Below are 55,585 nucleotides of genomic sequence, written 5' to 3' on the forward strand. Positions count from 1 at the left end.
CACCCGGGACCGCTGGTCCCGTGAGCACCACGAACAACGAGCAAGGGGAGAGCACGTGACACCCATCCGGGTGCTGGTGGTGGACGACTCCGTCGTCATCCGCCGGCTCGTGACGGACGCGCTGTCGCGCGCCGGCGGCATCGACGTCGTGGGCGTGGCCGCCAACGGCAGGATCGCCCTGCGCAAGGCCGAGCAGCTCGCGCCGGACGCGATCACCATGGACATCGAGATGCCGGAGATGGACGGCATCGAGGCGGTGCGCGAGCTGCGCCGCGCCGGTCACCGCATGCCCGTGGTGATGTTCTCGACCCTCACCGAGCGCGGCGCGGCGGCCACCCTCGACGCGCTGGCCGCCGGCGCCACCGACTACGTGGCCAAGCCGGCCAACGTCGGCAGCGTCTCGGAGTCGCTCGCCCGGGTCGCCGGGGAGCTGGTGCCGCGCCTGCGGGCGCTGGTGCCGCACCCGGCCGGCGCGCCCGCCGGCGCGCGCCCGGCACCGGCCGGGGCGTCGGCCTCGTCGCCAGAAGCGTCGTCGGCCGAGTCGTCGGTCGGGCGGCCGGAGCGCGTGGCCGGGCTGCGGGTGCAGAGCCCGACGACGGCTGCGCCCCGGCCCGCGCCCGCGCCGCACCCCGTGCGCGCCGTCGTGCTCGGGTCCTCGACCGGCGGGCCGGAGGCGCTGTCGCGCATGCTCGGCGCGCTCACCGCGCCGCCGCCCGTGCCCGTGCTGGTGGTGCAGCACATGCCGCCGGTGTTCACCCGGCAGCTCGCCGCCCGCCTCGACCGCACCGGCCCGGCCCGGGTCGTGGAGGCCGCCGGCGGCCAGGAGCTGCGCCCCGGCACGGTGTACGTCGCGCCCGGCGACCACCACCTGGTGGTGCGGCGCGACGGCACCCGGATGGTCACGGCCCTCGACGACGGGCCGCCGGTGAACTACTGCCGCCCGTCCGTGGACGTGCTGTTCGCCTCGGCCGTCGAGGCCTACGGCGGGCACCTGCTCGGCGTCGTCCTCACGGGCATGGGCGCCGACGGGCGCACCGGCGCCCGCCGCCTCGTGGAGGCCGGCGGCACCGTCGTCGTGCAGGACGAGCCGACGTCGGTGGTGTGGGGCATGCCCGGCGCCGTGGCGCAGGCGGGCCTCGCCCACCGCATCCTGCCGCTGCCCGAGGTGGCGCCTGCGGTCGAGCAGGTGCTCGCGGCGGCGGCGAAGGCCGCGGGAGCGGTGCCGGCCGGGACGCCCGGGGCGGTACCGGCCATGGCCGAGGGGAGGCGCGCATGAGCCTCGCTCCCGACACCTTCGCGTTCGTGGCGGACCTCGTGCGCCGGCGCAGCGCCATCCGGCTCGAGGCCGGCAAGGAGTACCTCGTCGAGAGCCGCCTGCTGCCGCTGGCGCGCGAGCGCGGCTGCGCCGGCGTCGACGCGTTCGTGCGCGAGGTGCGCACGGCGGGCCGCGAGGCGGACCTGGTGCGCGTCGTCGAGGCCCTGGCGACCCACGAGACGTCCTGGTTCCGCGACCAGACCCCGTTCGAGGCCCTGCGCACCCAGGTGCTGCCCGACGTTCTGCGCCGGCGCGGCCCCGCCGCGCGGGTGCGCGTGTGGTCGGCCGCCTGCTCCAGCGGGCAGGAGCCGTACTCGGTGGCCATGGTCGCGGCCGAGACGCTGCCGCCGGGCGCGTCGATCGAGATCCTGGCGACCGACCTGTCGGCGCGGATCCTCGATCAGGCCGGCTCGGGCACGTACTCCCAGCTCGAGGTCAACCGCGGCCTGCCCGCGCCGATGATCGTGCGGCACATGGTGCGCGCGGGCGCGCAGTGGCAGGTGGCGCCGGCCCTGCGCCGCGTCGTGACGTTCCGGCAGCACAACCTGCTCGAGCCGGCGCCGCCCGGGCCGTTCGACCTCGTGCTGCTGCGCAACGTGCTCATCTACTTCGACCTGCCCACCAAGCAGGCCATCCTGCGCCGGGTGCGGCAGGTCATGGCCCCCGGCGGCGTGCTGGTGCTCGGCGCCGCCGAGACCACCATCGGCGTCGACGACGCCTGGCAGCGCGTGCCCGCCGGCCGCGGCTCGGTCTACACGCTCGCGGCGCCGGCGGCGCCCGCGCCCGCGGTCGCGCCGGCGCCCGTCGGCGCGTCGTCCTCGCCGGTCTCGCGGTTCGCCCGGCTCGCCGTCCCGTCCACCCCCGCGCGCCTGGCCGGCGCGCCCGTCCCGTCCCGAGGAGCCCCGCTGTGAGAGCCCTGGTCATCGACGACTCGAGGACGATGCGCCGCATCGTCTCGAGCACCTTGCGCCCGCTCGGGTTCGAGCCGTACGAGGCCGAGCACGGCCGCGCCGCGCTCGACCTCCTCGAGGGCGGCCTGCAGGCCGACCTGGCGTGCGTCGACTGGAACATGCCCGTGATGGACGGCCTGACGTTCGTCTCGACGGTGCGCGAGCGCCCCGAGTGGCGCTCCATGACGCTGATGATGGTCACCACCGAGTCGGAGCAGTCGCAGATCGTGCGGGCCCTGGCCGCGGGGGCGCACGAGTACCTCATCAAGCCGTTCACGCCCGACGCGGTGCGCGACAAGCTGGCCCTGCTCGGCCTGCTGCCCCTGGACGGTGCCGCGTGAGCGCCCCCGCGGTGATCGGCGCCGACCAGGTGATGGCCGTGGCCCACGACGTGTTCGTGGCGATGGTCGACGGCGAGGAGACCACCCTGGCGCCGTGGGACGGGGACGTCCCCGCGCCCGCCGAGCCGCTCGCCGCGTGGGTCGACGTGCACGGGCCGTGGTCCGGCCGCGCCGTGCTCGTCACCGAGCAGGAGACCGCCCGCGACCTGGCCCGGGCGATGCTCCGCCTCGACCCGGGCACCCCCGTCGACCACGAGGACCTCGTCGACGCGTTCGGCGAGATCGCCAACGTGGTCGGCGGCAACCTCAAGTCCCTGCTGCCCGACGGCGGCACGCTCGGCCTGCCGCAGGTGGCCGGCGCCCCGCCCGCCGGGTCCGCCGACGCGCCGTCGGAGGCCGAGCTGCGCCTGTCGTGGCGCGGACGGCCGCTGGTCGTCGTCGTGCACGCCCGGCCCGGCGCCGGGCCGCAGGACCCCACCGCCACCCCCCACCCCGAAGGGAGCACCCCGCGATGATCCGCGCACTGGTCGCCGACGACAGCCGCGTGATGCGGCAGATCGTGATCCGCACGCTGCGGCAGGCCGGCTACGACTGGGAGGTCCGCGAGGCCGCCGACGGCGCCGAGGCGCTCGAGGCGGTCCGCCAGGACGAGCCCGACGTCGTGCTGTCCGACTGGAACATGCCGAACCTCACCGGCATCGAGCTGCTGCAGCGCCTGCGGCAGGAGGGCTTCGGCACGCCGTTCGGCTTCATCACCTCCGAGGGGTCGGCCGAGATGCGCGAGGCCGCCGAGGCCGCCGGCGCGCTGTTCCTCATCGCCAAGCCGTTCACGCCCGAGGCGTTCCGCGCCGCGATCGAGCCGGTGCTGGCATGAGCGACGCGACGCCGCTGCCGAACGCCAAGGAGGTCCGTGACCTCGTCGAGGGGCTGCTGGGCCGGGACGTCGAGGTGCAGACCGGCGGCGCGATGGTCGACCCCGCCGGCGCGCTCGTGGGCACCTACGTGGACCGCACGCGGGCGCTGCAGGCCGTGGTGCTGCTCGACCTGCCGCTGGCCGCGCACGTCGGCGCCGCCATCGGCCTGGTGCCGGCCCACGCGTCGGCCGAGGCCGCCGCGGACGGCGTGCTGCCGCCCACGCTGGCGGAGAACGCCGCCGAGGTGCTCAACGTCATCGCCTCGCTGTTCAACGCCGACGGCGCCCCGCACCTGAAGCTCGACACCGTGCACGCCCCGGGCGCGCCGCTGCCCGCGGACGTCGCCTCGTGGGCCCTGGCCTACGTGCGGCGCACCGACCTCGACGTCGAGGTGTCCGGCTACGGTCGCGGGAGCTTCTCGCTGCTGGTGCTCTGACGGCCCGCCGGGGCTCCGACGACGCCGGCACGGCCGCGCCCCTCGAGGTGCGGCCGTGCCGGCGCCGCGCGCCGGGCGGGCCTCAGAGGCGCTCGACGACGTAGTCCACGCACGCCGTCAGCGCGCGCACGTCGTCGGGGGCGACCGCGGGGAACATGCCCACGCGCAGCTGGTTGCGCCCGAGCTTGCGGTACGGGAAGACGTCGAGCACGCCGTGCTCGCGCAGCACCGCGGTGACCGCCGCGGCGTCGATCGCCTCGTCGAGGTCGATCGTGCCCACCACGGTGGAGCGGTACGCCGGGTCGGCGACGAACGGCGTCGCCCAGTCGCGCGCCTCGGCCCAGCCGTACAGCGCGGCCGCGGACTCGGCGCTGCGGGCGGCGGACCACGCCAGGCCGCCCTGGGCCAGCAGCCACTCCACCTGGTCGGCGAGCATGACGAGCGTGGCCACGGCCGGGGTGTTGAGCGTCTGGTCGGCGCGCGAGCTCGTCAGCGCCGTCGTGAACGACAGGAACTCCGGCACCCACCGGCCCTCGGCGGCGGCGCCGGCCTCGACGCCGGCCGCGCGCTCGACCGCCGCCGGCGACGCGATCGCCAGCCACAGCCCGCCGTCGGCCGCGAACACCTTCTGCGGCGCGAAGTAGTAGACGTCGGTCTCGGCCAGGTCGACCGGCAGGGCGCCCGCGCCGGAGGTGGCGTCGACAAGCGTGAGCGCGCCGCGCTCGCGCGAGCCGGCGGGGCGGCGCACCGGGACCATCGCGCCGGTGGACGTCTCGTTGTGCGGGGTCGCGTGCACGTCCACGTCGTCGGCCGGCTCGAGCAGGGCCACCGACCCGGGCTCGGCGGTGAGCACCTGCGGGTCGGCGAGGAACGGCGCGCGGCGGGTCGCCGCGGCGAACTTCGCGCCGAACTCGCCGAACGACGCGTGCTGCGCACGGCGGCGCACCAGGCTCGCGGTCGCGACGTCCCAGAACGCCGTCGAGCCGCCGTTGCCGAGCACCACCTCGTAGCCGTCGGGCAGGGCGAACAGCTCCGCCAGGCCCGTGCGCACGCGGCGGACCAGGTCCTTGACCGGCGGCTGGCGGTGCGAGGTGCCCAGCACCGACGCGCCGGCCGCGGCGAGGGCCGACACCTGCTCGGGGCGTACCTTCGACGGGCCGGAGCCGAACCGGCCGTCGGCGGGCAGCAGGGCGTCGGGGATGGTCAGCGTCATGGTTTTCGGGCTCCCGGATCCAGGCTGGACGTGCGAATAGACTAGGGCCGCCGGAGAGCGCGCCCGCCCGGCGCCCGCCTCCCGGACCGCTGCGATCGGAAGGAGAGGTCGTGACCGACCTGATCGACACCACCGAGATGTACCTCAAGACGATCTACGAGCTCGTCGAGGAGGGCATCACCCCGCTGCGCGCGCGGATCGCCGAGCGGCTGGGGCACTCGGGCCCGACGGTGTCGCAGACGGTGGCGCGCATGGAGCGCGACGGCCTCGTCGTCGTGACCGGCGACCGCCACCTCGAGCTGACGGACCTCGGCCACGACAAGGCGCGCCGCGTGATGCGCAAGCACCGCCTGGCCGAGCGCCTGCTCACCGACGTCATCAAGCTCGACTGGGAGCAGGTGCACACCGAGGCGTGCCGCTGGGAGCACGTGATGAGCGACCTCGTGGAGAAGCGCCTCGTCACCCTGCTCGACCACCCGCACTCCGACCCCTACGGCAACCCGATCCCGGGCCTGTCCGAGCTGGGGGAGGACTACGAGGAGGTCCGCTACCTCGAGGGCGTGCAGTCCCTGCCGACGCTGTTCCGGGCCGCCGCGCTGCGCGGCGACGCCGGCAAGCCCGCCCAGGTGGTCCTCCAGCGCATCGCCGAGCCGCTGCAGACCGACGTCGAGCTGCTGGCGCGCCTCGCCGACGCCGGCCTGGTGCCCGGCGCGCTGGTCGACGCGAGCCACGTCACGGGCACGTACACGGTGTCCGTCGACGGCGCCGAGACCGTCCTCGACCTGCCCGAGGACCTCGCCCGGCACCTCTTCGTCGCCGCCCGCTGAGCCCGTGACCGGCCGGTTCGCGCCGGACCGGGCCCGGCGCGGGGGGCGGCCGTCGTGACCGGAGCGTGACATCGACCCGTCCGGTCCGGTACCGTCCTCCTCGCACCCGGGTGGTCCCGGGGGCGCTTGGCCGGACGCCGAACCCTGTCACCGGTCGAGCTCGACGGAAATCCGTAGGCAGGGGCGGGGGACCCAATGACGGGCACCGGAGACGGTGTCCTTGGGGTGAAGCCCGACGGGACGCGCGAGCGGCCCCGACGGCCGGGTGCTTTCTCCCACCCGAACCCGACAGCTCACCTCGTAGGCGACCACGGAGAGGTACACACGTGAGCGCACGCACGAACAGCGCCCGGCACCGCGCCGCGCGTCGTCCCGTGACCCCCCTCACCGAGCTCGCGCAGACCGTCGGCAACGGCGCCGGTCGCCGGGCTGCCGTGGTCGCCACGGCGGGTGGTCTGCTGGTCTCCACCTTCGGCGGCGCCACCGCCGCCCAGGCGGCGCCGGCCCACAGCGACGCGAAGCTCAGCACCGTCGACCTCAGCGCGCTGACCGAGCAGGCCCGCGAGGCCCTGTCCGCCGCGCCGGTCGTCACCGTCGCCAAGGACGCGCAGGTCTCCGTCGAGACCGTGACCACCGAGGGCGCCCTCGCCGTCGAGGTCACGCCCGCCCCGGAGCCGGAGCCGGAGCCGGAGCCCGTCGTCCGCGCGGCGTCGGCCCCCTCCCGCACCGCCGAGCGCACCTCGACGTCGGAGCGCACGGAGTCGACGAGCTCCTCCTCGTCCTCGGCCTCGACCGAGTCCTCCTCGTCCGCCGAGGCGAGCGTCCCGGCGTCGGCCAGCGGCTCGTCGATCATCTCGATCGCCTCCCGCTACGTGGGCGTCCCGTACGTCTGGGGCGGCTCGACCCCGGCCGGCTTCGACTGCTCCGGCTTCGTCCAGTACGTCTTCGCGCAGGCCGGCATCAACCTGCCCCGCAGCTCGACCGGGCAGCGCGACTCCGGCACCGTGATCTCGCGCTCGCAGGCGCAGGCGGGCGACCTCATCTGGTCGCCGGGCCACATCTCGATCTACGCCGGTGACGGCATGCAGATCGACGCCCCGCGCCCGGGCAAGACCATCCAGTTCCGCTCGATCTGGCAGTCGAACCCCACCTTCGTCCGCGTGGGCTGACCCGCCCCGCGTGACGCGTCCCACAGGCCGTCCGGCGGCCTGACGACGCGTCGAGAGCACCCCACGAGGCCCCGTCACCGCAGGTGACGGGGCCTCGTGCATGCGTCGTGACCCAAACGTGACTTTCGAACGTTGGTCCAGTACCGTTTCAACTACCTGGCGGGACCTCTCCTGCCAGGGCCCCGGTCGGACGCCGAGCCCTGTCACCGACCGAGGACCACGGACAGACCGCATGACAGGGGCGGGGGACCCACTTTCGGGCACCGGCGACGGTGTCCTCGGGGTGAAGCCCAACGGGACGCGCGAGCGGCCCTGACGGCCGGGTGCTTTCTCCCATCCGAACCCGACAGCTCACCTCGTAGGCGACCGGAGAGGGAACCCGTGAGCGCACGTACCACGAGCGCGCGGCACCGTGCCGCGCGTCGCCCCCTGACGCCGCTGTCCGACCTCGCTCAGAGCGTCGCCTCGACCGGCGTCGGCCGCCGGGCCGCTGTCGCGGCCACCGCCGGCGGCATCCTTGTCTCGACGTTCGGGGTGGCCAGCACGGCCCAGGCCGCTCCCGTCCAGAACGAGGCGACCAAGATCGGCTCGGTCGACCTCAACACGCTGTCCGACCAGGCGCGCGAGGATCTCGCCGCGGCGCCCGTCGTGACCGTCGCCTCCGACGCCCAGGTCTCCGTCGAGGCCGTGACCGCCGACGGCGTCGCCTCGGTCGGTGTCACGCCCGCCCCGGCGCCGAAGCCCAAGGTCGTCGAGAAGAAGGTCGAGACGGCCGCGGCCACCTCGACCGAGCGCGCCGCTGCCACCTCGCGCAGCGCCGAGCGCACCACGGCCAAGGCCGTGTCGACCGAGTCGGCCTCCACCAAGGCCGCCTCCACCAAGTCCGCCTCGACCTCGGCCGCCGTGGACATCGCGATGCGCTACATCGGCGTCAAGTACGTCGTCGGCGGCTCGTCGCCCAGCGGCTTCGACTGCTCCGGCCTGGTGGCGTACGTGTACGCCCAGCTCGGCATCGACCTGCCGCACCAGTCGCGCGCGATCCTCGACTCGCCGCGCACCACGCGCATCTCGGCCTCCGAGGCGCGCCCGGGCGACCTGCTGTGGTCGCCGGGTCACATCTCCATCTACGCCGGCAACGGCAAGCAGGTCGAGGCCTCCCGCCCGCAGGGCTGGAAGGTCGACCTCAACCCCATCTGGCAGTCGAACCCGGTGTACCTCCGGGTCTCCTGACCTGAGCTGACGACGCCCCGGCGAGCCCCCTGCGCGCCGGGGCGTCGTCGTACCCGCGGCCGGGTCCGCGCCTCCTGACGCGCGCCCGCGGACCCGTCCCCGGCTCCCACTCCGGCTCCCTCTCCGGCTCCCTCTCCGGCCTCGCCGCCCTCTCGGCGTGCGACTTTTGCGCCTTCCTGGTGTCCTTTGCCTCCGGCATCGCTAGGCTTGAACACGCGAAGACCGCCGGGGCGACGGAGCCCCGGAGCACGGAACGGAGGCGCGAGATGACCCGACCGCAGATCGTCCTGGTGGGTGTGGACGGTTCCGCACCCAGCCTGCACGCCCTCGACTGGGCCACGGCCTATGCGAGCCGGGTCGGCTGGTCCCTCCACATGGTGTGCAGCTACTCGCTGCCGTCGTTCACCGCGGCCTCGCTCGACGGCGGCTACGCCGCCCTCGACGACACCGCGATCCAGGAGGGCGCCAAGGCCGTGCTGGCCGAGGCGCAGGCCCGGGTGGCCGGCAGCGGCGTGCCCGTGACGGCGTCGGTGGCCACGGGGGACGCGGCGGGCGTACTGGTCGAGCTGAGCCAGGACCACGGTCTGGTGGTCGTCGGCACGCGCGGCAAGGGCGGGTTCACCGAGCGCCTGCTCGGCACCGTGTCCTCGGCCCTGCCGGCGCACGCGGCGTGCCCCACCGTCGTCGTGCCGTACCGCCCCCGGGCCGCCGGGGCCGACGACGAGGCGCGCCGCGACGGCGACGCCGTGCGGCCGGTGCGGCGGATCGTCGTCGGCGTGGACGGCTCGAGGTCGGCCGAGCTGGCGCTCAAGCACGCCGTCCAGCAGGCGAAGGTGTGGGACGCCGAGCTCGTCGCCGTGGCCGGCGTCCCCGTCGGCGCGGGCGCCGGCGTCCTGGCGTGGCTGCCGTCGCAGATCGACCACGAGCAGGTGCTGGCCGACGTCAAGGCGGGCCTCGACGTCATCGTCGACCGCTACGAGTCCGCCGAGAGCGGGCTGAAGATCCGGCGCGTGGTGCTCGACGGCACCGGCGCCGAGCTGCTCACCGAGTTCTCCCAGGCGGCCGACCTCATCGTGGTCGGCTCCCGCGGGCGCGGCGGGTTCCGCGGGCTGCTGCTGGGGTCCACCAGCCAGGCGGTGCTGCACCACTCCAAGTGCCCGGTGCTCGTGGTGACCAAGCGGTGCGACGAGGCCGACGGCGGCGCCGCGGCGGCGCCGTCGACGTCGGAGGCCCAGCCCGCCTGACCCACCCCTCACCGTTGTGGGTACAGAACACGCCGTGGATCTCGCGAGATCCACGGCGTGTCCTGTACCCACAACGGCTTACTCCGCGGCGGCCTCCGCGGCCGCGAGGAGGACGCACGTCGCGACCCCGTCCATCGCGACCCGCACCTCGTCCAGCGGCGGCATCGACGGCGCGAGCCGGATGTTCCGGTCGTCCGGGTCCTTGCCGTAGGGGAACGTGGCGCCGGCCGGCGTCAGCGCGATGCCCGCGCCCTTGGCCAGCTCCACCACGCGCGAGGCCGTGCCGGGCACGACGTCGAGCGAGACGAAGTACCCGCCGCGCGGCTCCGTCCACGAGGCCACGCCCTGGTCGCCGAGCCGCTCGGCGAGGATCTCGGAGACCGCGCGGAACTTCGGCGCGAGGATCTCGCGGTGGCGGCGCATGTGCTCGCGCACGCCCTCGGCGGAGCCGAAGAACAGCGCGTGCCGCAGCTGGTTGACCTTGTCCGGCCCGATCGACTGGTACTTGAGGTGGTCGGTGTACCAGGCCACGTTGGCGGGGGAGGAGGCGAAGAACGCCACGCCCGCGCCCGCGAACGACACCTTGGACGTCGAGGCGAACATCAGCACGCGGTCGGGGTTGCCGGCCTCGGCGGCCAGGTCGATGGCGTTCGCCGTCTTCACCTCGTCCTCGGTGAGGTGGTGGATGGCGTAGGCGTTGTCCCAGAAGATGCGGAAGTCGGGCGCCGCCGCCGGCATCGACACCAGCCGGCGCGCCACCGCCTCGGCGACGACGGCGCCGTCCGGGTTGGCGTAGGTGGGCACCGCCCACAGGCCCTTGATCGTCGGGTCGGCGGCCACCAGGGCGGCCACGGCCTCGGCGTCGGGGCCGTCCGGCGTCATCGGCACGGTCACCATCTCGATGCCGAACGCCTCGCACAGCGCGAAGTGCCGGTCGTAGCCCGGCACCGGGCAGACGAACTTCACCGGCCCGCGCGACCACGGCTCCGTGCCGCCGGGCACGCCCCAGAGCATCGCGTAGGCGATCGCGTCGTGCATGAGCGTCAGAGAGGCGTTGCCGAGCGCGAGCAGCTGGTCCACCGGCACGTCGAGGAGCTCGGCGAACATCCGGCGCAGCTGGGGCAGCCCGAGCAGACCGCCGTAGTTGCGCACGTCGGTGCCGTCGGCGTCGGTGTGCACGCCCTCGCCGGGCAGCGCCAGCAGCGGCTCGGCCAGGTCGAGCTGCTCGGCCGACGGCTTGCCGCGCGTGAGGTCGAGCCTCAGCCCGCGGGACCGCAGCTCCTCGTAGCGGGCGCGCAGCTCCGGCAGCGCCGCGGCGAGCGCGGGCGACGCGACGGGGGTGGACCCGGTGGACGGGACAGGGGCGGCGGCAGAGGTGCTCACGCCCCCCAAGGCTACGCGCTCCGCACCGTCGCACCCGGCGTGTCTCGCCGCGCGGCGGGCAGCCGCGGCTCGCCGCGCAGCTCGAGCGTGCAGCACTTGGCGCCGCCGCCGCCGCGCAGGAGCTCCGAGGTGTCGACGCCGACCGGCTCGTAGCCGCGCTCGCGCAGCGCCGCGGCGTACCGCGTGGCGGCGGGGTTGAGCACGACGTGCCGGCCGTCGGAGACCGCGTTGAGCCCGAGCACCTCGGCGTCCTCGTCGGTGGCGATCAGCGCATCGGGGAACAGGTGCTCCAGCACCTCGCGCGACTCGTCCGAGAACGCCGACGGCAGGTAGGCGACGTCGCAGTCCTCGTCCGGCGTGCCGCCGTCGTTGCCGCGCAGCACCGTCAGGGCGGTGTCCAGGTGGTAGAACCGCGGGTCCACCAGCTCGAGGCTGACCACCTCGCGGCCGAGCAGCCGCGCCGCCTCGCGGTGGGCGGCGACGTCGGTGCGCGGGCCGTGGCCGGCCAGCACGCGCGAGCCGCAGGTGAGCAGGTCGCCCTCGCCCTCGTTGACGTGCCGGGCCTTGGCGGTGACGTAGCCGCGGTCGCTGAACCAGCGCAGGTACGCCGGCCCCTCGGCGGCCCGCTCCGGGTAGCGGAACCACGCCTCGTAGACGACGCCGTCGACCACGGTGGCGCCGTTGGCGGCGTAGACCATGTCCGGCAGCCCCGGCTCGGGCTCGATCTCCTCGACGTGGTGGCCGAGATCGCGCAGGGTGTCGCGCAGCCGCTCCCACTGCGCCGTCGCCCGGGCGGGGTCGACCGGGACCGACGGGTCCATCCAGGGGTTGATCTCGTAGCTGACCGTGAAGTACGTCGGCGGGCACATGAGGTAGTGGCGGCGCTGGGCCGAGTGCGACGACGCTGGCGTGAAGGCTGTCACGGACCCAGCGTGGCCCGCCGACGGCGTCCTTGCTCGTCGGCGGGCGGCGCGGCGCGGGCGAAACCCGGCGAGCCCGTGCGGCGTCGGGCCTGGTCGTCGGGCCTGGTCGTCGGGCCTGGTCGTCGGGTCGGCGCGGGCGGCGCGGGCGGCGCGACCGGTCGCGGGACCGTCAGTCGCGGCCGGCGCGGCGCCCGAGCCGCCGCACGAGGCCGCCCGGCAGCCGCTCGGCGAGGCCGTCGCCCGCGTCGTCGGCCGGTACCTCGACGACCCGGGGGAAGTGGTCCGGCGGCGGACCGAACGCCCGGCGCGACTGCGCGACGACGCCGTGGCCCAGCGCCCGCCCGCCGGCGACGCCCACGACGGCGCCCACGCCGAACGGCACCAGCCGCCCGAGCGCGAGCGACCCCTGCTTGGCCAGCTGCTTGCGCAGGAACCGGTGCGCCAGGGCGTTATTCACCTTGCGGACGCTGCCCTGCGGCATCGAGGTGAGCAGCACCTTGCCCCACGCCGTGGTCGACCCGCCGATGGCGTTCTGCACGTCCTTGGCGCCCTTGTCGCCGAGCACCGTGGCCAGCAGCAGCGCACGCCGGCGCGGGACGTCGTCGACGTCGATGCCGTGCACGTCCGCCACGGCCAGGGCGAACGCGGCCGACGACGCGAAGAAGGTGGCGATGTCCGCCGTCGTCAGCGCCACGCCGGTGCTCGTGCCGACGGCGGGCACCGCCGCGGCGAGGCCCACCGCGCCGCCGGCGGTGGCCACCACGGCGAGGTACTCCTTCTCGAGGATCCGCACGATCTGCGCCGGCGTGGCGTACGGGTTGCGCTCGCGCAGCCGGTCGACGTGCCGGTGGATCGTGGCCGACGGGATGGTCACGGCCCGGTCGACCAGCGACTCGACCACCGTGGACGGCTGGTACTCGGTCCAGTGCTCGAGGTCGTCGCCACCGGGCGTCCCGTTCGTGCCCGCGGCTGCGCTTGCGCGCTCGCCCGTGGCCCTGCCCTGGTCCGCGCCGCGGTCGTCGCGCCGGATCAGCCCGCGGACGTCGCGCGCCCTCATGCCCGGCCCTCCGTCGTCGTGCCCGCGCCGGCCGGCGACCCGTCACCGTCGCCGTCGTCGCCGTCGTCCGTGCACTCGTCCAGCGCCTCGATCGGCGGCACGAACGTGGCCGGCGGCACCAGCGCGCCGGCCTTGAGCGTGTTGGCGACCGTGCAGGCGCGGTCGATGGACCGCTGGGCCAGCAGCAGCGTCTTGTCGCGGACCGCGTCGTCGAGCGACGTCAGGTCGATCTCGAAGACCTCGTGCAGCGAGGGGTAGCGGTCCTCGGTGGGGTCCTTGGGACCCTCGACCGTGATCTTGACCTTGTAGTCGTCGCCCAGCACGCGGGCGAACTTGGTGTCCGAGCTCATGCCCGCGCACGCCGCCAGCGCGATCTTCAGCAGCTCGCCGGGCGTGAAGACGGCGCCGGCGGTGACCGGGCCGATGTCCACGCGGGCGCCGCGGCCCGAGTAGCCGGTGTACGTGCGCGTGCCGTTGCGCTCCACCCACAGCGGGTCGTGGGTCGACGGGCTCACGGGAGCCGGGGCGTCCGTGCTCGCGGCGGGCGCGCCGGTCTGGGTCTGCTCGCTCATGGCCTCGATCCTGCCACCGCGCGGCGCGGCACGAATCCCGAGCCGGGCGCACGGGCACCGGCGGGCGCTGCCGTCGGCGCGGGAGGCCTCAGCCCACCTCGAGCCGTCCGTCGACCAGCCGCACGGTGCTGACGGGACCCTCCGCGCTGGCCAGCAGCTCCTCGAGGTGCACCGACAGCAGGGCGAACGCCTGCCACTCGCGGGGACGCCGGGGCCACAGCGCGTCCAGGTCGTCCCCGTCGAGCCCCGCGACGTACGCCGCGAGGCTCTTCTCGGAGAGCTGCCACCGCAGGGGCGAGGTGACGAGACCGTGGAACGCGTCGATCCGGACGGTGCCGCCGGAGACGATCTCCAGCGTGACGCCGTCGCTGCCGGTGAGCTGGTCGACCAGGCGGGCACGGGGGGTGCTGCTGTCGGCGGGGCGTGCCACGCGTGGAGGGTAGCGCCGAGCGTCGTACCTTCCCGGCTTCCGGCGCCCGGAAGCCGGGAAAGTCCGACGCTCGGCGTCCAGTCGGGCAGAACGGCGTCGACCGCGACGGCGTGCTGGTCGAGGGCTTCGCGGCCCAGACGCAGCAGGCGGTGCGCAACCTGCTCGCCGTCCTGGCCGCGGCCGGCGCGGGGCCCGAGCACGTCGTCAAGCTCACCGTCTACCTCGCCGCGGGCTCCGACCCCGCCGAGGGGTACGCCGCGACCCGCGCCGTCTGGGGCGACCACCGCACGGCCGTCACCGTGGTGGCCGTGACCCCGGCGCGCCCCGGCGTGCTCGTGGAGATCGACGCGGTCGCCGCGCTGCCGCAGGGCTGACACGACGCGCGGAGCACGTCCCGGTCGCCCGGGTCACCGCCTCGGGCGGTGCATCCGCTCGGATACAGTTCGCCCCATGGGGGCGGTCGTGGGGGAGCCGCGCCGGGAGGAGACGACCGACCGGCGCTCGGCGGTGTTCCTCCAGCACCTGCCGTTCGTGGCCACCGCGGCCCTCGCCACCGTCGGGCTCACCGTCTACGAGCACGAGATGGTCGTCGACGGCGCCTACCTCGCCGGCGTCGTCGTCCTGGTCCTCGGCGTGGCCCTCACGCTGCTCGTGCCGTGGCAGCGCCTCGGCCCGCGGGCCGAGCTCACCGTGCCGCTGGTGGACCTGCTCGCCGTCGCCCTGTTCGTGGGCAGCGAGACGGCGCCCGTCTCCCTGCTGGCGATCTTCCCGGTGCTGTGGCTCGCGCAGCGGCACGGGACGCTGGGCGTCGGGCTCGCGATCGCGGGGGCGTTCCTGGTGACCTGGCTGCCGACCGCGATCGCCGGCTCGGCCGTCTCGCGCGACCAGATCGCCCGCGTCGCCCTCGTGCCCGTGGTGCTGACGGCGGTGGCCCTGTCGGTGGGCGCGATCCAGCGCCGCTCCGACGCCCGCAACCTGCTGATGCGCCGGCAGGGCACCGTGCTGCGCCGGGCGGCCGCGGAGCTCGGGTCGGAGCGCCGGCTCCTCGAGGCGGTCCTCGGCACCGCGGGCGCCGGCATCCTGGTCATCGACGCCGAGGGGCGGCTGGTGCTCGTCAACCGGCTCATCACGGAGGTCACGCACGGGGTGCTGCGGCCCGGGCTGCGGATCGACGACCTGCCCCCGGACCGCTCGGTCGCACCGGAAGGGGTGCCGCTCGAGGACGGACCTCTCCACCGCGCCATCCGCGGCGAGCAGTTCGACAGCGAGGTCGGCTGGTTCGCCCTTCCGGTCGGGCGCATGGCGCTGCGGGCGTCGGTCGTCCAGCTCGACGACGCCGACCCGACCACGGGCGGCCGCCTCGCCGTCGTGACGTTCGAGAACCTCACCGAGCAGCTCACCGCGCTGGAGCTCAAGGAGGACTTCGTCGTCGCCGCGTCGCACGAGCTGCGCACCCCGCTGACGTCGATCGTCGGCCACCTGGAGCTGGCGGTCGACGCGCCGGACCTGCCTCCGGCCGTCGCCAGGCACCTCGACGTCGCCACGCGCAACGCCGACCGCCTGCTGACGCTCGTGGGCGACCTGCTGACGGCCGCGGCGGCCCGTGGGGGCGACCTGGCCCTCGTGCGCGCCGACCTGGACCTCGCCGCCGTGGTGGACGAGGCGGTCGCCGCGATCTGCCCGGTGGCCCAGGCGGCCGGGCTGCGCGTGGTGTGGACGCCGCCGTCGGGCGGTGCGCCGGTGCACGGCGACGCGGCGGCGCTGCGCCAGGTGGCCGACAACGTCCTGGCGAACGCCGTGAAGTACTCCGACGCGGGCGGCGTCGTGGAGGTGTCGCTGCACGCGGGCTCCGGGCGCCCGGGCGACCGGGAGGTGGTGCTGCGCGTGCGCGACGAGGGCGTCGGCATCGCCCCGGAGGACGTGCACCAGGTCTTCACCCGCTTCTACCGCGCCCGGGCTGTGCGCCACGGGTCGCGGCACGGCACCGGGCTGGGCCTGCACATCTGCCGCCAGATCGTCGAGGCGCACGGCGGCACCATCGACCTCGAGAGCGAGCCGGGCCGCGGCACCACGGTGCGCGTCCGGCTCCCCATGGCCGACGCCGGGTCCACCGGCGCGCAGACGGCGGGGGTGGGGTCATGACGGGCCTGGACGAGACGACGCTGCTCGTGGTGTCGCCGACCGTGCAGCTCGTGGTCGGGGCGCTGTACGTGCTCAACGTCTGGCGCCGCGGGCGCCCCGACGTCGTCGACCGCTGCTGGACGCTGCCGTTCCTCGCGGCGATCGTCACGACGTTCGCCTACCTGGCGAGCGCCGCGTCGACGGCGCTGTGGTGGGCCGTGGCGCTCGGCAACGCCTCGTTCGTGCTCGGGCTCGGCGCGATCTGGTCCGGGGCGCGCGCCCGCGAGGGCCGCAGGACGCTCCTGTGGGTGGTGGCGGCCAGCGCCGGCGTGGCCGCGCTGGCGGTGCTCGTCGAGGGGCCCGACGAGGGGGAGTGGGCCGGCGGCCTGGTCTACCTCCTCGGCATCAGCGTCTGGGGGATCATGGCCGCGGTCGAGCTGCTCGGCCGGTCCCACGCCGCGCGCCGGGCCCCGGAGGCGGTCGCGTTGGGGCTGACGTGCGCCGCGGCGGGCACCTACTACGCCGTCCGCGCGGTCGCGTTCGCCGCGGGCGGGGCCGAGTCCGAGTTCTGGCTGCGGTGGCTGCCCACGTCGACCACGACGCTCATCAACCTCATGCTCATCCTCGTCGGCGCGTTCACGATGATGGCGCTGCGCACCCGCGAGAACGCGGAGGTGGCCGCGGTGCGCTACGACCCGGTGCTGGGCACGCGGACGCTGCCGCACCTGGTGCAGGCCGTGGCCGCGCGCGAGGGCGCCGGCCGCGTGCACGTGCTGGCGCTGCGGCTGCTCGACGCCGGAGCGCTGCGCGACGCGTTCGGCCGCGACGGCCGCGAGCAGGCGCGCCGCCACCTGGCCGACGTCGTGCTGGACCTGCTGCCGACGGGCGGCGCGGCGGGCAGCGACCCGTCCCGCGGCGACGAGCTGGTCGTCGTGCTGCCGGGCGACGCCGACGGCTGGCTGCGCGGGCTGCGGCGGGCGCTGCTCGACCGGCCGCTGCACCTGGACGGCGACACGGTGGGGCTCGACGTCGGGTGCGCGGCGGCGTCGGGCAGCGCCCGGGAGGTCGTCGCGCTCGTGCGGACGGCCCGTGCGCGGTTGACCGGAGAGGGTCGCGCGGACGGCGTCCCGGGGGACGTCACGGCCGACGTCACGGCCGACGTCACGGCGGCCGAGCCGGACGCGAGGACCGCCTGACCCGCGGCGGGACGCGCCGGGGCGGCGGGACGGGCTCCTCGGGCTACTCGGTCCCGGTACCGGTCCCGCGGGCGCCGCGGGGCTTCGCCAGCAGCGCCTCGATCCGGGCGCGCAGCTCGCGCGGGCGGAACGGCTTCGTCAGGTAGTCGTCGGCGCCGGCGTCCATCCCCGTCAGCGCGTCGATCTCGTCCGCGCGGGCGGTGAGCATCACGACGTAGGTGTCGGAGACCGCGCGGATGCGGCGGCACACCTCGAACCCGTCGATGTCGGGCAGGCTCACGTCCAGGGTGGTGATCAGCGGTTCGGACCGCCGCACCGCCTCGACGCCGTCGTGCCCCGTGGCCGCCGTCTGCGTGGTGAAGCCGGCCTGGGTGAGCACGGTGTCGAGCAGGTCGCGGATGTCCGGGTCGTCCTCGACGATGACCGCGGTGCGCGCCCGAGCATCGGTCGGAGCGCCTGAGGGCGTCTGTCCAGCGGTCACGCTGGCACCCTAGCGGGGTGCGTTCCCGGGCGCACCGTCCCGGCGCCGACGAGGTCCGCGAGGGCTCTCGCCAGGTCGGCGCGTGGTGCGGGGTCGCGGCGCCGCTGCCACTATCGGCACCATGAGAGCTGGGGGCGACGACGGACGGCCGGGTGCGGGCGGTGCAGCCCCGGTCGGCGCGGCGGGCGCGAGCGGGACCGGCGCGGGCGGCGCGCAGCCGGTGGGTGGGGCGGCCGGCGGCCGCGACTGGCGCGCCGTCGGGCGCAAGGCGGTGCTGTGGTTCCTGGTCGCCGCCATCGTGCTGGTCGTGTTCTGGCTGCTGGCGCGCTACCTGCCGGGCTGGTGGGCCGGCACCGTCGGCGACCTGGTGCACGGCGAGTTCTCGCTGGGCGCCTGGTGGGGCCTGTTCTTCGGCACGGTCTTCACGTTCCTGCCGGTGATCGTCATCGGCCAGACCATCCGGCGGTGGGACGGCTGGGAGCCGCCCGTGCTGCTCACGGGCTTCGGGCTGCTGCTGGCGGCGCCCAACTGGCTGACGCTGTGGGTGGCGGTGGGCCCCCACCCGTCCGCGCGGGCCGCCAAGGTCGTCCTCGACGCCGAGGCGCCCGGGTTCGGCGGCGGCACCGCCTGGGGAGCACTGCTCGGCGCGCTGCTGGGCGTCGCGCTCCTGCTGCTGTGGCGCGGCTGGCGCCGCCGGGGCAAGGAGCTGCGCGCGATGCGCCACGAGCGGGAGGCCGCGCCGGGCGACACGCCCTGACCCCGGGCGCGCGCTGCGCCGTCGGGCCGCACCGCCCGTCGCCCACGGACGCCGTCGGGCGCCGGCCCGCGGCGTCCGCCGCACCGTCAGGCCCCGCGCCTACACTGGCGGCCATGAGCGACGCGCTGCGCGAGGCCCCGGCCGCGGTCCCTGCCACCCTCGCGACGGACGGCTCGCCCGCCGTCGCCACCCCGTACGAGGACCTGCTGCGCGACGTGCTCGAGAACGGCACGCACAAGTCCGACCGCACGGGCACCGGCACCACCAGCGTGTTCGGCCGGCAGATCCGCTACGACCTGTCGCAGGGCTTCCCGCTGATCACCACCAAGCGCGTGCACCTGAAGTCGGTGGTGTACGAGCTGCTGTGGTTCCTGCGCGGCGACTCCAACGTGCGCTGGCTGCAGGAGCACGGTGTGTCGATCTGGGACGAGTGGGCCTCGCCAGAGGGCGAGCTCGGCCCGGTCTACGGCGTGCAGTGGCGCTCGTGGCCGACGCCGGACGGCCGGCACGTCGACCAGATCCAGCAGGTGATCGAGCAGATCCGCACCAACCCGGACTCGCGCCGCCTCATCGTCAGCGCGTGGAACGTGGCCGAGATCTCCAACATGGCGCTGCCGCCGTGCCACCTGCTGTTCCAGTTCTACGTGGCCGACGGCAGGCTGAGCTGCCAGCTCTACCAGCGCTCGGCGGACATGTTCCTCGGGGTGCCGTTCAACATCGCCTCGTACGCGCTGCTGACCCACATGGTGGCGCAGCAGACCGGCCTCGAGGTCGGCGAGTTCGTCTGGACCGGCGGCGACTGCCACGTCTACGACAACCACCTCGAGCAGGTGCGCGAACAGCTCTCCCGCGAGGCATACCCGTACCCGCGCCTGGAGCTCGCCCCGCGCGACTCGATCCTCGACTACGCCTACGAGGACGTGCAGGTGGTCGGCTACCAGCACCACCCCGCCATCAAGGCGCCGGTCGCGGTCTGACGCGCGTGATCGGACTGATCTGGGCCCAGGCGCACGACCCCGCCGGGCGCGCCGTCATCGGCGCGGGCGGCGCCATCCCGTGGCGCGTGCCCGAGGACTTCGCGCACTTCAAGCGGACGACGTCAGGGCACCCCGTGGTGATGGGGCGCCTCACGTGGGAGTCGCTGCCGGCGAAGAACCGGCCGCTGCCCGGGCGCACCAACGTGGTGGTGACGCGCGGCTCGCGGCCCGTCGTCGAGCCGGTCCGGCCGACGGCGCCGGAGGACCCCGCCGCGACGGTGCGGACCCTCGCGCCCGCGACGCCGCGGCTCGTCGTCGTCACCTCGCTGGAGGAGGCGCTCGCGGCCGCGGAGGACGCCCCGGGCGGCGAGGAGGTCTGGGTGATCGGCGGCGGGCAGGTCTACGCGCAGGCGCTGCCGCGCGCCGACCGCTGCGTCGTCACCGAGGTGGACGTCGAGGTCGAGGGCGACGCGTTCGCCCCGCCGCTCGACCCGGGCCAGTGGGAGCTCGTCGACGACGGTGCCTGGGAGACGTCGTCGACCGGGCTGCGCTACCGGTTCCGCGCCTACGCCCGGCGCTGACCGCGCCGAGATAGAGACCCCCAGCGCCGAGATAGAGAGGGCGTCCGCCGAGGTAGAGAGTCGGCTCTCTATCTCGGCGGGCGCCCTCTCTATCTCGCGAGGATGCCGCTCTATCTCGGCGTCTGTGGGGGGAGCGGACTCCGTCAGACGAGGTCGCGCACCGCCGCGTACTGCTTGCGGATCACCGGCTGCGGGTCCGCCACCAGCGTCGTGGCGACCGACGTCGACCACTCCGGCGCCTCCACCGGCTCGCCGGCGCGCGCCGAGGCGAGCACCCACGCGGCCTGGCGCGCGGCGCCGTCGGCCACGTACTCGCCGGGCTCGGGCACGGCGATGGAGACGCCGAACACCTGCGGCGCGATGCGCTGCACGGCCGGCGACTGCGCGGCGCCGCCGATGAGCATGACCCGCTCGATCGGCACGTCGAGCGCCCGCAGCGCGTCGAGCCCGTCGGCCAGGCCGCACAGCATGCCCTCGACGTAGGCGCGGGCGAGGTGCTCGCGCGTCGAGGTCTTCAGCCGGATGCCGTGCAGCGTGCCGGTGGCGTCCGGGCGGTTCGGGGTGCGCTCGCCCTCGAGGTAGGGCACCAGCACGAGGCCGTCGGCCCCGGGCGGGGCGGCGAGCGCGAGGCGGGCCAGCTCGTCGAACTCGACGTCGAGCACCGTGCGGGCGGCGTCCAGCACGCGGGCGGCGTTGAGCGTCACCGCGAGCATGAGCGAGTTGCCGGTGGCGTCGGCGAAGCCGTTGATGGCGCCGGAGCCGTCGGCGGTGCGGGTCGGCGCCACGGCCGAGACGACGCCGGAGGTGCCGATGGAGATGGCGATGTCGCCCGGGCGCATGCCCAGGCCCAGCGACGCGCCGGCGTTGTCACCGGCGCCCGGCCCGATGAGCGCCCCGCCCTCGACGTCGGCGCCCGCGACGGAGGCGTGCGCGACGCCGCCCGCCTCGGTCGGCGTGAGCACGCGCGGCAGCACGACGTCGTCGCGGCCCAGGGCCAGGCGCAGCAGGTCGCGGCGGTAGGCGCCGGCGCCCTCGGCCACGGCGCCGTCCGCCTCCGACGCGGACGCGTCGGCGTCGTAGTAGCCGGTGCCGGAGGCGTCGGAGCGGTCGGTGAACAGCTTGTCGAGCTGCGGGCCGAGCGGCGCGCTGGCGTCGTCGGCGGGGCCGTAGCCGGCGATGCGCCAGCTCAGCCAGTCGTGGGGGAGCGCGACGGCGGCGATGCGCGCGGCGTTCTCCGGCTCGTGGTCGCGCACCCAGCGCAGCTTGGTGACGGTCAGGGAGGCCACGAGCACGGACCCGACGGCGTCGGCCCAGCGCTGGGCGCCGGCCTCGCGGTCGCCGTCGCCGAGCTCGCGGATCAGGTCCTCGGCCGAGCCGGCCGAGCGGGTGTCGTTCCACAGCAGCGCCGGGCGGATCACGTTGCCGTCCGCGTCGAGCGCCACGAGGCCGTGCTGCTGGCCGCCGACGGCGATCGCGGCGACGTCGTCCAGGCCGCCCGCGGCCTCGGCCGCCTGCGTGAACGCATCCCACCAGTGCCGGGGGTCGACCTCGGTGCCGTCGGGGTGCTTCGCGGAGCCGCTGCGGACCAGCCGCCCGGTGTCGGCGTCGCGGACGACGATCTTGCAGGACTGCGTGGAGGAGTCCACGCCGGCGACGAGGGGCATCGTTGCTTCCTTCGGAAGGGACGGGTCGGGGCCCGGAGGACTGGAGGAACGGGGGTGGACGCCGTCGTGGGCGGGGCCCCGGCGGCGCGCTGCGCGCGCGCCACCGGGACCCCGCCCACCGGCGGGGTGCTGCTCGGCTCAGCCGATGAGGTGCTTGAGCGCGAGCTGGTGCAGGCGCACCAGGCCGTAGTCGCGCTCGGCGGCGGCGTCGACGTCGAAGTCGGCGTCCACCGAGGAGTCGGCGAGGAAGGCGTCGAACGACTCGCCCTCGGCCAGCGTCGCCTCGTTGAGCTCGAAGATGCCGGCGTGCTCGAACGCGGCCTGGACCTCCGGGTCCTCGCGGTAGGCCTTGGCCTTGGCCGCGAGCAGGTCGTAGGTCTCCATGTTGGCCTTGGCCGACTCCCACACGCCGTCGAGGTACTCGGTGCGCGACGGCTTGTAGTCGAAGTGGCGCGGGCCCTCGTAGCGCGGGCCGCCGTTGGGGGCGCCGTTCTCGAGCAGGTCGACCGTGAAGAACGCGTTGAGCAGGTCGCCGTGGCCGAACACCAGGTCCTGGTCGTACTTCGGGCCGTGCTGGCCGTTGAGGTCGATGTGGAAGAGCTTGCCGCAGTACAGCGCCAGCGCGATGCCGTGCGTGTAGTTGAGGCCGGCCATCTGCTCGTGGCCCGTCTCCGGGTTGAGGCCCACGATGTCGCCGTTGTCGAGCGTGTTGATCAGCGCGATGGCGTGACCGATCGTCGGCAGGAAGATGTCGCCGCGGGGCTCGTTCGGCTTGGGCTCCAGGCCGATCTTGAGGTCGTAGCCCTTCTCCTTGATGTAGGCGGCCACGGTGTCGATGCCCTCGGCGTAGCGCGCGTGCGCCGCGATGAGGTCCTTCGAGTTGTCGTACTCGGTGCCCTCGCGGCCACCCCACATGACGAACGTGGAGGCGCCCATCTCGGCGGCGTTGTCGACGCTGCGCAGCACCTTCTTCAGGCCGAAGCGGCGGACCTGGCGGTTGTTCGAGGTGAACGCGCCGTCCTTGAAGACCGGGTGGCTGAAGGTGTTGGTGGTGACCATCTCGCAGACGAGACCGGTCTCCTCGGCCGCCTTCTTCACCGCGTCGATGCCGCGCTGACGCTCGGTCTCGTCGGCGCCGAACGGGAAGATGTCGTTGTCGTGGTAGGTGAAGCCCCACGCGCCCAGCTCGGCGAGCTTGCGGATGGACTCGGCCGGGTCGAGCTCCGGACGGGTCGCGGTGCCGAACGGGTCGTTGGCGGGCCAGCCCACGGTCCACAGGCCGAACGAGTACTTGATGTCGCTCACGGTGGTCTCCTCGTCGAGCCACGCCCGCGTCGGCGCGGCGATTTGTTGGATGGCTGAACTATTACCCGGCGCTCGGCTACAGTCAAGCCATGACCGCCGAGCCGACGACGACCGCCCGCGGGGCCGCCGCGCGCCAGCACACGCTGCGCGAGCGCAACCTCCGGCTCGTCGTCCGCGCGGTGTTCGACGCGCCCGAGCCACTCTCCCGCGCCGACGTGGCCGCCGCGACCGGGCTGGCGCGGGCCACGGTGTCGACCCTGGTCGACCGGCTCGTGGCCGGGGGGCTCGTGGCCGAGCTGCCGCCGGTCGCCGCCCAGCGCGCCGGCCGCCCCGCGGTGCCGCTGCGGCCCGCCGCGCGCACCGTTGTCGGGCTCGGGCTCGAGGTGAACGTCGACTACCTCGGCGTCACCGTCCTCGACCTCGCGGGGCAGGTGGTCGACGAGCGCGTCGAGCCGGGCTCGTTCCACGACAGCGACCCCGACGTCGTGCTGCCGCGCCTCGGCGAGCTCGCGCGGAAGGTGGTCGACGACGCCGAGGCCGCCGGAATGCGCGTGGCCGGGGCGCGGCTGGCGCTGCCGGGCCTGGTCGACGCCCGCACCGGGCTGCTGCAGGTGGCGCCCAACCTCGGCTGGTCGTCGATGGACCCCGTGCCGGCGCTCGGGCTGCGCACCCGCGACGGCGAGCCGCTGCCGGTCGAGGTCGCCAACGAGGCCAAGCTCGCCGCCGCGGCCGAGCTCGCCGGGGACGTGCCGCCGTCGTTCCTCTACGTCTCGGCCGACGTCGGCATCGGCGCCGGCATCGTCGTCGACCGCCGGCTGTTCCTGGGGGAGCGCGGCTGGAACGGTGAGATCGGGCACGTGGTGGTCGACCCGGCCGGGCCGCGCTGCTCCTGCGGCAACCACGGCTGCCTGGAGCAGTACGCCGGCAAGGAGGTGCTGCTGCGCGAGTCCGGGTTGGCGGTCGACGCGCCGGTGGAGGCGCTCGTTGCTGCGCTGCGCGCCGGGGATGGTGCCGCGCTGGCCGCCGTGGGCCGCGGCGGGCGGGCGCTGGGGCAGGCGCTCGCGGCGTTCGTGAACCTCGTCGACGTGGAGACCGTGGTGCTCGGCGGCGCCTACACCGCGCTGTACGAGTGGCTCGGCGGCGTCGTCGCCGCCACGGTGCAGACGACGGCGCTGGCCGCGCCGTTCTCGCCGGTGGCGGTGCGCCCGGCGGCGGCCGGCCCGCACGCGGCCACCGTGGGCGGGGCGCGCGAGGTGCTGCGGGAGGTGCTGGCGAACCCCGCCGCGTGGGTGTGACGGGGCGCTGGCCCGAGTTCTGTTCAGGGTGTCCGGCCGACGGCACGTGGGCTCGGCAGTCCGTCGCGGGCTCGGCACCTCGTGCTGCCGACCTGACGACAAGCTGGCGAATCGACGCCGCCACGGTGGCTGGCGACTGCCGGGGTGAGCCGCCCGCTCACCTGCCCGCACGTCGGCGCGCTAGGCTGTGGGCGGTCCGTCGCCGGGTGCAGCCCGACGGCGGAGCGGGTCGCCCGCTCGCGAGCGGCCCGAGCGCCTGTAGCTCAGTGGATAGAGCACCGCTCTCCTAAAGCGGGTGTCGAAGGTTCGAATCCTTTCAGGCGCACCTCGATCGCTGTGTCGCCAAGCGTCCGGGTCACCGCGCCGCCGCCTCGTACGTGTGCCCCGCCGCTCGCAGCCGCTCGACCAGCACGTCCCCGATGCCGGTGGCCGGCGTCAGCGAGCCCGCCGAGTCCGGCAGCCGGTCCTCGTCGAAGGCCAGCGCCAGCGCCGACTCCCCGAGCATCACGGCGGTCGCCGCGTACCCCGGGTCGCCGGGTCCGGCGGCCACGGCCTCGTAGCGCTCCCCGGTAGCAGTAAGCGCCCGCAGCTCCATCCGGAACCACCCGGTGCGGCGCGTCTCCTCGTCGGGGCCCGTGCCGGCGTCGGGCAGGACCCGATCGAGCAGCGCACGGGCGGGCGGCACGGCGAACGCCGCCGCAGCGAGGCCCATCCCGGCGCTCACACCGAAGGCCCCGAGCGCCCCGCCGGCGCCACGCCCCGTCCCCGCGACCTCCCCGTACCGCAGCCCTCGCCCGTAGGCCCAGCCCTGCAGGGCGTTGGACCGCCGCACGACGCGGGTGTTGATCGACGCCATCGGGAAGGGCGCCGTCCAACGTCCGTCGACCAGTCGGTCGGGCGCGGGGTGGTCGGCCGGCTGGGGCGTCCCCGGCTCGGCGCCCCGGTCCGGGCTGAGGGCGAACGGGTCGGCGAGCAACTTCCGCACGGAGGCGTCGCTCGCGGCGAGCTCGGCGATGCCGCGCAGCGACGCGACGGTCCCGCCGCTCACGCCGCCGCGGGCCCGCGCCACCGTCAGCACGCGCCCGAGCGGGCCGGCGCCGTCGGCCTCGACGCGGCGGTGCAGGGTCAGCACCGCGAGGTCGGACGGGACCGAGTCGTACCCGCAGCAGTGCACCAGCCGCGCCCCGGACGCCCGCGCGACGTCGTCGTACCGGTCGATCGCCTGGCGGAGGAACGGCGCCTCGCCGGTGAGGTCCGCGTAGTGCGTCCCCGCCCGCGCGCACGCCTCGACCACCGGCAGGCCGTGGCGCAGGTACGGGCCCACGGTGCTGACGACGACGCGGGTCGCGCCCGCCATCGCCGCCAGCGACGCCGCGTCGGACGCGTCCGCCACCAGCACCGGCCAGTCCCGGCCGCGACCCGGCAGCTCGTCGCGAGCCCGTTCGACCTTCTCCCGCGACCGCCCCGCGAGGGCGATGCGAGCGCTCTCGGGCGCGTGCTCGGCCAGCTGGGCGGCGACGAGCCGCCCGACGAAGCCGCTGGCGCCGAAGACGACGATGTCGTGGTCGCGGGAGTCAGGCGTCATGCGGGGATGGTTGCCAGGCGGCGAGCGCGTCGCAACCCGCTAGGCCCGCGGCCGGACCGCCACGAGAGCGACGTCGTCGAACGGGTGCTCCGGCAGCATCCGCGCGACGACCTCGTCGCACAGCCGGTCCAGGCTCAGGCTCGCCAGCCCGCTCAGCGTCTCCCGCAGCTGCTCCATGCCCGCCCGCAGGTGCCGGTCGCGGCGCTCGACGAGCCCGTCGGTGTAGAGCACCACGGTCGCGCCGGGGGCGAGGACCACGGAGCCCTCATGGCGCACGCTGTCCGGCATGACGCCGAGCAGCGCGTCGGGCCGTCCCGCCGACAGGGGCGTGACGACGCCGTCGGCGTCGACCAGCATCGGCAGCGGGTGCCCGGCGCTGGACCAGCGCAGCCGCGTGCCGCCGGGGCCATCGGAGCCAGAGCCCGAGCCGGCGGCCTCGGCACCGTCCTCGCGCACCGGTTCCAGCCGGGCGACGACGACGGTCGCGATCGCGTCCGACCGCAGCGTCCGCAGCGCCCGGTCGACCTGCGTCAGCAGCTCGGCAGGCCCGGCGCACGTGGTCACGGCGATGCTGCGCAGCGCGGAGCGCACGTGGCTCATGGTCACCGCGGCCTCGAGGTCGTGGCCCACCACGTCCCCGATCACCACCACGGTGCCGCCGTCCGGCTGCAGGAACGCGTCGTACCAGTCGCCGCCCACCTGGTTGGCCTGCGCGGCGGGGTGGTAGCGCACGGCGATCTGCGCCCGCTCCGGCTGGATCGGCTCCGTCAGCAGCGACCGCTGGAACCCCTCGGCCACGTGCCGCTGCTCCCGGTACAGCCGGACGTTGTCCAGCGCCAGCGCCGCCCGGCGGGCGACGTCCTCGGCGCTGGCCAGCTCCTCGGCGGTCATCGGCTCGCGGCCCGGACCGCGGAACAGGCTCAGCGCGCCCACGGTGCGCCCGCGCGCCCGCATCGGCAGCGCGGTGCCCGACGCCGGCGCCAGCCGCCCCATGAGGTCGTGCGCCTCGCCCTCGTGCAGCACGCCCTGGATCGCGCGGTACGCCGGCGGGGCGATCGTCACGGGGGCGCGGGCCGACATCGCCCGCTGCAGGAACGAGTCGTCCTTGAGGTGGGCCAGGCGAATCTGGGCGTACCGCTCGACCAGCGGGCGCGTCGCCTCGTCGGCGTGCCACGACCCGATGTCCCGCAGCCGGCGGGCGTGCTCGTCGACGCGCCAGGACGCGATGTCGGGCCGCCGCCGCGTGTGCGCCGAGCCGTCGTCGTCCTCCACGATGCTGACCACGCACCAGTCGGCCAGGGTCGGCACCAGGAGCTGGGCGAGCCGCGCCACGGCCGGCTCGACGTCGAGCGTCTCCGTCAGCTCCTCGCTCACCCGCCCGGCCAGGTCGGCGCGCTGCGCGGCGTGCGCCAGCCGGTCCTGGTCCTTGCGGCTTGCGGTGATGTCGAGGAAGTAGACCGACAGGCCGTCGGGGCTCGGCCACGCCCGCACCTCGTACCAGCCGTCCAGCGGGGCCGGGTAGTACTCCTCGAAGCGTGCCGGCTCGCCGGTCGCCATCGCGTGGCGGTAGTGCCGCTCGAAGTCCGACCCGAGCGCCGCCGGGAACAGCTCCCACACCTCGCCGCCGAGGAGCCGGTCGCGGGTGCTGCCCAGCAGGCGCTCGGCCTCGGCGTTGACGTAGGTGAAGCGCCACTGCCGGTCGAGGGAGTAGAACGCCGCCGGCATGGTCTCGAGCACGCGCTCGACCCGGGCGTGGCTCTCCTGCGTGATGGTGGTGTCGTAGGCGGCGCCGATGAGGCGGACGGCGCGGCCGTCGTCGCCCGCGACCGCGCGGCCGCGGGCCCACACCCAGCGCGAGCTGCCGTCGGGCAGGAAGGTGCGGAACTCCGGCGCGTACTCGCCACAGGTGTCCCGCGCCCGCTCCAGGGCCTCGGTGACCCGGCCGACGTCGTCCGGGTGGACGCGGCGCAGGAAGCTGTCGATCGTGCGGTCGAACGTGCCGTCGTCGTACCCGAACATCTCGAGCAGCCGCCGGTCCCAGTGCAGCGCGCCGGAGCGCAGGTCCCACTCGAAGGTGCCGATCCGCGCGGCCTGCACCGCGAACTCGGACACGTCGCCGGGGTCGACGGACGGCAGGGCCGGGAGCTGCGGGCGGTCCTGCGTCATCCACCCCTCCTTCGTCGACGGGGGCGCGTGGTGCACATCATGCCTTCTCCGGCACACCACGGACAGCGGGCGCGGGCCGGTCTCACGGGCCGGTCGGTCCCGCCGGCAGGGGCGTTCGCCGACGACGGTGCTCAGCCCGCCAGCAGCTCCTCGACGAGCGCCGGCACGGCCTCGTCGATCGGCTCGCGCAGCACCCGGTCGGCCAGCCGGTCGTAGGGCGTGGGCTCGGCGTTGACGACGACGAGGTCGGCCCCGTGGTCCAGCGCCACCAGCGGCAGCGTCGCCACCGGGTGCACGGTGAGCGACGTGCCTACCGCCACGAACAGCGAGCACGCCTCCGCCGCCCGGAACGCCCGCTCCAGCGCCTGCTGCGGCAGCACCTCGCCGAAGTACACGACGTCCGGCTTGAGCACCCCGCCGCAGCGCGGGCAGGGCGGGTCCGGCTCGGCGGCGACCCGCGCGAGCACCTCCGCCGTCGGGCCGGTCCAGTCGCACACCGTGCACGACGTCGTCACGGCCGACCCGTGCAGCTCGACCACGTCCTGGGGTGCCGAGCCGGCCGCCTGGTGCAGCCCGTCGAAGTTCTGCGTGAGCACCGCCTCGAGCACCCCCGCCTCGGCGAGCCGCACGAGCGCGCGGTGCGCCGCCGTCGGCCGCGCGTCCCACGCCGGGTGCGCGGCCCACCACCGCCAGCCGGAGGTGCGCACGTCGGGCTCGGCGAGGTAGGCGTCGATCTCCAGCAGTCGCACCAGCTCCGGGTGGCGGGTCCACACGCCGTCCGGCCCGCGGAAGTCCGGGATGCCGGACCCCGTGGAGATGCCGGCCCCGGTGAGCACGGTGACGGTCATGCGGTCACCGTAGATCGGTTGTGGGTACAGAACACGCCGGGCGTTCTCCAGGACGCACGGCGTGTTCTGTCCCCACAACGGCGGGAGGTCAGGCGTCCGGCCCGTCCGGCGGCACCACCGTGCGGCACGCCAGGTGCACCGCGAGCCGGGCGTCGGGGTCGGTGAGGTCGACGCCGAGCTCCTCCTGGATGCGCTGCATGCGGGTGGTGACCGTGTTGCGGTGCACGCCGAGCGCCGTGGCGGTGCCGGCGACCTGCGACTCGTGGTCGAGGTAGGCCGACAGCGTGCGCAGGTCGGAGGGGCTCAGCGGCTCCAGCAGCGACCGGGCCGCCGGGGCGAACGTGTCGTTGCCCGTCCAGGCGAGCAGCAGCTGCTCCAGGCCGAGGCGGTCGATGTGCAGGAACCAGCCGGTCGACGCCCGGGTGGTGGCCAGCCGCGCGGCGTCGGCCGCCTCGCCGAGCGTCGCGGACAGGCCCGGCCCGCCCTCGCGCAGGGTGCCGACGCCGGTGGCGATCGAGTACTGGGACTGGGCGTCGGTGTGCAGCCGGCGCAGCAGGGCGATGTGGTCGGCCAGCGTCGCGGCGCTCGGCACCTCCGTGTAGCTGAGCCAGCCGGTGACGCCGCGGCCGCGGGTGGTCACGTGCGAGTCCACCGGGATCGCCCCGAGGCGGCGGCTGACGTGCTGCGCCAGGTCCACCGGCTCGGCCCGGTGCCGGGCGACCATGCGGAAGCCCACGTGGTAGCCGATCGTGCGCCAGCCGCGCTCGCGCATGCGGCGCGCCACCTCGGCGTCGGGCACGCCGCGCTGCTCGAGGAAGTCGCCGAGCAGCCCGGACGAGCGCGACACGTCGCTGAGCGCCACCACCTCGTCGATGAGCAGGCGCGCGGCGACCATCGGCATCGCCACCTCGGCCACCGTGGTCAGCGCCGCGAGCTGGGCGTCGGTGAGCACGCGGTCGTGCAGCACCAGCCGCAGGCCGCCGCGGGTGGGGCTGTCGACCCGCACGGACGCGGCGGCGCCGTCGTCGGTGCGCACGGTGTGCGCCCAGCCGGCGAAGTCCACCGCGGCGTGCAGCCGCGGCGGCAGCGGGTGGCCGACCTCCACCAGCACCTCGTCGCGGTCGACGAGCGCGACGGCGTGGCCGAGGTTGGCGGCCAGGTCCCGCAGCAGGTCGCGCAGGTCCTCGGCGTGGTACTCGATGGTCTGCGCGACGCGGCGCACCAGTGTCAGGGTGAGCGCGTCGCGCTGCGCCAGCAGCTCCCAGCACGCCCGCGCGAGCTGCGTGGGGCGCTCCGCGGCGAGCACCACGAGCCCGAGCCGCTCGGCCAGGTCGCGGCTCACCTCGCGCGCCGGCTCGGGCAGCGCCAGGCCGGTGAAGCCGCGGTCGCGCACGCGGCGCAGCAGCGCGTCCGTCTGCCACGGCGTGGGCGGGCCGGGGGAGGTGAGGACGGCGAGCGCGCCGTCCGCGCGGTCGGGCAGGTCCGCCTCGGCGGTCTCGACGACGACGTCGCGCCACTCGGCGTGCTGGCCGGCCACGAGGCGCACGCCACCGGTGCGCGGGGCGGCCAGCAGCCCGGCCGGCGAGAGGGCGGTGCTCACGGGGCCTCCGGTCGGTCGGCCGGGACGGGGGCGGCGGGCGCGGGCAGGTCCAGGCCCTGCAGCCCGTAGGCGGACGGCGACGCGCGCGCGTGCCGCCGCGGCTCGTGCCACCACGCCGGCGCGGGCACGGCGTATAGCAGCACGCCGCGGCCACGGCGCAGGCCGCCGACCGGCACGACCTCGCGGGTCACGGCGTCGACGACGACGAGCACGGTGGGGGCGCTGACCACGACCTGCCCGTCGCGGACCAGGGCCAGGTGCTCGGTGCGCGTCACCAGCCGGTACACGGGCCCGTCCGGGGCGACGAGGTCGACCGAGGTGACGCGCGCGTCGCCGGCCAGCGGCGCCGTGCCGAGCACGCGCGCCTCGCCCACCAGCTCGCCGCCGATCGCCCGGGCGAGCTCGCGGGGGTCGCCGTGCCGGGCGGCGAGGAACCCGCGGCCGGCGTCCAGCGCGCGGGAGACGGAGCCGACGAGCGCGTGCCGGGCCAGGTCGCCCACGGTGAAGCCGCCGACGACGATGCCGGCCCAGCCGCCGGCCGTCGTCGTGGCGGTGCGCAGGATCTTCTCCACGTCGGCGGGGCGCGAGCCGTCCAGCACGACGACGCCGGCGCCCGTGGTGCCGGCGAAGACCACGCCGGGCACGTCGTCGACGAGCAGGGAGAACTGGTCGAGGTCGGGCAGCGCGCGGCCCATGAGGTCGGCGTCGACGAGGCGCCGCCGCGGCGGCAGGGCCAGCGGCGTCAGGCCGTTCATCCCGCCGATCTCCGCCCAGCAGACGGCCGGGACGGGCGTGCCGAGCCACCGCTCGAGGGCGGCGACGGGCGCGGCGAAGGGGTCGAGCGACGGCAGCCGCTCGGTGAAGAGCATCGTGGAGCCCATGACCGCCACGGCCAGGCACGGCGTGGACGGGTCGAGCTCGCCGACGGCGTGCACCGGGCGCGGGGGGTGCGGCGCGCCCCGGAGCATCAGCTCCAGGACGGTGGTCGCGCCGCCCCCGCCCGCGCCCAGCAGGGCCGCCCCCGCCGCCAGCGCCGGCACGTCGTGGCTGGCGAGGGTGCGGGGCATGGCGGTCAGCCTACGGAGGTGGTGGCGCGGCCCTCCACAGCCTGCTCCACCGGCACGAACGCCTCGTCGATGCCGAAGGCGTTCGGGCCGAACGCGGCGAGCGCCTCGGGCGTGCGCATCATGTCCGGCGTCGAGATGCCGATGACGCGCACCCGCTGGCCGTACCGCAGGCCCTCGGTGGTGATCGGCTCGGCCGTCTCCGCGTCCAGGACGCAGATCAGGTCGGGCACGATCGCCACGAGCCGGCCGTCGACGTGCGCGGTGAGGTTCTCGTTCTGGAACCGCAGCTCCAGCTCGCTGCCGCCGTCGGCCGCCGCGACGCGCGCGGCGCCCTTGGCGAACCCGTCCGTGGTGCGCCGCTCGACGTCGTGCACCTTGCCCACGAACAGCTCGCGCACGTGCGGGTACAGCGTGGTGGACAGGGTCTCGGCGATCGCCTCGAACGGCGAGCGCTTGGTCTCGCGCGCCTCGCGGATGGCGGTGCCGAGGCGCAGCGCCATCGACAGCGTGCGCGGCACCGCCGTGCGGCGCACGTCCGCGCCGGACATCGCGTACTCGGCGATGTGCCCGACGCCGCCCAGGCGGATGGTCACCGCGCGGGCGAGCCACTCCATCTGCCGGTCGTCGTCGCCGGTGTCGATCACGACGGTCTCGCCGCGCTCGCCGGCCAGCGCCAGCGGGGAGCCGTGCACGCCGTAGACGGCGAACGTCTCCATGGACAGCTCGGGGAACGCCCGGCCCATGCCGTCGGCGTCCACCACGGGCAGGCCCGTCTCGGCGGCGACGACCAGCGGGATCATCGAGTTGATGCCGCCGCACTCGATCGGCATCGTGGCGTCCGCCGTGCGGCCCAGGTGCTTCTCCAGCGTGCGCAGCGCGAGCGTCGGCTCGGTGCCGGCCGGGATCTTCTCCACCATCACCGTGGGCGCGCCCATCTGCGCGGTGGGGATCACGAACAGGTCGTCGGCGACCTCGTCCGGGTCGAGGATCGTGATGGCGCCGTCGCCGAGCACCCGCTCGACGAGCCGGCGCCCGATGTACGGGTCGCCGCCGCCGCCGGTGCCCAGCAGGGTGGCGCCGCGGGCCAGGTCGGCGAGGTGCTCGGCGCGCAGCTCCCAGCTCATGCCGCCACCTCCACGCCGTCCGAGACCCGCCCGTCGTACCGGCGGGCCGGCACGTCGTAGCCGAAGTAGCGGGGCCCGACCATCGCCAGCGCCTCGGCCGAGTGCCAGCGCGGGTCGGCCGGCGCGGCGACCACGCGCACGCGCTGGCCGTACCGCAGGCCCTCGGTGGTGACGGCCTCGCCGCTGTCGTGCTCGAGCACCATGATCAGGTCCGGCGTGGTGACGACGACGTCGTCCCCGGCGCGGGCGATGAGGTGCTCGTTCTGGAACTCGAGGGTCAGCGTGCCGGTGGGGCCGTCGATCCGCGCGCGGCCGCGGGCGAAGCCCGTCGTCGTGACGCGCTCGACGTCCACCACCTTGCCGGCGAACACCTCGCGGCCGCCGAGCACGTCGGCCACCCGGGTGACCGGGTCGGCGTGCTCGGCCCGGGCGGCGTCCACAGCCGCGCCGAGCTCGACGCAGGCCCGCAGCGAGCCCTGCACCAGGCACTCGCGGGCCTGGGCGCCGGTCATGGCGAACCCGGCGATCATCACCGAGCAGCCCATCTCCACGGCAGCCACGCGGACGATGCGCTCGGTCCAGGTGTTGTCCACCGTGGTGAGCACGCCGGTGTTGCCCTTGTCGTCGGCGAAGGCCAGCGGCGAGGCGGTGATGCCGTACAGGGTGGGCAGCACCATCTGCACCTCGGGGAACGCCCGGCCCATGCCGTCGGCGTCCAGCAGCGGCAGGCCCAGGGCCGCGGCGGCGGCCACGGGGATGGTCGAGTTCACGCCGCCCACCTCGGCGCACGTCACGTGCGTGACGGCGCGGCCCAGCACGGCCTCGAGGGCGCGCACGGACGCGACGACCTCGTCGAGGTTCGGCAGCTTCTCCACCATGACGGTGGGCGCGCCCAGCATCGCCACGGTGATCACCACGGCGTCGTCGGGCAGCTCGTCCTGGGTGACGACGGTGACGGGGCCGTGCTCGGCGATCGCGCCGGCGGCCAGCAGCGCGCCGACGTACGGGTCGCCGCCGCCGCCGGTGCCGTAGACGGCGGCGCCGCGCGAGAGGCGGTGCAGGTCGGCGGTGTCGATGGTCCAGCTCATCTCACGCCTCCATGCTCAGGTCGCCCACGGCCTTGACCCGGATGCGCGTGGCGTTGCCGGGCAGGTAGGGGATGGGCACCTCGTCGAAGTCGACGACGCTCACCGAGGCCGGCACGGCGCCGGCCGCGACCGTCTTGTCGACCGCCTCCTGGCGCACGTCCGCCAGCACCTGGTCGCGGGTGCCCGGGGCGATGGCGTAGATCTTGTCGATCTCGCCGCCCACCTGGGCGATGGAGGCGCCGATGGCGTTGGCGACGGCGTAGTTGGCCGGGCGGTGGACCTCGCCGAACTCGCCGAGCTCGTCGGGCAGCAGCACCGAGCCGCCGCCGACGGCGACCACCGGGATGTGCGCGGCGGAGGTGCGCATCTGGTCGATCGCGTCCTCGACGCGCTGCGCGACGCGCTTGAGCACGGCGTCGACGAACGACCGGTCCAGGTGGGCGACGCGGTCGCGGTCGCCGATGTCGGCGCGGCCGGCGGCGACGGCGATGTCCGTGGCGGTCAGCGTGGAGCCGCCGAAGACCAGCGCCTCGGTGGTGAGCCGGTAGCCCACCGACTGCGGACCCACCTCCGCGGTGGCCGCGTCGACCAGCGAGCCGCCGCCGATGCCCAGCGACAGCACGTCGGGCATGCGGAAGTTGGTGCGCACGCCGGCCACGGTGACCTCGGTGGTCGCCTCGCGCGGGAACCCGTTGACCAGCAGGCCGATGTCCGCCGTCGTGCCGCCCACGTCGATGACGGCGCAGGTGTCCAGGCCGCTCGTGGCGGCGGCGCCGCGCATCGAGTTGGTCGGGCCGGAGGCGAACGTCGCCACGGGGTAGCGGCGCACGTACTCGTCGTCCATGAGCGTGCCGTCGTTCTGGCTGAGGTAGATCGGCGCCTCGATGCCCTGGGCGCGCACGGCGGCCGCGAGGCCGTCGACGATCTCGGTGGCCAGCTCGCGCAGCGCGGCGTTGATCACCGTGGCGTTCTCGCGCTCGAGCAGGCCGATGCGGCCGATCTCGTGCGACAGGGAGATGGCGACGTCGTCGCCGAGCTCGGCCCGCAGCACCTCCGCGGCCTGCAGCTCCAGGTCGTGGTTGACCGGGCTGAACACCGACGAGACGGCCACGGAGCGGATGCCGTGCGCGGCCATGTCGGCCGCGTGCCGGCGCAGCTCCTCGGGGTCGAGCGGCGAGATGGGGCGGCCGTCGAACTCGTAGCCGCCGTGCGCGAGGTAGCTGCGCGCGCTGATGGCGGTGCGCAGGTGCTCGGGCCAGTCGACCAGCGGGGGCAGGGCCCGGGTGGCGGGCAGCCCGAGCCGCAGCGCGGCCGTGGGGGCGAGGCGGCGGGCCTCGACCAGGGCGTTGATGAAGTGCGTGGTGCCGATCATCACCGCGGAGACCTGGTGGCCCTCGAACGGGTGCTGGCGGCGCAGGTCCTGCACCGCCGCCACGATGCCGCTCGTGACGTCAGGGCTGGTGGACTGCTTGACGCCGGCGAGCACGGTGGTGCCCTCCATCAGCGCCGCGTCCGTGTTGGTCCCGCCGACGTCGATTCCGATGTGCATGGTTCTCCTTCGTGGGGTGGTGCGTGCGGCGCGCCGGCGCCGCGGTCGAGCCAGGGCTGTCAGCAGGCGGTCAGCGGGCGGCGGCGACGGGCGTGGCGTCGGTGGTGACGGTGGCGGTCTCGCCGACGCCGCGCACCAGGCCGAGCCGGCCGGCGACCGCGTACAGCACGATCGCGAGCACGAGCGAGTTGATCGACGGGATGCCGACGTGGACGAAGTAGCCCACCAGCGACGAGACGAGCCAGATCACCAGGGTGGCCGGCACGACGCGCGGCGCGGTGGACGGCAGCGTCCCGTCGGCGCGGGTGGCGTCGAGCTCGCGCCGCCAGCGCTTCACGAGGAAGTACTCGGCGACCATGATCCCGGCGATCGGGGGGAACGCGACGCCCAGCACGGTGAGGAAGGCGGTGAACTTGCCGAGGATGCCCGCGGCGGCCAGCACGGAGCCGACCACGCCGAGCACGATCGTCGTCATCGTGCGCGAGAGCGCCTTGCCGAAGGTGGTGGACACGAAGTTCACCAGGCCCAGGCTCGAGGAGTAGAGGTTCCAGTCGTTGATCTTCAGCGTGCCGGTGAGCACGATCAGCAGGCCGACGACGCCGATCGACGAGGTGATGATGGCGACGATGTTGTCCGAGCTCGCGGCGTGCGCCAGCAGCACGCCGGCCAGGCCGATGACGAACTCGCCCAGGGTCACGCCGACCACCGTCTGCTTGACGACGTCGCGGCCGGAGCGGTTGAAGCGCGTCATGTCGGAGGTGATGATCGCGCCGACGATGAGGCCGCCGGCCACGATGCCCGTGCCCGCGCCGAGGCTCAGCTCCGGGCCGGGCGGCGGGGAGGTGACGAGCTCGGTCAGGGAGTGGCGGCTCAGCTCGGTGACGATCGACCAGCCGACCAGCACGAGGAACAGCGGCACCGTGATGTTCGCGAGCCACTGCATGCCGCCGAAGCCGAACGCCACGATCGCGGTGACCACGAGGCCGAAGATCAGGCACCAGCCCCACATGGGCAGCACGCCCGGCATGAGGGCGTCGAGCGACTCGGCGGAGATCGCGCTCTGGATGCCGAACCAGCCGATGAGGCTGATGCCGATGGCCAGGCCCACGAGCGACGCGCCGACCTCGCCGAAGCCGGTCCAGCGGGCCAGCAGCGCCGTGTTGAGGCCCTCGCGCTGCCCGATGATCCCGACGACGCACATGATCACCTCGAGGATGATCGAGCCGAACAGGAACGCCAGGACGGCGTTGCCGAAGGTCATGCCATAGCCGAGCGTCGCCCCCATGAGGAACTGCGACAGGGCCGAGACCTGTCCGAAGCGCTGGACGGCGATGGCGAACCAGTGCCGCTGCACGCCCGGCAGGACGCGGGACAGGGCGAAGTCGTCGGACTCTGCTGCACGTGCCATGGGGGTTCCTTCCGTTCCCGTGACTGACGCGGCAACGCTAGGAACGCGGGGGGCGGTGCTCAATAGGCGGTGTGCCCAAATTCAACGCGCTCGCTGTGCACACCGCACCGTGCGGCTCTGCTGAACCCTCCGACGGCGTCGGCGGCGGCGTCGGTGACGGCGTCGCCGCCGCTCAGGCCAGCTCGCGGCGCATCACCCAGCGGCGGCGCCCGCCGCTGTGGCCGGTCGTGGGCGCGGCGCGGACGAACCCGTGCGCCTCGAACAGCCGCGTGGTGCCGACGTACCCGGAGATCACGTCGACCCGCTCGTCCTCGCCCACCTCCACCGGGTAGCCCTCGACGACCGCCGCGCCGTGGGCGGCCGCGTGCGCGACGGCGCCCTCGAGCAGCACGTGCATGAGTCCCCGCCTGCGGTAGCCGCCGCGGACCACGAAGCACACCGCCGACCAGGCGTCGCGCTCGTCGACGAAGGGGATCGTCCGGGAGTGCATCAGCCGGCGGTAGGTGCTGCGCGGCGCGACCGAGCACCAGCCCACCGGCACCCCGTCGAGGTAGGCGAGCACGCCGGGGCCCGGCGCGGTGGCGCACTGGTCGCGCATGTAGTCGGGGCGCTCCTCGACGGGCACGCGCGAGTCGCGGTACGCCATGCACCAGCACCCCCGGCCCCCGGGCTTCTTGACCCCCACCACCTCGGCGAAGTCGTCGAACCGCCCGAGGGCGGGCAGCACCTCGGCGTGCCCGACGGCGGAGGCGGCAGTGGCCGACGTCCCTGTCCCCATGCGGGCAGGCTACGGCGCCGCGCCGACAGTGCGCCGGCACGGCGCCGTCGGGTCACGCCGGGATGTGGATCCACACGTCCGGCGGCAGGTCCGGGCGCCCGGGCACCGGCCGCCGCTCCTCGGTCCACGCCTCGCCCGCCGCCGTCGTCGCCACGCGCCGCCAGAACGCGACGGCCGGCGCGTTGGCGTCCTGGAACGCCACCTCCCAGGGCCCCGGGTGGGCCGCCAGCACGACGCTCGCGGCGGCGAGCCCAACGCCGCGGCGCCGGGCTGCGGCGACGACGAAGAACGCGCTCAGCACCCGCGTGCCGCCGTCGAGCCCGCGCACCAGCGCGAAGCCCGCGGGCGCGTCGCCGAGCCGCAGCACGTGCGCCTGCCAGCCCGGGGCGCCGTCGAGCGCGGCGCGCAGCCGCTCGTCGCGGAAGCGGCCGCGCCGGTCCGGCAGCGCGCCGGTGACGGCGGACAGGTCGTGGCGGAACAGCTGCCACAGGTGGGTCAGGGCCTCGTGGTCGTCGGGGGTCGCCGGGGGCACGACGACGGGGACGGGGGCGGTGGGGTGCGCGGGGCGCGCAGCAGTGGTCATACGAGAAAACCTCCCCGCCGGCGTCGGCGGGGAGGTCTCGGGTCCGTCCCTATTCTCTCACGGGCCGGCGTCCCTCACGGCGTCGTTCACAGCGCCCGCTCGGGCCGGGCCAGGATCCCGGGCACGAGCCCCGCCGCGACCGCGGCCGCGCCGCGCACCACGAGGAACCCGGCGGCGAACACCACCGCGGCGGTGAGGATCGCCGTCGGGTTCGTGAGCAGCGCCATGCCGAGCACGGGCAGCAGCAGCACGACGGCGCAGGCGGCCGACCCGCCGGCCACCACCCACAGCGCCGACATCACCGAGCGGCGCGACGCTTCGGCCATGACCGCGAGCGGCACGCCGAGGCGGTCGAGGGACACGTGCACCGACGCCCGGTCGAGCGTGGCGGCGGCCTGGTTGATGCCCACCGAGCACGCGACCATGAGGAACGACGCGGCCACGGTGACCAGCACGCCGGTGGAGATGTCCTGCATCAGCCACCGCTCGTCGTCGGCCACCGACGCCATGTCGCCGGCGCTCGACATCGCCAGGCCGGCCGCGCCGAACACCCCGACGAAGCTGGTCATCGCCACGCCGCTGACCTGCCGCCACGCCGCCTTGGGGTCCTCGAGGACCATGCGGGCGGCCAGCAGGCGCGCCACGGTGCCGGCCCTGCGGTGGGCGCGCCGGGCGCGCACCCGCACGAACCACGGCCCCACGGCGTCGAGCGCGAGCAGGGCGCCGCCGAACACCAGCGCCATGACCACGATCATCGCCACGATGCCGCCGGCCTCGGCGAAGACGCCGAGCTGCCCCATGGCGACCGCGCCGACCACGACGACGCCGAGGGCGGCGGCCGCGCGCACCCAGTGGGCGGTGCCGGCCTTCTGCCGCGTGCGCACGCCCAGCGGCGTGACGACGACGGACCGCAGGCCGGCCACGGCGCTCAGCGCGCCGAGCAGCGCGACGGCGAGCACGGCCACCGGCACCCAGGCCCACGGCAGCCACACCTGCGTGCCGAGCGCCTCGCCGCGGAAGTGCAGCAGCCCCACCAGCGGGGCCGCCGCCGCGTACAGGACGGTGCCGAGCAGCGCGCCGACGAGCGCCGTCGCGGCGGCCTCCAGCACGGTCAGCAGCGTGACGGTGCCGGTCGTGGCACCCAGCAGGCGCAGGGAGGCGAGGCGCTCGTCGCGGCGCCGGGCCGCGAGCCGCGCGGCCGAGGCGCCCACGGTCGCGAGCGGGACCAGCAGCAGCACCAGGGCGACGACGGCGAGGACCTGGTACGTCACCGCCAGGTCGTCGTCCCAGCGGAAGAACGCCTGCGCGCCGCCCGCCACGAGCAGCAGCAGCGCGGTGACGAGCGTGAACGACACGAGCGGCAGCGCGGCGGCGAGCCGGTCGTCGCCGCGGCGCCGCGCGAACAGCCCGGCGAGGCGCACGGCGGTGGCGGCGCTCACCGGGCACCCCCGGCGGGGTGCTGGGCGATCGCGGCGGCCCGCGGGTCGGCGACCGCGCGCGGGCCGGGGCGGCCGGAGTCGGAGACCACCCGCCCGTCGCGCAGCACCACGGTGCGGGCGCAGCGGCGGGCGACCTCGGTGTCGTGGGTGACGACGACGAGGGTGCGGCCCTGCTGGACGGCCCCGAGCAGCAGGCCGAGCACCTCGGCCGACGTCGTCGAGTCCAGGGCGCCGGTCGGCTCGTCGGCGAACAGCAGCCGGGCGCCGGTGACCTGGGCGCGGGCGATCGCGACGCGCTGTGCCTGGCCGCCGGACAGCTCGCCGAGCCGGCGGTGCTCCATGCCGGTGAGCCCCAGGTGCGCGAGCCACTGCGAGGCCTCGGCCTCGGCCTGCCGCCGCGCGACGCCGGCGAGCATGCGCGCGACGGCGACGTTCTCCAGCGCCGTGAGCTCGTCGAGCAGCAGGCCCTGCTGGAAGACGAAGCCGAGCTCCTCGCGGCGCAGGCGGGCGCGCGCGCCGTCGTCGAGCGACCCGACCTGCACCGGCCCGCGCGTCGCGGCGAACGTCACCGCGCCGGACGTGGGCCGCAGGATGCCGGCCAGGCAGTGCAGCAGCGTCGTCTTGCCGGAGCCGGAGGCGCCCATGATCGCGACCGACTCGCCCGGCACGATGTCCAGGCTGACGTGGTCGAGCGCGGGCGTGGGGCTGCCGGGGTAGTGCATGGTCAGGCCCCGGGCGCTCAGGATCGGTGTCATGCCCCCAACCTCCCAGGCGGCGGCGGCGCGGCGCGTCGGCCCGGGAGCGGATCCCCGCGGCGGGCGGCGTCATCCCGCGGGATGACGGCGGGACGACGCCGTCCGCCGCGAGAGGGGCGGTGCCGGCTCAGACCGTGCGCTTGAACTGGGCCAGCGGGCCGCCGCCGAAGGAGCGGCCGACCGCGTTGCCGGTCACCGAGATCTTCGTCGACGGGCGCTCGATCATCTGCCCGTGCTCACGGGCGCACGCCCGGTTGCAGTACCAGTCGCTCACCGCCCCGTGGGTGCCGGTGCGGGTGAACGTGTTCGCGTAGACCTTGCCGGAGGTCGAGCTGCGCAGCCGGACGGCGTCGCCGGAGATGGTGGCGAACCGGTTGCTCCGCACCTCGACGTTCGAGAAGACCGCGTAGACGCCGTGGATCAGGCCGCGCTCGGCGGCCGAACCGTTGCGCAGGTCGACCATCGCGTTGCCGGTGACCTTCGCGCCGGAGACGTTCTGCAGGCTCAGCGCGGCGTACCCGGTCCCGGCGCCGCCGGTGAAGGCGTCACCGATGCGGGTGAAGGTGTTGTTCTGGACCCGGACGCCCGGCAGGTGCCGACCGATGCCGTGGGCGTAGGCCGTGGGCGAGCCCTTGTAGCGGTAGCCGCCGGAGATGCGCAGGCCGTTGGTGTAGTTGCGCACCGTCATGCCGTGCACCTCGAAGCGGGTGCCCGAGGAGCGCGCGGTCGGCTCGACGTCGAGCCACCAGTCGTTCTTGCCGCGGCCGTCGAACAGCGGGCGGATCTTCTCGGCCGGGGCGCCGCGGCCGTTCCAGGCCGCCGGGATGAACCGCACCCGGTGGCCGGGCGAGGCGGTGGTCCAGTCGGCCGTCTGCCCGCGGTACGTCCCGGCCGCGATCCTGATGTCGACGTCCCGCTCCTTGCCGCGGTTGTTGACGGCGACGACCTCGGCGCGGTCGATGGTCCGCACCGCGGTGCGCGCCGACAGGCCAGAGTTCTTGTCGTCGCCGTTCGGCGCCACGTAGACGGTCAGGGTGCCGAGCGGTGCCGCGGTCGGTACGACCCGCAGCTGGTCGGCCAGCAGCGGGCCGAGCAGCAGGCCGAGCAGGGCCGAGGCCGCGACGGCGATCCTCGAGAGGCGTGAGCGCATGGAGAGGCCTCCTCCACCGGGGAGGGGGACGGCTGCCGACGGCGGCCGTGCCACCTCCGGGTCGCCCGAGGGCGCACGCGACCGTCGCTCGTGGTCGAGAGAGGGTCTGAGGGAGCTCACGCCGAGACATCCTCGTCTCGCGCGGTGAGGCTCGCTCCGTGGCCGGCAGGCGGGGGGTCGGTCAGCGCGGCCGGCCGGACCGGCGGCGCGTGCGGCAGCGTCCTGTCGCCATGCCCCCCATGGCGCCGCGCGGGCGCCTGCGTCCGTTGTACCCCGGCGGCGCCCGGCCGCCAAGGACGAAAGTGGCGGCGCTCGCGGGCGGTCCCGGCGCGTCGGCGGCTAGGGTCGCGCCATGGCCGTCTCCGACGTCGAGCCCGAGGTCGACTCCGCCGACCCGGCAGAGCAGCTCGTCGCGTACCTCGACTACTACCGGGCCGCCGTCGAGCGGAAGCTGCGCGGCCTCACGGCCGACCAGCTGGGCGACAGCCCGCTGCCCTCCGGCTGGACGCCGCTGGAGCTCCTCGCCCACCTGGTGCACATGGAGCGCCGCTGGTTCGTCTGGGGGTTCCTCGCCGAGCCCGTGCCCGACCCGTGGGGCGACCACGCCGACGGCGTGGACGGCGGCCGCTGGCACGTGCCCGACGGCGTCGGCCTCGACGACCTGCTGGAGCGGCTGCGCGCCGGCGGCGAGCGCACCACCGACATCCTCACCACCACGCCGCTGTACGCCCGCGGCGCCCTCGGCGGGCGGTTCACCGCCGAGCCCGCGCCGACGCTCGCGTGGATCGGGTTCCACGTGCTGCAGGAGTACGCCCGGCACGCGGGGCACCTCGACGTCGCGCGCGAGCTCATCGACGGCGCGACGGGCGAGTAGCGCCGGCGCCCCTCGCCTCGGGGCCGGAAAACCCCGTGTCCCCGCGCCCGCGCGGCCGTAGGCTCGGGTGCTCGTGAGCGCACTGGTGGAGGTCGTGGTCCCGGCCCGGCTGGGCCGGCCGTTCCGCTGGCTGCTGGCGTCGTCGTGGGCGGGCAACCTCGGCGACGGGATCGCGCTCGCCGCCGGACCCCTCCTCGTCGCCTCGCAGACCGACTCGGCGTTCCTCGTGGCGCTCGCGGCGCTGCTGCAGCGTCTGCCGTGGCTGGTCTTCGGCCTGTGGGCGGGGGCGCTCGCCGACCGGCTGGACCGGCGCCGCGTCGTCATGGTCGCCAACGCCGCGCGCGCCCTCGTGGTCGCGGCGCTCGCGGCGACCATCGTCACCGGGCGCGTCGACGTCGGCGTCGTGCTCGCGGCCATGCTGCTGCACGGCGTCGCGGAGGTCTTCGCCGACACCACCACGTCCACGCTCCTGCCCGCGCTGGTGCGCAAGCAGGACCTCGGCGTCGGCAACCATCGCGTGCAGACCGGCCAGCTGACGGTCAACCAGCTCGCCGGCCCGCCCCTGGGCGCGTTCCTGTTCGCCGCGGGCGCCGCGTGGCCGTTCGTGGCCCAGCTGGTGTGCATCGCGCTCGCCCTCGTGCTCGTGGCGCGCATCGCGGCCACGCCCGCGCCGGACGGCGCCCCGGGCCTGGCGCGACCCGCGGCGCAGGAGCGCACCCACGTGCGGCGGGACATCGCCGAGGGCCTGCGCTGGATCGCCGGCCACGCCGCCGTGCGCACCCTCGCCGTGGTCATCCTCGTGTTCAACGTGACGTGGGCGGCCGCCTGGTCGGTGCTGGTGCTGTGGTCCCGCGACCACCTCGGCATGAGCGAGGTGGGCTACGGCCTGCTCACGACGGCGTCGGCCGTGGGCGGCATCGTCGGCACGGCGCTGTACGGACGGATCGAGCGTCGCTTCTCGTTGGCCACGGTGATGCGGACGTGCCTGCTGCTCGAGGTGGTCACCCACCTGGCCCTGGCCCTGACCACCGCGGGCTGGCTGGCGATCGTGATCATGGCCGAGTTCGGCGCCTACGTGTTCGTGTGGACCACGGTGTCGAACACCGTGCGGCAGCGGGCCGTGCCGCAGCGGTTCCAGGGACGCGTCAGCGCGGTGTACCTCGTGTGCCTCTTCGGCGGGCTCGTGGTCGGGCAGGCGCTGGGCGGCGTCATCGCCGAGCGCTGGGGCCTGACCGCGCCGTTCTGGTTCGCGTTCGTGGGCGCGGGCGTGACGCTCGCGCTCGTGTGGCGCCAGCTCGTGCACGTCGCCCACGCGGACGCCGACGACGACCTCCACCGCGAGGCAGGCGACGCCCTCCCGCGCTGAACGCTCTCAGCCGCGGCGCCAGAGGTACGGCGTCGTCGTGGAGACCTTCACCAGGCCGGAGCGTTCGAGGATCGGGCGGGAGTGCTCGGTGGAGTCGCTGTGCACGAGCGTGCGGCCCTGCCGCAGCGCGGAGCGGGCGCGCGCGGCGGTGAGCGCCCGGTAGATGCCGCGGCCGCGCCACCCGGGCCGGGTGGCACCGCCCCAGATCCCGGCGAACGGCGTGCCGGGCACCGGCTCGAGCCGGCCCGCCGTCACCACGCGGCCCTGGGCCTCGGCCACCCACAGCTCCGTGCCGTCGGCGGCGGCCAGCCGGCGCAGCACGGCGTCCGCCATGTCGGGCCGCGGCGGCCCGCCGAACACCTCGTCCTGCATGGCGCACGCCGCCCGCACGTCGGCCTCCGAGGTGACGCGCCGCAGCGCGACGCCGTCGGGCAGCGGGACGTCCACGGCCAGGGCGCTCGCCTCGCCGACCATGACCGACTCCGGCTCGTCGGGCACGAAGCCGTGCTCGAGCAGGGCCTCGTGCAGGCCCGGCGCGCGGTCGTGCCCGCGGGTCTTCCACTCCGCGCGCCCGACCGCCGGGTCGGCGGCGAAGCGGTCGCGCGCCGCCGCCACGAGCGCCCGGACCCGGGCGGCGTCGGCGCCGCCGAGGTCGCGGTAGGTGACGAGGCCGCGCCCGCCGCGGAACGTCGCCAGGTGCAGCGGGCCGTGCCGCGTCACCGTCACGGCGTCGTGCGTCTCGGCGGTGGTGCGCAGCTGGTCGTCGTACGCGGCCAGCAGCTCGGTGGGGGAGGCCATGGGCGCAGTGTGGCGCGGCGGGCCGTCCCGCGTCACGGCGATTCGCGGGCCGGGCTCGCTCAGGGGCGCGGCTCGGCGAGGAACTCGGCCAGGTCCGCGGCCAGCGCCTCGGGCGCCTCCTCGGCGACGTGGTGGCCGGAGTCGATGCCGTGGCCCGTCACGTCCGGCGCCCACGCGCGCCACACCTCGAGCGGGTCGCCGTAGAGCTGCTCGAGGTCGTCGCGCGTGGACCACAGCACGAGCGCGGGGCACGTGACCTGGCGGCCCGCCGCGCGGTCCGCCTCCTCGTCGCGCCGGTCGACCGTCAGCCCGGCGCGGTAGTCCTCGAGCATCGCGCGCACGACGTCGGGGTCCCGCACGGCCGCGCGCCACTCGGCGTGGTTCTCCGCGCCCATCACGGCCGGGTCGCCCTGGTACCACGCGTCGGGGTCGGCGGTGATGACCCGCTCCGGCACGTCCGGCTGGGCGAAGAAGAACCAGTGCCACCAGGCCGTGGCGAGCTCGGGCGTGATCCGGGCGAGGTGCTCCGAGATCGGCAGCGCGTCGAGGAAGGCGGCCCGCAGCACGGCGTCGGGGTGGTCGAGCGCGAGGCGCAGCGCGACGGCGCCCCCGCGGTCGTGACCGGCGAGCAGGAAGCGGTCGTGGCCGAGGTGCGCCATGACCCGCACCATGTCGTCGGCGACGGCGCGCTTGGAGTGCGGCGCGTGGTCGGCGGCGGGCGCGGGCCCCCGCGAGCGCCCGTACCCGCGCAGGTCCGGGCACACGACGGTGAAGCCGCGCTCGACGAGCAGCGGGGCGACGCGGTGCCAGGTGGCCGACGTGCGCGGGTGGCCGTGCAGCAGCAGCACCGCCGGTCCGGCGCTGCCGCCGTGGCGCACGAAGATCGGCGCCTCACCGGTGTCGACGTACTCGGTCTCGAAGCCCTCGAACATCCGGCCACGCTACGGCGAGACGGCCGACCGACGCGCGCGGACGGCGGGTCCCGACAGGCCCCCCGCGAGTGTGTCGAACAACCTTGGACACATGTCCGAGTCGCAGTTGACTCGGCGGATGCGCGAGGGTCACACTCCTTCCAAGACAGTCGCGCATCGCCCGCCCCCTGCGCGGTGCGCCTGTCGTTCGCCGGGTCCCCACCCGGCGGCGATGCCCTTCGGACCCCCTGCCGGAGGGCATCGCGCTTTCCGGGGCCGTCCGGCCCGGGCCCGTGGGCGCGCGCACCGCCGCGTCCGCGCGATCCCGGGCTTGGCGCGCCCTCGGCGTGCCGTCGCCGCAGCGGCGCGCGACGCGCTTAGCGTGGCGGCCGTGAACGCCGTCCGACGCACCTCTGCCGAGCACGCGGTCGAGCGGTCGGCCACGTCGCCGGTCCCGAGCGGTCCTGCCGACGCGCCCGAGCGCCCCCGCCTCGTCACCCCGCCGGCTTCCGAGGAGCTGGTGGCCGACGCCGTGCGCCACTGGCGCGCCGGCCTCGTCGAGCAGGTCGGGGACTCCACGCTGGCCGACGTCGGGCTGCTGGGCGAGGCGATCATCGACCTCACCGCCGCCCACCCCTCGGGTGTTGCCCAGCTCTTCGCCGGCCGCCCCACGCGCCTGTCGAACCTCGTGCGCGAGGGTGCCGCGCTGCCCGCCGCGCGCCGGCGCGCCCGCGCTGTCGCCGCCCGCTCCGCCGAGCACGCCCAGCGCTTCGGCGTCGCGCCCACCTACCTCGCCCTCGGCGTCGCGACGTGGACCGAGCCGGTCGACGGCGCCGCGCCGGAGCACCCCCGCGGCGACGTCGCCGCGCTGGCGCGCGTCGCCGGCGGTCGGCCCGACGTCGACGACGCCGCCCCGTTCACCCAGTCGCTGCCCGTCGTGAGCATGGCCGGGGCGCGGCACGCCGCGCTGCCCGACGTCGACGACGCCGCCCCGGGCGCCGTCACCGTCGCCGGGCCGACGCCCGCCGCCGACGTCGTGCCCGCCGGCGAGGCGCCGCTGCGCACCGTCCACGCGCCGGTGCTGCTGCGGCCCGTGACCCTGACCCGCCGCGGCGACGAGGACGACTTCGACCTCACGCTCGACGCGACCGCCGAGATCAACCCGGTGGTGGCGCGGACCCTGCGGCGGCACGGCGCCCTGCTCGACGCCGCGTCCCTGGCGCAGGCCACGTTCACGCTGGGCGGGTTCGAGCCGTCGCCGGTGCTGGAGCGGATCGCGGCGCTCGGCGAGGCCGTCCTCGAGGGCTTCCAGCTCGAGCACCGCGTGCTCGTCGGCACGTTCGTCCACCCGGGCCAGTCGCTCGTGGAGGACCTCGACGCGCTCGCGCCCTCGCTCGTGCGCCACGAGGTGGTCGCGGCGCTGACCGGCGTCGACCCGGCGGCGGACGCGATCGCCGCCCTGGAGGTCCCGGACCCCGCGCCCGGCGACCCCGACCCCGCCTACGAGCGCGGCGTCGGCGACCTCGACCCGCTGCAGCGCCACGTCGTCGACGCGCTGGCCACCGGCAGCCACCTGTACGTCGACGCCCCCGTGGGGTCCGACGTCGCGGGCACGGTCGCGGCGGTCGTCGCCGAGGCCGCGGCCGCCGGCCGCTCCGTGCTCTACGTGACCGGGCACCGCCGGGCCGCCGACGCCCTCGCCGCCCGCCTCGGCTCGCTCGACCTCGACGGCCTGCTGGTCGACGTGCCCCCGCACCCGGCGTGGCGCGAGGACGTCGCCCGGCGCCTGCTCGCCGCCATGGCCAGCGAGCCGGAGCACGTCGACGACGACGCCGCGACGCGCATCCGCGACGCCCTCATCGGCGCCCGCGCCCAGCTCGCCGGCTACATCTCGGCGCTGCACCAGCCCCGTTCCCCGTGGAACGTCTCCGCCTACGACGCGCTGCAGGCGCTCGCCCGGCTCACCGCCGAGCGGCCGGCGCCGTCGACCACGGTGCGGCTGACCGCCGACACCGCGCTGCGGCTCGGCGCCGACGCGCGCCGCGGCGTCGCCGCGGACCTGCGCCGCGCCGCGGAGCTGGGCGCGTTCACGCTGCGCGCCACGTCCACGCCCTGGTACGGCGCGCACCTGCTCAGCGACGACGACGCCCGCGAGGCGCTCGTGCGCGTGCAGCGGCTCAAGGACACGACGCTGCCGCAGCTGCGCCGGCAGATCGCCTACGTCACCGAGGTGACCGGGCTGACCACGCCCACCACGGTGGACGCGTTCGGCCGGCAGCTGCGGATGCTCGGCGGCATGCGCGGCACCCTCGACGTCTTCCACCCGATGGTGTTCGAGCGCACCGCCGCCGACCTCGTGCAGGCCACGGCGAGCCGCAGATGGCGCGCGGAGAACGGCGTCGAGATGGGCTGGTTCACCCGCCGGCGGCTGCACAAGCGGGCCAAGGACATGGTGCGCCCGGGCGTGCGCGTGCCCGACCTGCACGCCGCGCTGGTCCAGGTCGAGCAGCAGCGCGACATCTGGGCCGAGCACTCCCAGCGCGGCGGCTGGCCCGTCCTGCCCGAGGGCCTGTCCTCCATCGAGGACACCCACGAGGCGGTGCGCATCGACCTGGACGCGCTGGAGCCGGTGCTGCGGACGACGCCGCAGGGCGGCGGGCTCACCATGCTCGACCTCGACATCCTCGCCGGGCGCCTGGAGGGGCTCGCCGAGGACGCCGACGCGCTCGAGAGCCTGCCCGCCCGCACGGCCGCGCTGCGCCGCGCCGAGGCCGCGGGCCTCGGCCCGCTCGTCGAGGACCTCGCCGTGCGGCGCACCGAGCCGGCGCTGGTGGAGGCCGAGCTCGAGCTGGCCTGGTGGTCGTCGGTGTTCGAGCAGATCCTCGCCGCCGACCCGGCGCTCGCCGGGCAGGACGGCGCGGGCCTCGACGCCCTCGCGCGGCGGTTCCGCGAGCTCGACCGGCGGCACGTCACGGCGCTGTCGGCGCCGGTGCGCGCCGCGGTGCGGGCGCACCTCGGCGCCGCGATGCGCGAGCACCGCGACGACGCCGAGGCGCTGTTCACCGAGCTCATCGAGGGCCGCCTGACGTCGCTGCGCGACCTGGCCGTGCGGCACGGGCAGGTGCTGCGGCGGCTGCGCCCGGTGATGGTCTCGACGCCCACGCTCGTGCCGCACCTGCTGCCGCCCGAGCGCACCGTCGACCTCGTGGTGCTCGACGCCGTGCAGCACGTGCCGCTCGAGTCGGTGGTCCCTGCCCTGGCCCGCGGCGTGCAGGTCGTGGTGGTCGGCGACGCCCGCTCGGCGTCCGGCACGGCCGTGCACGAGCTGGCCCGCCTGCTGCCGCGCGTGACGCTGGTGCCGCGCGAGTCGCGCCGCGACCACGAGCTGACCCGGCTGCTCGCCGAGCACGGCTACGCCGACCTGGTGCGCCCGGCCCCGCTGCCGCGCGCCGAGGCGCTGGTGCACTTCGACCTCGTCGACGGCTCCGGCATGCCCGACGCCGTCTCCGGCACCGTCGAGTCCACGCAGGCCGAGGTCGACCGCGTCGTCGAGATCGCCATCGAGCACGCGCTGACGCGACCGGAGGAGACGCTCGGCATCGTCACGGTGACCGAGGTGCACGCCGACCGCATCCGCCAGGCGCTGCTGGCCGAGGTGCGCGCCAACCCGGCGCTCGCCCCGTTCTTCGCCGGCTCCCGGCCGGAGCCGGTCGTGGTCGCCGACATCACCGGCGTCGCGGGCCTGTCGCGCGACGCGATCGTGCTGTCGCTCGGCTTCGGGCGGACGCCGCACGGCCGGGTGCTGCACCGGTTCGGCGTGGTGGGGGAGCCCGGCGGCCAGGCGATGCTGCTCGGCACCCTCGGCGCCACCCGCCGGCGGCTGCACGTGGTCACCTGCTTCGCGGCCGGCGACCTCGACCCCGAGCGGCTGCGCGGCGCGGGCCCGCGGCTGCTCGCTGACGTGCTCGCCTTCGCCGAGCGCCGCGCCGACGTGGCCGACCAGGTCCAGCTCGGCAACGGCGTCGACGTCTCCAGCGCCCCCGACCGGTTGCTCGTCGACCTGGGGGAGCGGCTCTGGCGGCTCGGCTACCTCGTCGAGACGAGCTACGGCCTGCCGGACGGCGACCGCATCCCGCTCGTCGTCGGGCACCCCGACCTGCCGGGCGAGCTGCTGGTGGCCGTGCTCACCGACGACGCCGCGTACGTCGCCGAGCCGTCGGTGCGCGTGCGCGACCGGCAGCTCGCCGAGCGGCTCGAGCGGCTCGGCTGGGTGGTCACCCAGGTGTGGTCGGCCGCCGCGTTCCTCGACCCCGACGGCGAGGCCGACCGCGTGCGCCGCCTGGTGCAGCGCGTCCGCGACACGCGCGTCGGCACCGTCGGCGGCGTGGTGCCGCCGCGGGAGATCGTCGTGCCGGTGCTGCCCGAGGAGGACGAGCCCGACGACCAGCCCGGCGAGGTGCGGGCCGAGGACGTGCGGTTCGAGGACGTCTGGCCGGACGAGGCGCGACCGGCCGACGTGCGGCCCGACGGCGCGGCGGACGACCAGCCGGGCGAGGGCGCGTCGGGTCCGCACGTGCCGGGCGACGGCGTGCACGGCGACGGCATGCACGGCGACGGGCGCGAGTGACGCCTCCTCCTTCGCGGTCCGCGTGACCCGCCGCCGGCCGGGCGTGCCCGGCCGGTGGCGGAGAATGGTCGGGTGACCGACAGCGCCTCCTCCCACCCCGACGAGCCCGCTCGCGACGAGGCCGCTCCCGACGGGGCTACCTCCGGCGCGGCCGCTTCCGGCGCGGCGGCGGACGACGCCGCGCAGCCGCGTCGGCGCGGGCACCGCCGCGTCGTGCGGCAGGGCACGGAGCGGGAGCCGGTGCTCGGGCTGCCCGCCGACGAGCGGGGCAGCCACGGCGAGAACGACGAGCGCCTGCTGCGCGACGTGCCGCCGCACTGGGGCCGCCGCTGAGCCGGCCGAGCCGGCCGCGCCACGTCGGACGGCTGAGCCGGTGGCGTCGAGTCGGTGGCGCTGAGCCGGCGGCGTCTACCGCGCGGCGTGGCGCGGGCTCGCGCCCACGCCGTCCTCGGCGGTGCCGGCGCCGGCTGCACCGTCGCCGGCCGTCCCGTTCCTGGCCGTGCCGTCTCCCGGGTCGCTCGCGTTCGGCGTGGTCCGGCCGGCCCCGGCGGCCAGCAGGTCGCGGATCTCCTGCAGCAGCAGCACGTCCTCGGACGGCGCCGGCGGCTCCGGCTCGGCGCCCTTCTTGCGCAGGTGGCTCAGGCGGTTGATCGGCACTACCACGACGAAGTAGAGCGCCGCCGACACCAGCAGGAAGTTGAGCACCGCCTGCAGCACCAGGCCGATGCTGAAGTGCGCCTCGTTGACGACGAACTTGCCGACGCCGGAGATGTCGGGCGCGCCGAAGATCGCCGCGATGAGCGGGGTGAGGACCCCCTCGACGAGGCTGGTGACGATCGCGGTGAAGGCGCCGCCGATGACGACGCCCACGGCCAGGTCGACGACGTGGCCGCGCGCGATGAAGGCCTTGAAGCCCTGGAGCATGTGGTCCTCTCGGTCGCTGCAGGGGTCTGGTGCCGCCGCGGCGGCACCGCGCCCGGTCCCGCGCAGATTGTTCGGGTCTCGGCCGGGGACCGCAACGCGAGCACCGACGCGTCCGCCGGCCTCCACGGTCCGCCAGGCACCCGGCCGGTGCGGCCTCTCACGGCACCAGCACCGCGCCGACCGTCCCGGTGCCGGACGCCGCCGACACGGCGGGCGCCTCGTCCGGGCCCACGGCCAGCAGCGTCGCCGCCGCCGGGTCGCCGGCGGCGCCACCATCCAGCAGCCCGCCGCCGGCCCGCTCGCCCGCCTGCCGCCCCGCCGACGGCAGCACCAGCGCCCCGCGGGCGAGGTATGCCGCGTCGGGGGAGCCCTCGTCGGGCTGCGCGGTGGTCACGAGGTCCACGCGGTCGCCCGGCCGCAGCAGCGCCGCGGCCGTGCCGTCGAGGAGGACGGGGACGACGACGGTGCCGTCCGGGGCGCGCGCCACGACCTCGCCGCCCGCCACGAGCTCGCCCGTGAGCGGCAGCCCGGCGGGGAGCTCCACGACGGGGGTGCGGCCCACCGCGTCGTCCGGGTCGGCGAGCGCGTCGTCGGGCACGACCTCCGCCGGCAGCGCGCGCAGCGCCACGTCGTCGGCGGCCACCGGCTGCCCCGCCGCCAGCGCCCGCACCGGGACCACGACGTCGGTGGTGGGCGGCGCGGGCGGGCGCAGCGCGTGCACCGCCGCCATGGTCGCCAGGCCGCAGCACGCGGCGGCCAGCACGAAGCGGGACCGCCACAGCCACGCCGCGGCCCGGCGGCGGGCACGGCTCCGCGCCGGCCTCGCGGCGGCCTCGGGTGCGGGACGGCGGGATCCGGGGCGCAGCAGGCTCATGCCACCGGACGCTAGGGCGCCGCCGTCGGCACCGGGCGCGCCGGCCGCGCGGCCTGTGGACGGCCTCGCGGCAGCCCGTGCCGGGGACCGCCTCGGACGCGCGTCAGCCGGGGATCAGGACGCGGTCTTGGTCGACGACGAGGAGCCCGACGACGACTTCGACGCGCCGGACGACGACGAGCCGGACGACGAGCCCGACGACGAGGAGCTGGACGCGCTCGACGAGCCGCGCGAGTCGGTCCGGTAGAAGCCCGAGCCCTTGAACGTCACGCCGACCGTGCCGTACTGCTTGCGCAGCGTGCCGCCGCACTCGGGGCAGACGGTGAGGGCGTCGTCGCTGAACGACTGGTGGATGTCGAAGGCGTGACCGCAGTCGGCGCACCGGTAGGCGTAGGTGGGCACGGGGCTCTCCTCAGGGACGGTGGGGACGGGTGCGCGCGGTCCTCGGGGCCGCTGCTGGCACTCGTGCTTACCGAGTGCCAATGATACGCGCGGCGTCGGCATTCCCGGTGCACCGGCCGCCGCGCACGGCGCCGCGGCCGCCAGGGGCGCCCGCCGGGGCGGCCCGTCCCGCCCCGGGCGGGTGAAATCCTCGCGGTAGCCTCTCCTGCGTGTCCGCCACCCCGCCCGCCGCCGCCCCGTCCCCCGAGACGCCCGACGAGACGCCCGAGGAGATGCCGGTGCCCCGGCGTCGGAGGTCCCGCCTGCGCCGGTGGGCGGTCGCGGTCGCGACGCTGGTCGCCGTCGTGCTCGTCGCCGCGGTGGCGTTCGGCACCGTGACGGTGCGCAAGCCGCTGCCCGACGTCGACGCGTCGGTCCAGCTCGAGGGCCTGGACGGAGAGGTGACCGTCCAGCGCGACGCGCGCGGGGTGCCGCAGATCACCGCCGGCACGGCCGAGGACCTCTTCCGCGCGCAGGGCTACGTGCAGGCGCAGGACCGGTTCTTCGAGATGGACTACCGCCGTCACGTGACGGCGGGCCGGCTCGCCGAGCTCGTGGGCGACGTCCCCGCGGCGATCGAGGCGGACAAGGTCACCCGCACCTTCGGGTGGCGGCGGGTGGCGCAGCAGGAGCTCGAGCTGCTGACGCCGGAGACGCAGTCCTACCTGCGCGCGTACGCCGACGGCGTCAACGCCTACCTGGACAGCCGCAGCACCGCCGAGCTCGCCGTCGAGTACACGGTGCTGGGCACGACCACCCGCGTCGAGAAGCCGGAGCCGTGGGACCCGGTGGACTCGCTCGCGTGGCTCAAGGCCATGGCCTGGGACCTGCGCGGCAACTACGACGCCGAGCTCGACCGTGCGCTGGCCTACTCGACGCTGGGCGACGTGGAGCTGGTCGACGAGCTGTTCCCGGCGTACGCCGCGAGCGGCAACGGCACCGTGCTCGAGCCCGGCGACCTCGGCGAGGCCGCCTCCGCCGACGGTGGCGACGCGGCGGCCGTCGAGCCGGCGTCGTCCGGCGGCACGGCCGCCGCGGGCGACGCCGTCGTGGCCCAGGCCGCCGACGACGTCCCGCTGCCGCGCGGCGGCGCCGTGCTCGGGCACGCGCTGCAGTCCGCGCGCGACGCCCTCGACGCCGTCCCGACGCTCGTCGGCCGGGGCGAGGGCACGGGGTCGAACTCGTGGGTCGTCGCGGGGCAGCACACCGCCTCCGGCAAGCCGGTGCTGGCCAACGACCCGCACCTGGCGCTGTCCCAGCCGAACGTCTGGGCGCAGGTCGGGCTGCACTGCGCGACCGTGGACGACTCCTGCCCGTTCGACGTCGCGGGCTTCTCGTTCGCCGGCTTCCCGGGCGTGATCATCGGCCACAACGGCGACCTGGCGTGGGGCCTGACGAACATGGGCGCCGACGTCACCGACTTCTTCATCGAGCGCGTGCGGGACGACACCTACCAGCGCGGCGAGGACTGGGAGCCGCTCGACGTCCGCACCGAGACCATCCGCGTGGCCGGCTCGACCCCGATCGACCTCACCGTGCGCAGCACGGCGCACGGCCCGATCGTCTCCGACGTCATCGAAGACCTGGGCGCCGTCACCGGCGCCCCGACCCCGGCCGGCACGGAGCTCGGCACCTACGCCGTGTCGCTGGCCTGGTCGGCGCTGCAGCCGGGCCGCACCGCCGACGCCGTCTTCGCCTTCGACACCGCCCGCTCGGCCGAGGACGTCCGCGCCGCCGCGGCGCTGTTCGAGGTGCCGGCGCAGAACATCGTGTTCGCCACGGCCGACGGCCACATCGGCTACCAGGCCCCCGGCCGCGTGCCGGTGCGCGCCCGGGTCGAGGGCAGCCCGGTGCCGAGCGACGGCACGTGGCCGCGCGACGGGCGCGACCCGGCGTACGACTGGCAGGGCTGGGTGCCCGCCGACCAGATGCCGCGCGCGCTCGACCCCGACAGCGGCGTGATCGTCGCGGCGAACCAGGCCGTGCTGCCCGACGGCACCGGCCCGTTCCTCACCACCGACTGGGACTACGGCTTCCGGGCCGAGCGGATCGGCGCGCTGCTGCAGCAGCAGGTCGAGTCCGGCCGCAGGCTCACGGTCGAGGACATGGGCACGGTCCAGCAGGACGACTGGAGCGCCTACGCCCAGGTGCTCCTGCCGGCGCTGCTCGCCGTCGACGTCGAGGACGACTACGACGCCGCCGGCCAGGAGCTGCTCGCCGACTGGGACGGTCACATGGACGCCGACTCCTCGGCCGCGGCCTACTTCGCCGCGGTGTGGCGCAACCTGCTGCAGGCGACGTTCTGGGACGACCTGCCCGAGGAGATGCGGCCCGACGGCGGCTCGCGGTGGCTCGTCGTGGTGCGCGACATGCTCGAGCGGCCGGACGACCCGTTCTGGGACGACCGCTCCACGCTCAACGTGGTGGAGTCGCGCGACGAGATCCTCACCCAGGCGCTCGTGAGCGCCCGGCGCGATCTCACGGTCGAGCTGAGCAAGGACCCCGCGGACTGGCACTGGGGCGACCTCCACACGCTGCGGCTGCAGCACCCGGTGCTCGGCGGCGACTCGGTGCCCGCGCCCGTGCGGGCGCTGGTCAACCCGTCGCCGGTGGAGATGCCCGGCGCGTCGTCGGTGGTGAACGCGACCGGCTGGGACGCCGGCACGGGCAGCTTCGCCGTGACGTCGGGGCCGTCGATGCGCATGGTCGTGGACATGGGCGACCTCGACGCCTCGACGTGGGTCACCGGCACCGGCACGTCCGGCCACCCGGCGTCGAAGCACTACGACGACCAGCTCGGGACGTGGGCGTCGGGCGGGACGTTCCCGTTCCCGTTCACCGCCGACGCGGTGCGCGAGGCCACCGTCGACGAGCTGACGCTGCGGCCGTGATGCGAACGGCCTGACACAGCCGGCCTGACACGAACGGCCCGGACCGCGCCGCGGTCCGGGCCGTTCGTGGCGTCGGCGGGGGCTCAGAACAGCCGCTGCCACCCCTCCGGGGTGACGACGGCGTGCACCGGCATGTCGTGCTCCTCGGCCGGCAGCGGCCGCTGCACGACGTCGTAGACCTCCTCGGGGAACACCACCGCGACGACGGGCACGCCGGGGCGGGCCTGCTTGAGCACGCGGTCGTACCAGCCGCCGCCCTGGCCCAGCCGCACGCCGCCGGTGTCGACGGCGAGGGCGGGGGCCACGACGACGTCGGCCTCCTCGACCGCCGCGGCGCCGAGGGCGGGGCCGTCCGGCT

General features: G+C 75.8%; 51 protein-coding genes, 1 tRNA gene and 2 riboswitches (1 of these 54 cut by a window edge). Of the genes, 23 read left to right on the plus strand and 29 right to left on the minus strand.

Annotated features, from left to right (window positions below; translation table 11 throughout):
- Positions 1 to 55: 55 nt before the first annotated feature.
- The 6 genes from cheB to U5M74_RS09890 are packed head-to-tail and all read left to right on the plus strand — an operon-like array spanning position 56 to position 3,956.
- Complete coding sequence (gene cheB, locus U5M74_RS09865) at positions 56 to 1,276, plus strand: chemotaxis-specific protein-glutamate methyltransferase CheB (RefSeq protein ID WP_410908554.1); 1,221 nt, start codon at positions 56 to 58, stop codon at positions 1,274 to 1,276.
- Positions 1,273 to 2,226, plus strand: coding sequence for a CheR family methyltransferase (locus tag U5M74_RS09870; protein WP_410908556.1), 954 nt, complete (start codon positions 1,273 to 1,275; stop codon positions 2,224 to 2,226). Before cheB ends, U5M74_RS09870 begins: the two co-directional genes overlap by 4 nt.
- Positions 2,223 to 2,606 carry a response regulator gene (locus U5M74_RS09875; RefSeq protein ID WP_410908558.1) on the plus strand — a complete coding sequence of 128 codons (384 nt, stop codon included), beginning with the start codon at positions 2,223 to 2,225 and terminating at the stop codon, positions 2,604 to 2,606. The genes U5M74_RS09870 and U5M74_RS09875 overlap by 4 nt, the downstream gene beginning before the upstream one ends.
- Entirely contained in the window at positions 2,603 to 3,121 is a 519-nt protein-coding gene (locus tag U5M74_RS09880; protein ID WP_410908560.1) for a chemotaxis protein CheX, read from the plus strand. The genes U5M74_RS09875 and U5M74_RS09880 overlap by 4 nt, the downstream gene beginning before the upstream one ends.
- A complete protein-coding gene (locus U5M74_RS09885) occupies positions 3,118 to 3,480 on the plus strand; it encodes a response regulator (protein ID WP_216093003.1) in 363 nt (120 codons plus the stop codon). The genes U5M74_RS09880 and U5M74_RS09885 overlap by 4 nt, the downstream gene beginning before the upstream one ends.
- A complete protein-coding gene (locus tag U5M74_RS09890) occupies positions 3,477 to 3,956 on the plus strand; it encodes a hypothetical protein (protein WP_410908562.1) in 480 nt (159 codons plus the stop codon). The genes U5M74_RS09885 and U5M74_RS09890 overlap by 4 nt, the downstream gene beginning before the upstream one ends.
- Before the next feature lie 82 nt (positions 3,957 to 4,038).
- Here U5M74_RS09890 and serC read toward each other — a convergent pair whose 3' ends face one another.
- On the minus strand, positions 4,039 to 5,169 hold the full coding sequence (serC, locus tag U5M74_RS09895; protein ID WP_410908564.1) for a phosphoserine transaminase: 1,131 nt from the start codon (positions 5,167 to 5,169) through the stop codon (positions 4,039 to 4,041).
- Between the two features lie 110 nt (positions 5,170 to 5,279).
- On the opposite strand from serC, the gene U5M74_RS09900 reads away from it, so the two are divergent.
- From U5M74_RS09900 to U5M74_RS09915, 4 genes are all read left to right on the plus strand, one after another.
- Positions 5,280 to 5,996 carry an iron dependent repressor, metal binding and dimerization domain protein gene (locus tag U5M74_RS09900; protein ID WP_410908566.1) on the plus strand — a complete coding sequence of 239 codons (717 nt, stop codon included), beginning with the start codon at positions 5,280 to 5,282 and terminating at the stop codon, positions 5,994 to 5,996.
- A 125-nt stretch (positions 5,997 to 6,121) separates the two neighbouring features.
- A riboswitch (cyclic di-AMP (ydaO/yuaA leader) is annotated at positions 6,122 to 6,319 on the plus strand.
- 3 nt (positions 6,320 to 6,322) lie between these two features.
- Positions 6,323 to 7,165 carry a C40 family peptidase gene (locus U5M74_RS09905; RefSeq protein ID WP_410908568.1) on the plus strand — a complete coding sequence of 281 codons (843 nt, stop codon included), beginning with the start codon at positions 6,323 to 6,325 and terminating at the stop codon, positions 7,163 to 7,165.
- Positions 7,166 to 7,377: 212 nt separating this feature from the next.
- A riboswitch (cyclic di-AMP (ydaO/yuaA leader) is annotated at positions 7,378 to 7,544 on the plus strand.
- Positions 7,545 to 7,546: 2 nt separating this feature from the next.
- On the plus strand, positions 7,547 to 8,395 hold the full coding sequence (locus U5M74_RS09910; RefSeq protein WP_410908570.1) for a C40 family peptidase: 849 nt from the start codon (positions 7,547 to 7,549) through the stop codon (positions 8,393 to 8,395).
- 266 nt (positions 8,396 to 8,661) lie between these two features.
- Positions 8,662 to 9,639 (plus strand): universal stress protein, encoded by a 978-nt coding sequence (locus tag U5M74_RS09915; protein ID WP_410908572.1) that lies wholly within the window; start codon positions 8,662 to 8,664, stop codon positions 9,637 to 9,639.
- 78 nt (positions 9,640 to 9,717) lie between these two features.
- On the opposite strand, the gene U5M74_RS09920 is transcribed toward U5M74_RS09915, so the two are convergent.
- The 5 genes from U5M74_RS09920 to U5M74_RS09940 all read right to left on the minus strand — a co-directional run bounded on the left by U5M74_RS09920 (position 9,718) and on the right by U5M74_RS09940 (position 14,004).
- Positions 9,718 to 11,022 carry an aminotransferase class I/II-fold pyridoxal phosphate-dependent enzyme gene (locus tag U5M74_RS09920; protein WP_410908574.1) on the minus strand — a complete coding sequence of 435 codons (1,305 nt, stop codon included), beginning with the start codon at positions 11,020 to 11,022 and terminating at the stop codon, positions 9,718 to 9,720.
- An 11-nt stretch (positions 11,023 to 11,033) separates the two neighbouring features.
- The gene (ddaH, locus tag U5M74_RS09925) at positions 11,034 to 11,891 is read right to left on the minus strand and encodes a dimethylargininase (RefSeq protein WP_410908796.1); all 858 of its coding nucleotides are present in this window, start codon (positions 11,889 to 11,891) and stop codon (positions 11,034 to 11,036) included.
- A 223-nt stretch (positions 11,892 to 12,114) separates the two neighbouring features.
- Positions 12,115 to 13,002 (minus strand): hypothetical protein, encoded by an 888-nt coding sequence (locus U5M74_RS09930; protein ID WP_410908576.1) that lies wholly within the window; start codon positions 13,000 to 13,002, stop codon positions 12,115 to 12,117.
- Positions 12,999 to 13,574 carry an OsmC family protein gene (locus U5M74_RS09935; protein ID WP_410908578.1) on the minus strand — a complete coding sequence of 192 codons (576 nt, stop codon included), beginning with the start codon at positions 13,572 to 13,574 and terminating at the stop codon, positions 12,999 to 13,001. Before U5M74_RS09935 ends, U5M74_RS09930 begins: the two co-directional genes overlap by 4 nt.
- A gap of 88 nt (positions 13,575 to 13,662) precedes the next feature.
- Positions 13,663 to 14,004, minus strand: a complete 342-nt coding sequence (locus U5M74_RS09940) for a hypothetical protein (RefSeq protein WP_410908580.1) — start codon at positions 14,002 to 14,004, stop codon at positions 13,663 to 13,665.
- 2 nt (positions 14,005 to 14,006) lie between these two features.
- Between U5M74_RS09940 and U5M74_RS09945 the strand changes: the two genes are divergently transcribed.
- The 3 genes from U5M74_RS09945 (at position 14,007) to U5M74_RS09955 (ending at position 17,321) form a co-directional block, all read left to right on the plus strand.
- Positions 14,007 to 14,378, plus strand: coding sequence for a RidA family protein (locus tag U5M74_RS09945; protein WP_410908582.1), 372 nt, complete (start codon positions 14,007 to 14,009; stop codon positions 14,376 to 14,378).
- A 76-nt stretch (positions 14,379 to 14,454) separates the two neighbouring features.
- Positions 14,455 to 16,146 carry a sensor histidine kinase gene (locus tag U5M74_RS09950; RefSeq protein ID WP_410908584.1) on the plus strand — a complete coding sequence of 564 codons (1,692 nt, stop codon included), beginning with the start codon at positions 14,455 to 14,457 and terminating at the stop codon, positions 16,144 to 16,146.
- On the plus strand, positions 16,143 to 17,321 hold the full coding sequence (locus U5M74_RS09955; RefSeq protein ID WP_410908586.1) for a hypothetical protein: 1,179 nt from the start codon (positions 16,143 to 16,145) through the stop codon (positions 17,319 to 17,321). The genes U5M74_RS09950 and U5M74_RS09955 overlap by 4 nt, the downstream gene beginning before the upstream one ends.
- A 43-nt stretch (positions 17,322 to 17,364) precedes the next feature.
- Here U5M74_RS09955 and U5M74_RS09960 read toward each other — a convergent pair whose 3' ends face one another.
- Complete coding sequence (locus tag U5M74_RS09960; protein WP_410908588.1) at positions 17,365 to 17,802, minus strand: response regulator transcription factor; 438 nt, start codon at positions 17,800 to 17,802, stop codon at positions 17,365 to 17,367.
- 121 nt (positions 17,803 to 17,923) lie between these two features.
- Between U5M74_RS09960 and U5M74_RS09965 the strand changes: the two genes are divergently transcribed.
- From U5M74_RS09965 to U5M74_RS09975, 3 genes are all read left to right on the plus strand, one after another.
- Positions 17,924 to 18,559, plus strand: a complete 636-nt coding sequence (locus tag U5M74_RS09965) for a hypothetical protein (RefSeq protein WP_410908590.1) — start codon at positions 17,924 to 17,926, stop codon at positions 18,557 to 18,559.
- 113 nt (positions 18,560 to 18,672) lie between these two features.
- Entirely contained in the window at positions 18,673 to 19,536 is an 864-nt protein-coding gene (locus tag U5M74_RS09970) for a thymidylate synthase (protein WP_410908592.1), read from the plus strand.
- A 5-nt stretch (positions 19,537 to 19,541) separates the two neighbouring features.
- Entirely contained in the window at positions 19,542 to 20,117 is a 576-nt protein-coding gene (locus U5M74_RS09975; protein WP_410908594.1) for a dihydrofolate reductase, read from the plus strand.
- A gap of 143 nt (positions 20,118 to 20,260) precedes the next feature.
- On the opposite strand, the gene U5M74_RS09980 is transcribed toward U5M74_RS09975, so the two are convergent.
- The gene (locus tag U5M74_RS09980) at positions 20,261 to 21,781 is read right to left on the minus strand and encodes a xylulokinase (protein WP_410908596.1); all 1,521 of its coding nucleotides are present in this window, start codon (positions 21,779 to 21,781) and stop codon (positions 20,261 to 20,263) included.
- Positions 21,782 to 21,919: 138 nt separating this feature from the next.
- On the minus strand, positions 21,920 to 23,086 hold the full coding sequence (gene xylA / locus U5M74_RS09985; protein WP_410908598.1) for a xylose isomerase: 1,167 nt from the start codon (positions 23,084 to 23,086) through the stop codon (positions 21,920 to 21,922).
- Positions 23,087 to 23,175: 89 nt separating this feature from the next.
- Between xylA and U5M74_RS09990 the strand changes: the two genes are divergently transcribed.
- Both U5M74_RS09990 and U5M74_RS09995 read left to right on the plus strand, forming a co-directional pair.
- Entirely contained in the window at positions 23,176 to 24,381 is a 1,206-nt protein-coding gene (locus tag U5M74_RS09990; protein WP_410908600.1) for an ROK family protein, read from the plus strand.
- A 252-nt stretch (positions 24,382 to 24,633) separates the two neighbouring features.
- A tRNA-Arg gene (locus U5M74_RS09995) sits at positions 24,634 to 24,706 on the plus strand.
- 30 nt (positions 24,707 to 24,736) lie between these two features.
- Here the strand turns inward: U5M74_RS09995 and U5M74_RS10000 are convergent.
- From U5M74_RS10000 to U5M74_RS10065, 14 genes are all read right to left on the minus strand, one after another.
- Complete coding sequence (locus U5M74_RS10000; RefSeq protein WP_410908602.1) at positions 24,737 to 25,966, minus strand: saccharopine dehydrogenase family protein; 1,230 nt, start codon at positions 25,964 to 25,966, stop codon at positions 24,737 to 24,739.
- Positions 25,967 to 26,005: 39 nt separating this feature from the next.
- Positions 26,006 to 28,132, minus strand: a complete 2,127-nt coding sequence (locus U5M74_RS10005; protein ID WP_410908604.1) for a SpoIIE family protein phosphatase — start codon at positions 28,130 to 28,132, stop codon at positions 26,006 to 26,008.
- Between the two features lie 131 nt (positions 28,133 to 28,263).
- On the minus strand, positions 28,264 to 28,980 hold the full coding sequence (locus U5M74_RS10010; protein WP_410908606.1) for an SIR2 family NAD-dependent protein deacylase: 717 nt from the start codon (positions 28,978 to 28,980) through the stop codon (positions 28,264 to 28,266).
- 88 nt (positions 28,981 to 29,068) lie between these two features.
- A complete protein-coding gene (locus tag U5M74_RS10015) occupies positions 29,069 to 30,580 on the minus strand; it encodes a PucR family transcriptional regulator (RefSeq protein WP_410908608.1) in 1,512 nt (503 codons plus the stop codon).
- Positions 30,577 to 31,647: a DUF917 family protein gene (locus U5M74_RS10020; protein ID WP_410908610.1), complete on the minus strand. Its 1,071-nt coding sequence runs from the start codon at positions 31,645 to 31,647 to the stop codon at positions 30,577 to 30,579. The genes U5M74_RS10015 and U5M74_RS10020 overlap by 4 nt, the downstream gene beginning before the upstream one ends.
- A gap of 5 nt (positions 31,648 to 31,652) precedes the next feature.
- Positions 31,653 to 32,771: a DUF917 domain-containing protein gene (locus U5M74_RS10025; RefSeq protein ID WP_410908612.1), complete on the minus strand. Its 1,119-nt coding sequence runs from the start codon at positions 32,769 to 32,771 to the stop codon at positions 31,653 to 31,655.
- Entirely contained in the window at positions 32,768 to 33,859 is a 1,092-nt protein-coding gene (locus U5M74_RS10030) for a DUF917 domain-containing protein (protein ID WP_410908614.1), read from the minus strand. Before U5M74_RS10030 ends, U5M74_RS10025 begins: the two co-directional genes overlap by 4 nt.
- A 1-nt stretch (position 33,860) precedes the next feature.
- The gene (locus U5M74_RS10035; RefSeq protein WP_410908616.1) at positions 33,861 to 35,408 is read right to left on the minus strand and encodes a hydantoinase/oxoprolinase N-terminal domain-containing protein; all 1,548 of its coding nucleotides are present in this window, start codon (positions 35,406 to 35,408) and stop codon (positions 33,861 to 33,863) included.
- Between the two features lie 70 nt (positions 35,409 to 35,478).
- Positions 35,479 to 36,816, minus strand: coding sequence for a purine-cytosine permease family protein (locus U5M74_RS10040; protein ID WP_410908618.1), 1,338 nt, complete (start codon positions 36,814 to 36,816; stop codon positions 35,479 to 35,481).
- Positions 36,817 to 36,988: 172 nt separating this feature from the next.
- Complete coding sequence (locus U5M74_RS10045; RefSeq protein ID WP_410908620.1) at positions 36,989 to 37,594, minus strand: GNAT family N-acetyltransferase; 606 nt, start codon at positions 37,592 to 37,594, stop codon at positions 36,989 to 36,991.
- A gap of 52 nt (positions 37,595 to 37,646) precedes the next feature.
- Positions 37,647 to 38,177, minus strand: coding sequence for a GNAT family N-acetyltransferase (locus tag U5M74_RS10050; protein ID WP_410908622.1), 531 nt, complete (start codon positions 38,175 to 38,177; stop codon positions 37,647 to 37,649).
- Between the two features lie 86 nt (positions 38,178 to 38,263).
- Positions 38,264 to 39,616: an FtsX-like permease family protein gene (locus tag U5M74_RS10055; protein WP_410908624.1), complete on the minus strand. Its 1,353-nt coding sequence runs from the start codon at positions 39,614 to 39,616 to the stop codon at positions 38,264 to 38,266.
- Positions 39,613 to 40,371, minus strand: a complete 759-nt coding sequence (locus U5M74_RS10060) for an ABC transporter ATP-binding protein (RefSeq protein WP_410908626.1) — start codon at positions 40,369 to 40,371, stop codon at positions 39,613 to 39,615. Before U5M74_RS10060 ends, U5M74_RS10055 begins: the two co-directional genes overlap by 4 nt.
- 127 nt (positions 40,372 to 40,498) lie before the next feature.
- Positions 40,499 to 41,521 (minus strand): hypothetical protein, encoded by a 1,023-nt coding sequence (locus U5M74_RS10065; RefSeq protein ID WP_410908628.1) that lies wholly within the window; start codon positions 41,519 to 41,521, stop codon positions 40,499 to 40,501.
- A 352-nt stretch (positions 41,522 to 41,873) separates the two neighbouring features.
- Between U5M74_RS10065 and U5M74_RS10070 the strand changes: the two genes are divergently transcribed.
- Together U5M74_RS10070 and U5M74_RS10075 are read left to right on the plus strand one after the other, a co-directional pair.
- Positions 41,874 to 42,395: a DinB family protein gene (locus tag U5M74_RS10070; protein ID WP_410908630.1), complete on the plus strand. Its 522-nt coding sequence runs from the start codon at positions 41,874 to 41,876 to the stop codon at positions 42,393 to 42,395.
- Between the two features lie 73 nt (positions 42,396 to 42,468).
- Complete coding sequence (locus U5M74_RS10075) at positions 42,469 to 43,761, plus strand: MFS transporter (protein ID WP_410908632.1); 1,293 nt, start codon at positions 42,469 to 42,471, stop codon at positions 43,759 to 43,761.
- A gap of 6 nt (positions 43,762 to 43,767) precedes the next feature.
- Here U5M74_RS10075 and U5M74_RS10080 read toward each other — a convergent pair whose 3' ends face one another.
- The gene (locus U5M74_RS10080; RefSeq protein WP_410908634.1) at positions 43,768 to 44,559 is read right to left on the minus strand and encodes a GNAT family N-acetyltransferase; all 792 of its coding nucleotides are present in this window, start codon (positions 44,557 to 44,559) and stop codon (positions 43,768 to 43,770) included.
- 59 nt (positions 44,560 to 44,618) lie between these two features.
- Entirely contained in the window at positions 44,619 to 45,491 is an 873-nt protein-coding gene (locus tag U5M74_RS10085) for an alpha/beta fold hydrolase (RefSeq protein ID WP_410908636.1), read from the minus strand.
- 370 nt (positions 45,492 to 45,861) lie between these two features.
- Between U5M74_RS10085 and U5M74_RS10090 the strand changes: the two genes are divergently transcribed.
- Both U5M74_RS10090 and U5M74_RS10095 read left to right on the plus strand, forming a co-directional pair.
- Positions 45,862 to 50,097 carry a hypothetical protein gene (locus U5M74_RS10090; protein WP_410908638.1) on the plus strand — a complete coding sequence of 1,412 codons (4,236 nt, stop codon included), beginning with the start codon at positions 45,862 to 45,864 and terminating at the stop codon, positions 50,095 to 50,097.
- A gap of 72 nt (positions 50,098 to 50,169) precedes the next feature.
- A complete protein-coding gene (locus U5M74_RS10095; protein WP_410908640.1) occupies positions 50,170 to 50,430 on the plus strand; it encodes a hypothetical protein in 261 nt (86 codons plus the stop codon).
- Between the two features lie 75 nt (positions 50,431 to 50,505).
- Here U5M74_RS10095 and mscL read toward each other — a convergent pair whose 3' ends face one another.
- The 3 genes from mscL to U5M74_RS10110 form a co-directional block, all read right to left on the minus strand.
- Complete coding sequence (gene mscL, locus U5M74_RS10100) at positions 50,506 to 51,021, minus strand: large conductance mechanosensitive channel protein MscL (RefSeq protein ID WP_410908642.1); 516 nt, start codon at positions 51,019 to 51,021, stop codon at positions 50,506 to 50,508.
- 157 nt (positions 51,022 to 51,178) lie between these two features.
- Positions 51,179 to 51,895 (minus strand): SAF domain-containing protein, encoded by a 717-nt coding sequence (locus tag U5M74_RS10105; protein WP_410908644.1) that lies wholly within the window; start codon positions 51,893 to 51,895, stop codon positions 51,179 to 51,181.
- A 114-nt stretch (positions 51,896 to 52,009) separates the two neighbouring features.
- Positions 52,010 to 52,297, minus strand: coding sequence for an FmdB family zinc ribbon protein (locus tag U5M74_RS10110; protein WP_410908646.1), 288 nt, complete (start codon positions 52,295 to 52,297; stop codon positions 52,010 to 52,012).
- 272 nt (positions 52,298 to 52,569) lie between these two features.
- Between U5M74_RS10110 and U5M74_RS10115 the strand changes: the two genes are divergently transcribed.
- Positions 52,570 to 55,227 (plus strand): penicillin acylase family protein, encoded by a 2,658-nt coding sequence (locus tag U5M74_RS10115; RefSeq protein ID WP_410908798.1) that lies wholly within the window; start codon positions 52,570 to 52,572, stop codon positions 55,225 to 55,227.
- 83 nt (positions 55,228 to 55,310) lie between these two features.
- On the opposite strand, the gene U5M74_RS10120 is transcribed toward U5M74_RS10115, so the two are convergent.
- Positions 55,311 to 55,585, minus strand: the 3' end of a protein-coding gene (locus U5M74_RS10120; protein WP_410908648.1) for a 5-formyltetrahydrofolate cyclo-ligase. It continues 376 nt past the right edge of the window; only the last 275 of its 651 coding nucleotides appear in the window; its start codon lies off the right edge, out of view; its stop codon occupies positions 55,311 to 55,313.

Origin of the sequence: Puerhibacterium sp. TATVAM-FAB25, assembly GCF_046535855.1 — a bacterium.
In the GTDB taxonomy this organism is placed as follows: domain Bacteria; phylum Actinomycetota; class Actinomycetes; order Actinomycetales; family Cellulomonadaceae; genus Puerhibacterium; species Puerhibacterium variabilis_A.

What these genes read in the sequence shown, in the direction of transcription:
- U5M74_RS10005 (WP_410908604.1), bottom strand. Translation starts at nt 28,132, where the DNA reads ATGACGCAGGACCGCCCGCAGCTCCCGGCCCTGCCGTCCGTCGACCCC.
- U5M74_RS10080 (WP_410908634.1), bottom strand. Translation starts at nt 44,559, where the DNA reads ATGGCCTCCCCCACCGAGCTGCTGGCCGCGTACGACGACCAGCTGCGC.
- U5M74_RS10060 (WP_410908626.1), bottom strand. Translation starts at nt 40,371, where the DNA reads ATGACACCGATCCTGAGCGCCCGGGGCCTGACCATGCACTACCCCGGC.
- U5M74_RS10065 (WP_410908628.1), bottom strand. Translation starts at nt 41,521, where the DNA reads ATGCGCTCACGCCTCTCGAGGATCGCCGTCGCGGCCTCGGCCCTGCTC.
- U5M74_RS09935 (WP_410908578.1), bottom strand. Translation starts at nt 13,574, where the DNA reads ATGAGCGAGCAGACCCAGACCGGCGCGCCCGCCGCGAGCACGGACGCC.
- U5M74_RS09970 (WP_410908592.1), top strand. Translation starts at nt 18,673, where the DNA reads ATGAGCGACGCGCTGCGCGAGGCCCCGGCCGCGGTCCCTGCCACCCTC.
- U5M74_RS10025 (WP_410908612.1), bottom strand. Translation starts at nt 32,771, where the DNA reads ATGAGCTGGGAGCTGCGCGCCGAGCACCTCGCCGACCTGGCCCGCGGC.
- mscL (WP_410908642.1), bottom strand. Translation starts at nt 51,021, where the DNA reads ATGCTCCAGGGCTTCAAGGCCTTCATCGCGCGCGGCCACGTCGTCGAC.
- ddaH (WP_410908796.1), bottom strand. Translation starts at nt 11,891, where the DNA reads ATGTGCCCGCCGACGTACTTCACGGTCAGCTACGAGATCAACCCCTGG.
- U5M74_RS09950 (WP_410908584.1), top strand. Translation starts at nt 14,455, where the DNA reads ATGGGGGCGGTCGTGGGGGAGCCGCGCCGGGAGGAGACGACCGACCGG.
- serC (WP_410908564.1), bottom strand. Translation starts at nt 5,169, where the DNA reads ATGACGCTGACCATCCCCGACGCCCTGCTGCCCGCCGACGGCCGGTTC.
- U5M74_RS10085 (WP_410908636.1), bottom strand. Translation starts at nt 45,491, where the DNA reads ATGTTCGAGGGCTTCGAGACCGAGTACGTCGACACCGGTGAGGCGCCG.
- U5M74_RS10010 (WP_410908606.1), bottom strand. Translation starts at nt 28,980, where the DNA reads ATGACCGTCACCGTGCTCACCGGGGCCGGCATCTCCACGGGGTCCGGC.
- U5M74_RS10115 (WP_410908798.1), top strand. Translation starts at nt 52,570, where the DNA reads ATGCCGGTGCCCCGGCGTCGGAGGTCCCGCCTGCGCCGGTGGGCGGTC.
- U5M74_RS10070 (WP_410908630.1), top strand. Translation starts at nt 41,874, where the DNA reads ATGGCCGTCTCCGACGTCGAGCCCGAGGTCGACTCCGCCGACCCGGCA.
- U5M74_RS09870 (WP_410908556.1), top strand. Translation starts at nt 1,273, where the DNA reads ATGAGCCTCGCTCCCGACACCTTCGCGTTCGTGGCGGACCTCGTGCGC.
- U5M74_RS10020 (WP_410908610.1), bottom strand. Translation starts at nt 31,647, where the DNA reads ATGCCCCGCACCCTCGCCAGCCACGACGTGCCGGCGCTGGCGGCGGGG.
- U5M74_RS09885 (WP_216093003.1), top strand. Translation starts at nt 3,118, where the DNA reads ATGATCCGCGCACTGGTCGCCGACGACAGCCGCGTGATGCGGCAGATC.
- U5M74_RS09980 (WP_410908596.1), bottom strand. Translation starts at nt 21,781, where the DNA reads ATGCCCCTCGTCGCCGGCGTGGACTCCTCCACGCAGTCCTGCAAGATC.
- U5M74_RS10035 (WP_410908616.1), bottom strand. Translation starts at nt 35,408, where the DNA reads ATGCACATCGGAATCGACGTCGGCGGGACCAACACGGACGCGGCGCTG.
- U5M74_RS09930 (WP_410908576.1), bottom strand. Translation starts at nt 13,002, where the DNA reads ATGAGGGCGCGCGACGTCCGCGGGCTGATCCGGCGCGACGACCGCGGC.
- U5M74_RS10000 (WP_410908602.1), bottom strand. Translation starts at nt 25,966, where the DNA reads ATGACGCCTGACTCCCGCGACCACGACATCGTCGTCTTCGGCGCCAGC.
- U5M74_RS09955 (WP_410908586.1), top strand. Translation starts at nt 16,143, where the DNA reads ATGACGGGCCTGGACGAGACGACGCTGCTCGTGGTGTCGCCGACCGTG.
- U5M74_RS09890 (WP_410908562.1), top strand. Translation starts at nt 3,477, where the DNA reads ATGAGCGACGCGACGCCGCTGCCGAACGCCAAGGAGGTCCGTGACCTC.
- U5M74_RS10045 (WP_410908620.1), bottom strand. Translation starts at nt 37,594, where the DNA reads ATGGGGACAGGGACGTCGGCCACTGCCGCCTCCGCCGTCGGGCACGCC.
- U5M74_RS09915 (WP_410908572.1), top strand. Translation starts at nt 8,662, where the DNA reads ATGACCCGACCGCAGATCGTCCTGGTGGGTGTGGACGGTTCCGCACCC.
- U5M74_RS10030 (WP_410908614.1), bottom strand. Translation starts at nt 33,859, where the DNA reads ATGAGCTGGACCATCGACACCGCCGACCTGCACCGCCTCTCGCGCGGC.
- U5M74_RS10105 (WP_410908644.1), bottom strand. Translation starts at nt 51,895, where the DNA reads ATGAGCCTGCTGCGCCCCGGATCCCGCCGTCCCGCACCCGAGGCCGCC.
- U5M74_RS09990 (WP_410908600.1), top strand. Translation starts at nt 23,176, where the DNA reads ATGACCGCCGAGCCGACGACGACCGCCCGCGGGGCCGCCGCGCGCCAG.
- U5M74_RS10050 (WP_410908622.1), bottom strand. Translation starts at nt 38,177, where the DNA reads ATGACCACTGCTGCGCGCCCCGCGCACCCCACCGCCCCCGTCCCCGTC.
- U5M74_RS10040 (WP_410908618.1), bottom strand. Translation starts at nt 36,816, where the DNA reads ATGGCACGTGCAGCAGAGTCCGACGACTTCGCCCTGTCCCGCGTCCTG.
- U5M74_RS09965 (WP_410908590.1), top strand. Translation starts at nt 17,924, where the DNA reads ATGAGAGCTGGGGGCGACGACGGACGGCCGGGTGCGGGCGGTGCAGCC.